Origin of the sequence: Psychrobacter sp. AH5, assembly GCF_040371085.1 — a bacterium.
Taxonomy (GTDB): Bacteria; Pseudomonadota; Gammaproteobacteria; order Pseudomonadales; family Moraxellaceae; genus Psychrobacter.
Genome location: NZ_JAMBMT010000001.1, coordinates 1,268,773 through 1,326,443, shown reverse-complemented (window position 1 = coordinate 1,326,443; position 57,671 = coordinate 1,268,773). Strand labels below are relative to the sequence as shown.

The following is a 57,671-nucleotide window of genomic DNA, read 5'->3' as shown; positions in this document are numbered from 1 at the left end:
AAATCACTACCACTTTCGCTAGTAGCTATACTCATGAAGTGTCATTGGCAGAGGTATTGGATATGAAGTCGATAGCGGCTTATGGCAAACAAGCCACCGGTGAGAAATACTTAATTACGCCGCAAAAGTAATCCTGTTAAGCTATTGATTTTAGGTTATAGCTGACTCATTTTAAAACTGATACAGTGCAGCTGGAATGAATTTTGCGCAGCCTCTGTCAGCGTAGACACAGCACGCAAGGAAAATTTATACCAGTTGCACGTTAATATTAGCGTATCAATTTTATTTTGAAATAATTATAGATAAAAGCAGATACCCGTTTTGGTATCTGCTTTTTTGGTCTTAAACAACAACGTTTTCTTGCGCGCCTTTTTCCCAGTTCACTATATTATCAAAGGTAATCTTAGCTCTTCTTACCATCGCCTCTTCGGTAGCAAAGCCGATATGCGGCAGTAGCACCACATTTGGCGCATCCAAAATCGGATAATCAGCCGGAATTGGCGGCTCTATATCGACTCTATCCAAACCCACGCCGGCGATGGTGCCATTGCGTAGCGCTGCTGCCAAAGCTTCATTATCGACAATCGGACCGACAGCGGTATTAATTAATAAGGCACTATCTTTCATCAACGCCAGCTTGTTTTTATCAATTAAATGCTTGGTGTCATCGGTTAATGGCGTATGCAGAGTAACAATGTCGCTAGCCTTTAGCACTTCATCTAACGATTTGTATTCGACCCCTTTATTGATTAAGTCAGGCTTTTCACTGCGGTTATAAGCAATGACTTTACAGCCAAAAGCTAAGCCTATTTCCGCCACCGCGCCGCCTATGTCGCCAGTGCCGATAACGCCCAAGGTTTTCCCTCTTAAGTCGCGCTGTCTGTAGCCATCCTTAGTACCGCCGTCTCTGACGATGGCCTCTAAAGGCACAATGTTACGCAGCAAGGAAAGGATTAGCCCAAAGGTGATTTCGGCCACTGAGTGAGTGCTATAACCAGCGGCGTTTGAGACTTGAATGCCTTTTTCTTTACACTTTTCTAAGTCGATATGATTAAAGCCGGTAAAAGCTACGGCGATAAATTTTAATTTGTCGGCCGCCTCGATGACATCCCCGCTTAGTGGCGTATTAGCGAGGACTAAAACCTCGACGTTTTTGATGCGCTGCTTGATAGTGTCATCGTCGAGTTTGCCATCGTCATAGACTACTAAGTGGTGGCCATTATCGGTGAGAGGTTTTGAGAGTTTATTTAATTCCTCCTCACTAATGCCTAGCGATTCTAAGAGTACAATGTCCATTGTTAACTCTCCCTTTCGTTTTTATAGTTAGAATAGTTAGCTTTACTAGTTATGTTTTATAGTACGGTTGAGCCTTTATCTGAGGCCAGCCGTTTAGCGCTACGATAAACACTATTAAGTTAGCCCAAACCCCAGTATTAAGCAAGTCAGCTGCCTCAAACTGCCGATAGTCTAATTAAACTTGCCATAAGCGCAGCGGATTGCGCTAGTGAGACGATTTATTCTGCGCTATACTTCCAAGCATTTATTCTTGCCCGCTTTATTAACCATTACCGACACATCCAAACGATAAGACAATGCTATGAGTACTAATTTTTCCCAAACCGCTGCTTTTATCTGGTCGGTCGCCGATCTATTGCGCGGCGACTTTAAGCAATCGCAGTACGGTCGCATCATCCTACCATTTACGCTATTGCGCCGTTTGGAGTGCGTGTTAGAGGCGACCAAAGCTGAGGTGGTGGCAGAGAGTCAGCGTATCGCTGATAAAGGGCTAAAAGAGGAGGCGCAAGAGCGCTTCTTATTGCGTGTCAGCAAGCGACCTTTTTATAATATCTCGCCGATGGATCTTAGCAAAATGGGTCAAAGCGATATCAAAGATAACCTTAATACTTACGTGCAATCGTTCTCCAAGGACGCGCGTGAAATCTTTGAGCATTTTAAGTTTGAAGAGTTTGTCGGGCAGCTAGCCGATGCCAATTTACTCTATAAAGTGGTGCAGATGTTTGCCAATACTGATCTGAGTCCTGAGGCGATATCCAACCACGAAATGGGCTTTATCTTTGAAGAGCTGATCCGCCGCTTTGCTGAGAGCTCTAATGAGACCGCGGGCGAGCACTTTACCCCGCGTGATATCGTGCGCTTAACCACGTCCTTAGTATTTATGGAAGACGATGACGCGCTGACCAAAGACGGCATTATCCGTACTATTTATGATCCAACAGCCGGTACTGGCGGCTTCTTATCCTCCGGTATGGAATATGTGCTTGAGCTAAATCCTGAGGCGGTGATGCGCACTTATGGGCAGGAGCTGAACCCTGAGTCTTATGCGATTTGTAAAGCCGATATGCTGATAAAAGGCCAAGAGGTCAATAATATTAAGCTCGGCAATACCTTATCTAATGATCAACTGGTCGGCGAGCAGTTCGACTATATGCTGTCAAACCCGCCGTTTGGGGTCGATTGGAAAAAGATAGCAGGGGAGATCAAAGACGAGCATGAGCAAAAAGGCTTTGATGGCCGCTTTGGTGCAGGCTTGCCGCGCGTCTCTGATGGTTCGCTATTATTCTTGATGCATCTGCTTAGCAAAATGCGTCCGATTACTGATAATGATAAAGAGACAGACAGCAGCTCGCAAAACAGTTCAAACCACAATCAAGGCAGCCGTATCGGTATTATCTTGAATGGTTCACCGCTATTCACTGGCGGCGCGGGTAGCGGCGAGAGTGAGATTCGCCGTTATATCCTTGAGGCCGATTTGTTAGAAGCCATCATCGCCTTGCCCAACGATATGTTCTATAACACCGGTATCGCCACCTATATTTGGATACTTAGTAATAAAAAAGCTCCCGAGCGTCAAGGAAAAGTGCAATTAATCGATGGCAGTCATCTATATAGCAAGATGCGTAAGTCATTAGGCTCCAAGCGTAATGAGATGAGCGAGGACGATATCAAGACCATCATTCGCAGCTTTGGCGACTTTGAGGTGGTGGATGCGCGCGTACTCGATAAGCCTGAGGAAGTAAAATCCAATCGCGGTCGTCAGTCTGCTAACCCTAAATCAGATCTAGCCAAAACCTTTGCCAGTAAGATATTTGCCACTCACGAGTTTGGCTATCGCCGCCTGACTATCGAGCGGCCGCTACGACTATCGGCGCAGCTCTCCAATGAGGCGCTAGAAACCTTGCGTTATGCGCCAAAACCCTTTGATATGGTGATGCCAGCGCTGTATGAAGCTTTTGGTAAGGATTGGACTAATGAAAGCTATGGCGATTTATCCGCGGTGACATTAGAGGCAAGAGCACTTATAAAGGCGGATTTTAGCGAGTTAAAAGAGAAGCAAATCAAAGAGGTGCTGGGTAGTCAGCTTTGGCAACAGCAGCTAGCGATTATGAATAAAGCCAAAGCCTTACAAGCGCTCATTTATAAACAGCACGGTGAGCAACAATTCGATGATTACAACGAGTTTGAAACCGTGTTTAAGCAAGCGTTAAAAGATGCAGAAACCAATCTTGATATCAGTCTGGATGCCAAAGAAAAGAAACAACTACTTGAGGCAATAACGTGGAAAAATCCTGAAGCTGAGCCGGTGATAAAAAAGGTGGTCAAAGCTGCTAATCCGCTTTATGGTGCATTTAGCTATAAAGCTACTAATTCAGACAAGCCAGCCAAAATCGTAGAATTCCAAGCCGATAGCGATTTGCGCGATTATGAAAACGTGCCGCTCGATCCTAGCATCACTACTACCGAATTGATTGAAGACTATTTCAAACGCGAAGTACAGCTGCATGTGCCGGATGCGTGGATAAATAGCGATAAGGTAGATGCTATCGATGAGGAGATCGGCATTGTTGGCTTTGAGATACCGTTTAACCGTCATTTTTATGTGTACGAGCCGCCTAGAGCGCTTGCCGAGATTGATGCGGACTTAGATAAGGTCAGTCAGGAGATTATGCAGTTATTGGGTGAGGTGCATTCGTAATGGCTGAAAAATATTTAAGTTATCCAGAATATAAAGATTCTAGGGTTGAGTGGTTAAGTAAATTACCTGTAAGTTGGAATATTGAAAGAACAAAACGTATGTTGCTTTTAAGAAGGGAGTTAGTAGGGGCTAATTCATTAGATTATCAGCTCTTATCGCTTACTCTCAGAGGTGTTATACCAAGAGATGTTTCCAATGGTGATGGAAAGATACCTGCGGATTTTAGTACGTACCAAGAAGTTGAAAAAAAAGATTTAATATTTTGTCTTTTCGACATTGATGAAACTCCTAGAACAGTTGGTTTGTCACCGCAAAATGGCATGATTACTGGAGCATATAACGTTTATGAAACTAGCGATAGATGTTCATCTCGGTATGCTTACTATTATTTTTTACACATCGATTTACGCAAAGGTTTACGTCCTTTTTATACAGGTCTTAGAAAAGTTGTTAGGTCAGAAACGTTCGGTAATATTAAAATGCCTTGTCCTTCTCATGAAGAACAAACCCAAATCGCCAACTTTCTCGACTACGAAACCGCCCAAATTGACACTTTAATTGAAAAACAACAAACCCTTATTCAACTGCTAAAAGAAAAGCGCCAAGCCGTGATTAGTCATGCGGTGACCAAAGGTTTAAACCCTGACGTACCGATGAAAGATTCGGGTGTTGAATGGTTAGGGGAAGTGCCTAAGCATTGGTCTGTAACTAAATTCAGTCATTGTGCTCAAATAAGAAATGGGTTAGTTGATCCTAAAGCTCCTGATTTTAAAAACTTAGTTCTATATGCGCCAAATCATATTGAAAAAGGTACGGGCAAGATTGTCTACAAAGAGACTGCGGAAGAACAAGGCGCAGATAGTAGCAAATATCTTTGTTATAAAGGGGAAGTGATCTATAGCAAAATACGTCCTGCGTTGGCAAAGGTAGCTATTTGCGAAGAAAAAACTGCGTTATGTAGTGCCGATATGTACCCAATAAATGCAGTAAATGGATTGGATAATCGATTTTTATACTTTTTTATGTTGTCCGATAACTTTACAAAAGCAGCAATTTTAGATTCTGATAGGGTTGCAATGCCTAAGATAAACAGGGAATCTTTAAATGATTATAAATTGCCTATACCACCAGCCACTGAACAAATGAGTATATGCAAATTTATAGTTAGTCAAAACACTAAACTTGAAGAGTTAGAGTATAAAGCAATAACAGCCATTCAACTTATGCAAGAACGCCGCACCGCTTTAATATCGGCTGCCGTTACCGGTAAGATTGATGTTCGCGGCTGGCAAGCGCCTGATAAACTGTAGTACAATAGTTGGGTTTTTAAACTGTAATAAGCGTGTATAAGGACATTAACGCATGAAAAAATTGACCGTAGCCACTATATTAGCTGCAATGACTGTCAGCTATAGCGCCCAAGCACAAGTATATCAATGGGAAGATGATTATTGCAGTATGCAAGGTAGCTTTGACAATAAAAAGTACACCGCTAAGCAGATTGAAAATTCATATTTCGTATTGGAAGGGTTGAATAGACTAAATATAGAAGGTTTTGTTTCAGTTGGCGATATTGATGCACTGGATAGACTATCTATGAAAGATATAGATACGCTCACTGAAGAATATGAACAAGTCAAAAGTAACGTAGAGCGATTAAATGTCGTACCCGAAGCAAAAGGCTATAAACAAGAATTACTTAAGACTATTGATGGAGAATATGAAAGAAATCGGTTAACGCTTTTAGCTTATCTCAATCCTAGTGAAGCGCTTAAACAAAGCCCGAAAATGTGTAAGACTTATATTGAACCCTTCTTGCAGAGTGAAAAAGCTGTGCAGATTAGATGGAAACAGTTTGTTGAAGAGCAAATTCAGGAACAAAGCCAATATGGAGCTGATGAAGTAGCACGTTATCGAAAAATCGCAACTAAACGCTATCAGCAAGAAAAAGCAAGTAACCCTGCCAAATATGCCAAAATGGATTTGGTGCGACTTGGTTATGGTAACTGTGTAAACATGCAGGCTTATCGTGCTGACAGTGACAGAGTTTATAGCGACACTAAAAAATTGAATAAAACCTTGTTTGGTAATAGCTTTAAAGAAATGTGCTATGAGCCGTAGGATTTGTTCTGATGGTAGTAAAATAAAGTATCAAAGGTTGATTATGATTAGCGATAGGTTATAGGTAGTGAGTTTATGAAAAAGATACTATTGATTTTAGCAGTATTAGGAATTGGTATAGTCCAAACAAGTGGTGCTGCCGAAACGACGTTCAAGTCAAACAACAGCCTGAGTCATACTGTTACCAATACTTCTAATTCTGACGACTATCGCACTAGGCCTAATATATATAGTAGTAGCAAGAGCTCAGGCGTATATAATAATAACGACATAGCACAATCAATTGATAACTTGAGCGCTTATCCGAAGCAAAAAAAGTATCGGTCATCTTTACAGACTGTACCAAATAGCTTAGAGAATATGAAGAAATGGGCGAATCAAGGGAGTGCAAAATATCAAATTATGACTGGATGGATATACTACAGTGGTCAAGGTGTCCGTCAGGATATGGTCTTAGCTAGAAAAATGTTTGGTGGTGTTCTAAAAAGTATGCTGGCATCAGACGTAGCCATAATTGACATAGAAGAACACCAGATCGAATACCTTAAAGTGATTATCAAGCTTTTTCGAGAAGCAGCAGGTTTTTCTAACGGCTCGACGTAACCGGTGTCTCAAGCGACAGTTATTGCCTTCTATACCTACCGTGTGCTGTTTGCCAACTCGCTTATGATCTGATTTAAAAGCCGTCAAAAAGCTATCCCAGTTGTCCATACTAATAGAGTCATAGCTGACTTTGAGCTGATTTAGACGTGCTCTTAGCTTCTTAGCCGTTCTCAAATCACGTTTGCCCCAGACATAAGCGACAATCTCATTAGTAGCACGGTCATAAGCATAAATAAGCCAGACTTTACGCTTCTTGCGATACACGTAAGTCCAGAACTCATCAACCTCTAAGCGTTCATAATATCGCTTCTTAGGCGCGATCTTATAAACAGATGAGCCTATGGTGCTGAGCACTTTACCAATACTCACCGAGGTAATGATGGCTATGTCTCTAACACCGCAGCCTCTAACCGTCATTAGCCGTATGATGTCTTCTATTTGAGAGTGACAGCCTTGGTAGCTTAAGGCATGGTCGCCAATAAACTGACGTTTGCAGTCCTTACATTGGTAGTTCTGCTTGCCATAGCTTTTTATGCCATTTTTCTTTAAACTGGGACTGTGACAGTCGGGGCAACTGATCTGTATTTGTGTCTTCATAACCTCAAATATATCATCTTGCTTTGGCTGTCACCCTCCTTTATTACCTCAGCATACTTTCTGATACACCACCAAATGTTTCAAAAAGCAGCGAATCAAGGAAATATGTATGGCCAAAATATATTTGGGACTTTTTATGAAGAAGGTTTAGGTGGGTTAAAGCAAAACCGAGCTACGGCGAAAGAATGGTATGGAAAAGCTTGTGATCAAGGTCTTCAGAGTGGGTGTGATGAGTATAAACGGTTGAATGAACGCGGTTATTAGCAAATTAAGAATAGGTATAGGGCTAAAAAATCACCTTACGGATTTAGCTTAATAGTAAATGTGGTATCTGATTGGTATTAAGGTAAATGAACAAGAGAGCTATTGCTCATCTATGAGCGCTTGCGCTAATTCAGGTATTCTATCAGCGTACCTTAAACATTGAGCATATTCGCCGCTACTAAAGTTCTCTTCAAGCCTATAATCAGCTTTGTGGCGCTTAGTCAAAAAGTCTGTAAATTGTAAAGCGAGTCTTTTAGCTGCCTTACTCTCTGTCAGCTCTGCTATCTCTTCAAAGACCAGAAAGACGCGCTTATGAGAGCCCGTATTATTAAACGAGCCGTCTCTACTCATATCGTACTGTGGAAAGTTATCTTTAATGACATTGAGCATCATATAATAGATCAAATAGTAATGACGATTGATACAGGCTCTTTGAATGGCTTCATCTTCGATTGTTTTAGGATTGGGAAATAAGTGATCTACTGCTTGCTTCATATCCTCTATAGTAACGCTCAAACTAAAATCCCTTGCTGACTAAGTAGATCATCATTTGGTAAACTGTCATCTTCTAAAGGTAAGAAATTATAGACGATGCGTTTATAATCTTTAAACGATAAGTCACTATCAAGCAAATATTCAGTGTATTTATCATGAATCATAAAGCAAGTATCGATATCGATACTTGGTATTTCTTCGTTTACGATTAAAAAAGTGCCTACCTCATTATGTTGGATAGTCATACTGACTTGACTATTACCTAAATAATATGAGTTTGAAGCTTTGGCTGCTATAGACGAAACCTCTATAAGGCTATCAATCGTTATTTCTGTTTGCTCTAGGTCAAATATTTCTTTCTCAAAATACTCTAACTTACTATGACCTAGATGCAATAAATCTTTAAATTGATTGTTAGGGTCTTTGAATAACGACAAACCTTGTGATAATGCTTCTTTGTCTAGTGTTATAGATGAATCTACAATAAGTCTTTTTAATGCATATGTATTAAAATTATCTTCTTGCAAGTTTAGTAAAGTTAAAGCGATAGCTTCTTTAAATTGCCCAGCTTCTGATAAAAGTATTGCATAATTGTCACGAGCAACGGTTTTATCTAGTCGATAAGACTTCTCGGCATAATCAACCGCTTGGTCAAGCTTACCTTGCGCACGGTAGACTAGAGCTTCCATCAAAAAGCCCTCAGCAGGATTGCTGTTACGCAATGCTTGAGCATCTCTAAGCCAACGACTGAATCTAATATTGTCAGGATTGATCATCCCTTCAAAAGATATTAGAAAGTCATAGACTTCGTTAAGCTTAGACTGTGCTTGATGTGCAGTCATATATTTATGTACCTATATAAGTGCCGTTATATTACCATCGGTAGTTAGCTTAGTAAATGTGAATAATGTGAGTGTGGAGTATACCCATAGGTACTAATCTCTAGTATGGTACGCAATAGCACAAAGTCTAAAACCAAACCAATACTTCGCTATTGCCTGTAGAGAAAAAAATGAAAGCATCGTTATTAAACCCAAAACTTGCTTATCAAATCATAGCCTTAAGCCTAGCGTTTGCGCTTAGCGCTTTTGCGCAGGCAAATAGCTTGATTACCGCTCAAGCCTTAGCGGCTAAAGGCTCCGCCTCTGCTCAATACAATCTAGCGATGATGTATGATAGAGGCAATGGGGTTGAGCAAGATAGCGCCAAAGCGGCCTACTGGTATCAACAAGCTGCCGAACAAGGCGATACCGCCGCACAAAACAATCTAGGCTTGATGTATGATTTTGGCGAAGGTATCGAACAAGACTTTGTCAAAGCGGTCTACTGGTATCAAAAAGCGGCTGAGCAAGGCAATCCTTTGGCCCAAAAAAACCTAGCGCTTATGTACGAGATGGGCAGCGGCGTTGAGCAGAATGATAGGCAGGCCGCTTATTGGTTTGAAAAGGCGGCTGAACAAGGCGATATCGTCGCTCAGTACAATATAGGCGTGTTTTATGATCAAGGCAGAGGCGTCAAGCAAGATAGCGCCAAAGCGCTCTACTGGTATCAAAAAGCCGCTATTCAAGGCGATATACAAGCGCAGAATAATCTTGGCGCTATGTATTTTGAGGGTACAGGTGCGGCGCAAGATTATACCGCAGCCTACTCTTGGTTTGAGCAAGCCGCTAGGCAAGGCGATGCCTCTGGCGAGTATAATTTGGGCTTGATGTATGAGTCGGGGCTAGGCGTTGAGCAGGATTACGCCCAAGCTATCGAGTGGTATCAAAGAGCTGCCGATCATGACAATGCTTTGGCTCAAAGCGCGCTTGGCTGGATGTACTATAGCGGCGAAGGGGCAGAGGTGGACTATGATAAAGCCTATCGGCTTATCAAAAAAGCCGCCATTCAAGGCGATGCTACTGCACAAAATAACTTAGGCGTGTTGTACAATGATGGCATCGCAGTCGAGCAAGATTATGCCAAAGCTTATGACTGGTACCAAAAAGCGGCGGCTCAAGGGGAAGCGGGCGCGCAAAACAATATCGGCTATTTTTATGAGAGCGGCACCGTCGTTGAGCAAGACTATAGCCAAGCGGTCTACTGGTATCAAAAAGCCGCCGATCAAGGCTATGCTACCGCGCAAGCAGGGCTTGGCTGGGCATACGCTAGTGGACAAGGGGTTGAGCGCGATTATGACAAAGCCGCTCAGCTCCTCCAACAGTCCGTCGCACAGGGCGATGCTACTGGCCAAAATAATACGGCGGTTCTATACTCTATGGGTATGGGCGTGCCGCAAGATTTTGACAAAGCTTTTGAGCTATTACAGCTATCTGCCGCGCAGCACAGCCCAAACGGTCAGCGTAATATGGGGGTGTTTTATGCTGGCGGTTATGGGGTTGAGCAAGACAGTGAAAAAGCCTTGGAGTGGTTTAGCATAGCCTGTGATAATGGCGATACTAGAAGCTGCGAGCTTTATGAAGCCTATGCCATGACTAACGATGCTACTATTGCCGCGCTAGAGGCCGCTGCTGCCGCCGCGGCAGCAGTCGTCAGCGAACCCTAAAAATAATAATAACAACGGACTAAATATGATCAACGCGCACAACGTCACCTATGAGTCTATCTTTCAAGCCGATATCGTGGCGCAAATGCAAGCAAAAGGTTGGCAGCTCGGTAGCTCTGCTGACTATCAAGCAGCAACCGCGCTCTATGAGCAAGATGTGCTCGACTTTGTGCAGACCACCCAGCCGCAACAATGGCAAAAATTCTGCAAAACCTTTCCTATCGACTCTGAACGTCATTTTATCGAAGCATTGGTCAAGCAGCTCAATAAGGCCGATGAGCACTCAACAGATAGAGCCTCGCGCACTTATGGCACTTTGGGCGTATTGCGTCATGGCCTAAAGATTCGTAACGCGCGCTTCTCCCTTTGCCAGTTTAAGCCTGAGCACAATCTCAATCCTGAGATCATGGCGCGCTATCAGGCCAATATCTGCCGTATCGTGCCTGAGCTGGTCTATAGCCCGCATACTGTCGCTAATAAAAATGCTGTCGAAGCTAGCAACGATAACAAAGTCGCCAAACGTAACCGTATCGATATCGTGCTGTTTGTGAATGGCTTGCCCGTCAGCACTATGGAGCTAAAGTCTGAGTTTAAACAATCGGTACAAAACGCTATTAGCCAATACAAGCGCACTCGTCTGCCAAAAGATGCGGATACCGGCAAACCTGAGCCGCTACTGAGCTTTAAGCGCGGCGCTTTGGTACACTTTGCCGTTAGCCAGTACGAGGTCTACATGACCACGAGGCTGGCAGGCGATAATACCTACTTCTTACCCTTTAATAAAGGCACCAGCGAGGGCGGCGCCGGTAACGATGTGCCAGTAGATAGTAGCCGCTATGCCACTGACTATTTGTGGAATGAAGTGCTCACCCCTGCTAATCTGTTGGCGATTCTTGGCCACTTTATGCATCTGCAAATTGAGGAAGAAGAGGACGCTATTGGGCGCAAGTCCAAGCGTGAGACCATGGTATTTCCGCGTTATCATCAGTGGGAGGTAGTCACTAAACTGGTTGATGCAGCTATTAATGAGAGTAAAGCTGGCAGCTCTGAGCAACGTTACCTTATTCAGCACAGTGCTGGTTCGGGCAAGTCCAACTCTATCGCTTGGACCGCGCATCAGCTCTCCACCCTTTATAATGAGCAAGGCGATAAGCAATTTCATTCCGTCATCGTCATTACCGATCGCACCGTGCTCGATGACCAGCTACAAGATACCATCTATCAGTTTGAGCATGCTGATGGTGTGGTCGGACGTATTAATAATAAAGAGGGCGACGGCTCTAAGTCTGAAAAGCTGGCCGAAGCTTTGATAAATTCGCAGCCGATTATCATTGTCACTATTCAAACCTTTCCCTTTGTACTCAAAGCTATCGAAGACTCAAGTGTGCTCAAATCGCGCCGTTATGCCATTATCGCTGATGAAGCGCACTCGTCGCAGACCGGCTCGACCGCGCGCCAGCTCAAAGAAGTGCTGATCTCAGGCGAGTTAGAGCCGGATAATAGGGCGCTATCTAGCGAAGATATGCTCGATAGTGTGCTAGCGGCTCGCCGTAGCAGTGACAATCTAAGCTATTACGCTTTTACCGCGACGCCTAAGCCCAAAACGATTGAGCTATTTGGCCGTTTGCCTAATCCAAATCTGCCAGCCTCTAAAGATAATTTGCCTGCCGCTTTTCATGTCTACTCCATGCGCCAAGCGATAGAGGAGGGCTTTATCCTAGATGTACTCAAAAACTATACCAACTATAAAGTGGTCTATCAGTTAAAGCAAAAACTCGCTGCCAAAGATAATGAAGTCGATGCGCGCCGCGCCAAGATTAAACTAGGTAGCTGGGTGCGCCTGCATGAGCATAATATTGCCCAAAAAGTAAAAATCATCATCGAGCACTTTAACGACAATATTAAAGGTTTACTTGGCGGGCAAGCCAAAGCGATGGTAGTGACCGGCTCGCGTAAAGAAGCGGTGCGCTATAAGCTGGCCTTTGATAACTATATTGCTCAGTATGGCTATCGCAATATCAATGTTATGGTGGCCTTTTCAGGAGAGGTTACCTTTCATGATAATGACCCGGATAGCGACGCCTTACTAGGCAAAAAATTCACTGAGCACAATATGAATATCGGCCTAAAAGGTCGCGATCTGCGTAAAGCCTTTGATAGTGATGACTATCAAGTGATGCTCGTGGCAAATAAATTTCAGACCGGCTTTGATCAGCCCAAGCTTTGCGCTATGTACGTCGATAAAAAGCTCACTGGCGTGGACTGCGTGCAGACGTTATCACGGCTGAATCGCACTTATAAAGGTAAGGCTGAGAGTGGCACCTTTGTGCTCGACTTCTTTAACGATCCTGAGGATATCCTTGAAGCCTTTCAGCCTTATTATGAAACCGCTACTTTAGCCAAGGTTTCTGACCCTGATAAGGTTTATGATCTATATGATAAATTATGTGCCGCTCAAATTTTTGTTTGGCATGAAGTCGAGCAGTTCGTTGAGGCGTTTTATAGCAAAAACAAATTCAATGCCGCCATCAGTAATATCTGTAAGCCTGCGGTTGAGCGCTGGCAAAAGCGCTATAAGCTAGCACGCGAACAAGCTCAGCAAGCTAAGATAATGCTTGAGCGCACTAAGGCGACTGGCGATGTGGTACTCATCACCAATGCGGAGAATGACTATAAAGGCTTTAAAACCGATCAAGACGCGCTGGAGATTTTCAAAAAAGATCTAGGCACTTTTACCCGTCAGTATGAGTTTATGTCGCAAATCGTCGATTATGATAGCAAGGATCTTGAGAAGCTCAGTCTATATGCGCGTAATCTGCAGCCGCTACTACGCGAGAGCTTCGATGACGAAGAAGAGGTCGATTTGAGTAATATCGTTATGAGTCATTACCGAGTCTCCAAGCTCTATCAGCAGGATCTAAAGCTGCAAGAAGGCAAGTCTGAGTATCAGTTAGAGAGCGGTAGCGGCGCTGGTACAGCAACTCCCAAGGATAAAAAAGAAGCTTATTTATCGCAGATTATTGAGCGCTTAAATGAGGTGTTCGCAGGCGAGGACTTTACCGATAAAGATAAAGTGAATTTTATGAATACTATCTGGGACAAGGTCACTGAGAACGAGATCGTGGTTAAGCAGTTTAGCAATAACAGCACTGAGCAGATTATGCTAGGCGGTTATCCCAATGCCGCTGAGGACGCTATGTTCGATGCCAAGGAGGCTTTTGAGGATATGACCATGCACCTATTATCTAATCCTCAGCAGTTCAAGCAATTTATCCGATTGATGCTAGACACTAAGTTAAGTAAGGCTTAATAAGGCTCAGTAAGCTAAAAGCTGCAGCTAGCGCCAATTAATAAGAGTTTCACTCACAAAACCAAAAATGATAAAGGAAATATTATGCATATCTCAGCTCATTTTGACGCTGGTAATATCGAGGTTATTAACCTAGAAAATAAACAAGATATTCAGTTAGCCATTCGCCCAGACGTGGGTGGCGAGTTTTTTCAGTGGTTTAATTTTCGCCTAACTGGTGAGATTGGCGAGCACTATACTCTTAATATTATTAATGCTGGTGAGGCCTCCTACGTTGCAGGCTGGGACAATTATCAAGCGGTGGCCTCTTATGATCGCGACTATTGGTTTCGTCTCCCCACTAGTTATCAAGACGGCAAATTGACCATAAAGGTAGAACTACAGTGCCAAACCATTCAGATCGCTTATTTTGCCCCTTACAGCTATGAGCGTCATCAAGATCTATTGGCAGCGGTACAGACGCATCCTTTGGTCACTTTAGAGCACTTAGGCCAGACTTTGGATAAGCGCGACTTAACCCTAGTCAAAGTGGCTAATAATGATGGCTATGTTAATGACGATGGTAATAATGATGGCGATATTAACGACGATGTTAACGACAATAAAGCTACTAAAAAACGTACTATCTGGATTACCGCGCGCCAGCACCCGGGCGAAACTATGGCTGAATGGTTGATCGAGGGTCTGCTGCATAGTTTACTCGATGAAGATAATGCCACCGCCAAAGCGTTATTAAATAAAGCTAATTTTTATATCGTACCCAATATGAACCCCGATGGTAGCGTGCGCGGCCATCTGCGTACCAATGCCGCTGGCACTAATCTAAATCGCGAATGGGCCAACCCAAGCTTAGATAAGAGCCCCGAGGTCTTTTATGTCATTAATAAAATGCAAGAGACTGGGGTAGATCTGTTTTATGATGTGCACGGTGATGAAGCGATACCTTTTGTTTTTTTAGCCGGCTCTCAAGGCACGCCAAGTTATAACGACCGTTTGGCGCGTCTACGTGATAGATTTGCCGAAGTATTACAGCTTGCCAGTGCTGATTTTCAGACCCAAGAGGGCTATGAGATTGATGCACCAGGCACAGCCAATATGACGCTTGCCACCCACTGGGTCGCTGAGCATTTTGATTGCTTGGCCAATACTTTGGAGATGCCGTTCAAAGACAATGATAATATGCCTAACGCCGAGACCGGCTGGTCGCCAGAGCGCTGTAGCAAATTAGGGGAGGCCTCCTTAGTGGCGATGTTAGCGGTGGTTGATGATTTGCGTTAGTAAGTTATTGCGTTGTGCGTAGTTCAGAAGCTAAGCTAATAAAAGCTTGAGTAGCAGCGCTTTGATAAGCTAAGACACTCAGCTTGACGGCTGGGTGTCTTTTATTAGCAGTGCTTATTTGTAAAGGTTTAACACGCCCTAGTGAAGCGTCAATAGATTTTGCTCAACATTACCGTGAGTATAGCTATTATTACGCTGCTAGCTTTTATTAAGTAGGCACTGTTCCCTCCGCATTAGAGACAATAGCCTCGATTTGAATGACCGCGTCCATAGCGATATCAGATACCCCAACGACAGTTCTAGCAGGCAAGTCAGCATTAAAAAAAGGCGTATAAACTGCATTTACCTTATCGATATCCTCGATGTTTTTGAGCTGAATGTTTATTTTTACTACATCATCCATCACGTGATCGACGCTCTCTACAATAGCTTTTATATTCTCTAAACATTGCTTGGTTTGCGCGGCTATATCACCGTCAATTATCTTGCCAGTATCAGGATCGATAGGCAGCTGTCCTGAGAGGTGATTATAGTGAGAAAAAGCCACCGTCTGGGTGGATAGAGGATCCATTGGTGCTTTATCGGTGTTGTTTGCCTCAATGACGATGCCGTGTTTATCTTCAACCGCTTGCGGCGGCGTGCCATCCCCATGCGAGACGATGACATCGATCTGCACTAAAGCATCCATCGGCAGCGCTGACACCGCGGTAATAGTCCGCGCTGGTATATAGCTTTGCTCATTGGTAATGATGGAGTCCGAAAAAAACATCGCGTAAACCTCATCTACCGCCTTTATGTCTGCTAAACGGGTTAAAAAGATATTGACCTTGACGATGTCCTGCAAAGGTACCTCAATACTGGCCAAGATCGCTTTGACATTATGCAAGCACTGCTCAGTTTGCTCTTTTATGCCACCAGCAATCAGCTCGCCGGTGGCGCAGTCTATCGGCAGCTGGGCTGAGATATTATTATAATGAGAAAAGGCAATGGTATGAGGGGAGGCTGAATCCCTTGGTACCTCTTCGGTGTTTCTAGCCACTTTTATCAGCTCACTAGGCACTTGTGGATGCGTGCCTCTACCGTTTGAGATAACCGCGTCCATCTGTACCAAAGCATCATTAGGCAAGTTGGCTACGGCAATGATGGTTCTGGTAGGTAGATAACCTTGAAAAAACGCGGCGTAAATAGTGTCTATGGCTTTGATATCTTGTTCGATATCCTTATCTGCATCCTTTAGATCTTTTAAATAGATGTTAATTTTGATCACATCATTCATATTATGATCGATACTCTCAACGATAGATTTGATATTTCTTAAGCACTGCGTAGCCTGTACCCTTATATCATTGGCGACTAAGTCCTTGGTGGTGGTATTAATCGGCAGCTGGGCTGAGAGGTAGTTGTAGTGGGAGAAAGCTACTGTCTGAGTGGAAGCGGCATCGGTTGGCGAGCGATCCGTGTTTCTTGATACTTTGATAATAGTGTCATTCATCTTAATATATCCTTATATAAAAACCTTTAAAGCCAAAAAGCTGCAGGAATCCCGTGCAGCTTTTTGGAAGGGTAGTGATGATTGGTGTGTATCAGTGATGCTATCAGCAGCCATTAGCCAGCCGCTAACACCCCACCAATGACCGCAACCACACCGCCTAAAGCACGAGTCATACGATTATCCGCTTTGAGCATTAATGCGCCTAATCCGCGACCAACAAAAGTAATGGCTAAAGTGGCTATCACAAAGCCTGACATATAAAGTAGCATGCTAGAGCCTTGAGCCATCTCAGTACCGTGCGCGTAGCCATGAGCGACCATAAATAGCGCCACCAAAGTGCCACCAACAGCGGTCGGTAGCTTTGCAAGTGTGGCAATCAGCACCCCAACTAACAGCACTGACATAGCAATGCCCGTCTCGATACCTGCCAAGCTGACACCCATCCAAGCAATACCTGCACCTGCTATCATGCCGCCTATGACGAATAAAGGTGTACCGCGCTTCATAGTAGTATTTTGGCGAATACTCCAAAAGCCGATAGCTCCCATCGCTAATAGGTGATCAAGCCCCATCAGCGGATGCAATAAACCGCTCAAAAAGCCATTACTCACCGGCTCGCTATGCCCCGGGTGGGCAAAGGCTAAAGTTGTCGTAAGCATCAGAGCAAAAGTCATCAGTAGCTTACGGGTCATTTTGCTCGTTGGCAAAGTAGTCATTTTATTCATTATCCTCTCCCATTTTTTTGATTGCGATCGACTTTGTAGATAGTCGTCTTGATAATTAAGCTTTGTCAGCTACTTTGCCGGGACGACGCTCAGGTAACATGCCTTGTTTTAGAATAAAGCTGATAATCTCATCCACGCCCACACCGTCATACAGGTTGGTAAAGATAAAAGGCCGCTCGCCGCGCATTTTTTTGGAGTCGCGCTCCATAATATCGAGCGAAGCATGGACGTATTCAGCGATATCGATTTTGTTAATAATAAGTAGATCCGATTTAGTGATGCCAGGGCCGCCTTTACGCGGGATTTTGTCACCAGCAGCGACATCAATGACATAAAGGGTCAGATCAGAGAGCTCTGGACTAAAAGTAGCAGCTAGATTGTCGCCACCTGACTCGACCAATACCAGCTCTAGATTAGGATGGCGGCTTTGCAAATCATCAATCGCCGCCAAGTTCATAGAAGCGTCTTCACGAATAGCGGTATGCGGACAGCCGCCAGTCTCCACCCCAAGAATACGATCGGCAGGCAGAGCGTCATGCTTGAGTAAAAAATCGGCATCTTCACGAGTATAGATATCGTTGGTAACAACGGCAATATCATAATAATCTTTTAGGGCGCTACATAACTGGCGTAGCAACGCCGTCTTACCCGAACCTACAGGACCACCGACGCCTACTCGTAAACAGTGTTTCATAATATCTCCTTATATAATGTCAAAAGCGCTGCTAATTAAAATCGTTATAAGTGCAAAGCATAAAAAGGATAACTTTTAGCTTCTAAATAATCTTGAATATTGGGTTTCGTGATGGGCGCTACCTAGCGCCAATCCTGGTAATATCGGCCCAAGCTCCTCATCACTTAGTGTCAGCGCGGTATCCACTGCTATCACTAAATATGGCCGCAGTTGTTCGTTGAGTCGTTGGGCGGCGGTGTGTCCTAAAGGAAGGTATCAAGATTACAGATTGGTCAAAATGGGAAGATCCTTTCCGTCTGACTATGGATACTTACTGGAAGTATCAGGCGGAAAAAGAGAAGAAGCTCTATGCTATCTTTGATGCATTCTCGCAAAACAACGGTCAGATGAACGTTTCAGACCCGCGTTATCTGAATGCCATCAAAATCTTCTTGACGGGTGTTACACCGCTTGAATATCAAGCTTATCAACGCTATGCCAATGTGGGTCGTCAGTTTGGCGGTATTGGCGCGCGCATCGCTTGTCAGATGCAGTCCATTGATGAGCTGCGTCATGTGCAAACCCAAGTTCATGCGATGAGTCATTTCAATAAGTACTTTAATGGTTTTCAAGATTGGAGCCATATGCATGACCGCGTTTGGTACTTATCGGTTCCTAAGTCGTTCTTTGAAGATGCGCGCTCAGCAGGACCGTTTGAGTTCTTACTGGCGATCTCATTCTCTTTTGAGTACGTATTAACCAACTTGTTATTCGTGCCGTTCATGTCAGGTGCAGCACACAATGGTGATATGGCAACGGTAACCTTCGGCTTTAGCGCTCAGTCTGATGAAGCTCGTCACATGACTTTGGGTCTTGAGATTATCAAGTTCTTGCTTGAGCAGCATGAAGATAACCTACCTATCGTACAAAAATGGATCGATAAGTGGTTCTGGCGCGGTACGCGTTTGCTCTCTATTGTGGCGATGATGATGGACTATATGTTGCCAAATAAAGTGATGTCTTGGAAAGAGGCGTGGGAAGTGTACTTTGAAGATGCCGGCGGAGCGTTGTTTGCTGATTTAGCGCGCTACGGTATTGAAAAGCCAAAATATAGCGAAGTGATCGAAAAGGAAAAAGAGCATATCTCGCATCAAGCGTGGTGGATCTTCTATAACTTTGGTCATGCGGCTGGTTTCCATACCTTTATCCCTTCCGATGAAGAGCTTGATTGGTTAAGCGAGAAATATCCTGACACTTTCGATAAGTACTATCGTCCGCGTTGGGAATTGGCGAAGAAAATGGAAGCTGAAGGTAAGCGTTTTTATAGCTCAGGCCTGCCCATGCTATGTCAGATCTGCCAAGTGCCGATGACCTTTACCGAAATGGACAGTGACCCCGGTATGTTCAGTTATCGTACTACCGTTTATAACGACGAGCGCTATCACATGTGTTCAGATGGCTGCCACGATATCTTCGTTGATGAGCCTGAAAAGTATGTGCAGGCTTGGTTACCGGTACAGCAAATACTACAAGGCAATTGCGGCGGTCCTGAGCTTGAAAAGATCCTTAGCGAGTATTACCGCTTCAATGTGGGTGCCGATAACATGGATTTCAAAGGTTCTCTTGATGAGAAGAACTGGAAAAAATGGAAAGGCGTTGCTTAACTTAGCAACCAATGATTAATACAGAAGTCGTTTTTAAAGTTTAGCAAAGCTGGCTAGTAATAAGCATTAGTAGTCAGCCTTGCTCTCTTAAATAAATAGTAATAAGGAAATTATTATGGCAGTTACAGCAATCCGCCCGGGTTATACAGGCGAAGTTATGGATAAACAAGCCAACTATGGCGATAACATTTTGGTGTTTATTGGTTGGGATGAGCATTTATTGTTTTGCTCGGCAAAAGCCTTTCCATTACCACCGACAATGACTTTTGCAGATTTTAAAGCTGGCGTATTACCAGAGGGTTTTAATCAGCATCCTGATTTTGAAAATATCAAATGGGATGAAGTTGAGTGGAACCTTAATGGTGAGATGATTACCCCAACGGATGAGCAAACGCTAGAAGAGCTAGGGTTTGATCACAAATCCTTATTGCGTTTCAAGACGCCAGGCCTTAATGGTTGGAAGGGTACTGGGGTATAAAAGGCAGCTGGAGTATAAAAAGCAACTGGGGTGTAAACCTCAGTTCAATCTATCAATAATTTAAACGACTAGTTTTAATAAATATTGCAATGGAGAGCGATATGTCATATGAAGTCACTATTGAGCCGACCGGCGATGTCATCGAAGTAGAAGACGGTCAAACGGTATTACAAGCGGCTTTGAGGCAAGGGGTATGGTTGCCTTTTGCTTGTGGTCATGGCACTTGTGGGACTTGTAAGGTTCAGGTTTTAGAGGGCTTTGCTGATCTTGGAGAGGCTTCTACCTTTGCACTGATGGAAGTTGAGCGCGATGAAGGCAAAGTGCTGGCTTGCTGCTGTTATCCTGAGTCTGACTTAGTGATAGAAGCTGATATTGATGTCGATCCTGACTTTTTGGGTTATCCGGTAGAGGATTATGTGGCAACGGTTGAGTCAGTGACGCCTTTGTCACCTACTATTTTAGGTATTCGCTTGCAGTTGGATCGTGATATGCAGTTTCAAGCGGGTCAGTATATTAACCTAAATATTCCTGATGTAGGTACTAGGGCTTTTTCTATTGCCAATCCGCCATCACAGTCTGATATCGTTGAGCTGCATGTGCGCTTGGTTAATGAAGGCAGAGGGACTACTTGGCTACATAATGAGCTTACGGTTGGCGATAGTATTGAGCTATCAGGCCCTTACGGCCAGTTCTTTGTGCGTAGTAGTGATAGCCAAGATATGATCTTTATCGCAGGCGGCTCTGGTCTATCAAGTCCTGAGTCGATGATTATGGACTTACTAGAGCAAGGGGAGACCCGGCAGATTTATCTGTTTCAAGGGGCTAGAAATGTCCCCGAGCTGTATCATAGAGAGAAGTTTGAGCAGCTAGCCACAGAGCATGACAACTTTCATTACATTCCGGCGTTAAGTGATGAAGACACCTTAGGGGAATGGTCAGGTTTTAAAGGTTATGTGAATGATGCAGTTAAATATCATTTCGATGGCAAGTGTTCAGGCCATAAAGCCTATATGTGTGGGCCGCCGCCAATGATTGACGCTACTATCACCACTTTGATGCAAGCGCGTCTGTTTGAGCGCGATATTCACATGGAGCGTTTCTTAACTGCTGCTGATGGCACAGGTGAATCAAGTCGTTCCGCTTTATTTAAACGCATATAACTTTCAATATTAAAACGGATTTAAAATAACACAAAGCCCCAGTTCAAAATTGAACTGGGGCTTTATTCATTATTTATATAAAGAAGGTTCTAAACTAAGTACTGCTGAATAAGCTGATTAAACACTTGTGTCTGCTCAATATTTGAGATATGTGAGGCGTCAATAGTAGCAAGCCTAGCATTAGCGATACGATCGACCATATATTGACCATCGCTAACGGTAGTAATCGGGTCTTGCTCACCTGCCAGTACAGTGATTGCTACTTCAATATTTTTGAGCTGCTCACGAGTATCAGCCTTTGCTAAAGCTTCACAGCAACTGGCGTAACCTTCAGGACTACCAGCGGCTAGCGTATCAGATAGCTGCTTGATAACAGCCGGATTATTTTCGATAAAGCTTGGAGTAAACCAACGTGACGCTGCGGTATCAGCGATAGGCTTTAGTCCTTGCGCACGTACTAATTGGGCGCGCTCAAGCCAAGCAGCTTCATTACCAATCTTGGCAGCAGTATTACACAGCATCAAGTGGTGAAAGCGCTCAGGGTGGTTAATAGCTAGCCATTGACCCGTCATACCGCCCATCGATATGCCACAAAAAAAGGCTTTGTTGATATCTAAATGCTCGAGTAAATCAATGACATCCTGTCCAAGTTGTTCTATGCTATAAGGGCCTTTTGGCGCAGAGGATTGCCCATGCCCACGAGTATCGTAACAGATAATAAAGTAGGCATTTTGCAACACATCAATCTGCGGCTGCCACATCTGATAGCTGGTACCTAGAGAGTTAGAAAAAAGTAAAGCCGGTTTGTCCTTATCACCAAAAGTAGCGTAGTGTAGAGTGATATCTTTATTGTTAAATACAGGCATAATCGCTGTCCTTTATTTTAATTTATGCAACTTTGCGATCTTCATCATCAACACGCTCAATAATCATCGCAATACCCTGACCAACACCAATACACATCGAGCAAATGGCGTAGCGCTTGCCAGTATGCTCAAGTTGATTGAGGGCGGTTAGGATTATTCGACCTCCCGATGCGCCAAGAGGGTGCCCAAGCGCAATAGCGCCACCATTCGGATTAACCCGTTCGCTGTCGTCAGCTAACTCTAAATCACGAGTACAAGCTAGTGCTTGTGCGGCAAAGGCCTCGTTCAATTCGATCACATCCATCTCATCAAGTGTTAGACCAGTATGCGCAAGCAGTTTCTTCATAGCAGGTGCTGGCGCAAAGCCCATAATACGTGGTTCTACGCCTACTGTGGTAGAGGCTATGATGCGGGCGCGAGGCTTTAAGTTGTATTCTTTAATGGCTTGCTCTGAGGCGATTAAAAAGGCAGCAGCACCATCGTTAATTCCAGAAGCATTACCAGCGGTCACTGTACCATCAGCGCTGACGATAGGGCGCAGTTTAGCTAATTTTTCAACAGTAGTATTGGGGCGCGGATGCTCATCAGTATCGACAATAATAGGCTCGCCTTTACGCTGCGAGATAGTGACAGGAACGATCTCATCTTTAAAGAAACCTACCTTTTGCGCTGCTGCGGTGCGCTGTTGGCTACGTAGCGCAAAAGCATCTTGATCGGCACGATTAATATTGAACTGCTGAGCAACATTTTCAGCCGTTTGTGGCATAGACTCAGTGCCATATAGTTCGTCAAGCTTTGGATTAACGAAACGCCAGCCCATGGTGGTATCTTCGAGCTTTTGATTACGGTCAAAGGCACTATTTGATTTACCCATAACAAAGGGCGCGCGGCTCATGCTCTCAACCCCGCCTGCGACGATCAAATGAGCTTCACCTGCTTTAATGGCTCGCGCTGCTATGGCGACCGCATCCATGGAAGAGCCGCATAACCGGTTTATAGTGGTTGCCGGTACTTGATAAGGCATACCGGCTAGTAGTGAGGACATACGGCCAACATTGCGATTATCTTCGCCGCTTTGATTGGCACAGCCGTAGATAACGTCATCGACTTTTTGCCAGTCAATATCACTATTGCGCTGCATCAGCGCTTTGATAGGAATAGCGCCTAGATCATCAGCTCGTACTGCTGCTAGGCTACCGCCATAACGGCCAAAAGGGGTGCGAATAGCATCAATAATATAGGCATTGTTTAAAGTAGGGTTTAAGTCTTCACTAGATTCACTCATCGTAACTATCCCTTCATCATAATTATTATTGTGTTTTAGTAGCATCTATTAATTGCGCGCCAGTGAACGCTTGCAAGTCAGTAAAGCTTAAATTATCCACCATTTCAGTGACTTCTAAACCTTTATTGGTAACGTCGATCACACACAGATCAGTATAAATACGGTCAACGCAGTTTTTACCAGTGACAGGGTAGCTAAGCTTGCTGACAATCTTTGGCTCGCCTTCTTTGGTCGTATGATTGGTCATCACAAAGACTTTTTTGGCACCCACTGCTAGATCCATAGCACCACCAACCGCTGGTATCGCATCTTCAGCGCCCGTGCTCCAATTAGCAAGATCGCCATTGGCAGCTACTTGAAAAGCGCCTAGTACACAGATGTCGATATGACCGCCGCGCATCATGGCAAAAGAGTCGCCATGATGAAAAAAGCTACCGCCCTCAAGCATCGTGACATATTCCTTACCCGCATTAATCAGCTCAGGATCCTCTTCACCTTTAGCAGGCGGCGGGCCAAAAGCCAATAAACCATTTTCAGAATGCAGGAACACCTCTTTATCATTAGGTAGGTATTTAGCGATTTTAGTAGGCTGACCGATGCCTAGATTGACATAAGCCCCATCTGGAATATCTTGCGCGGCACGCTGAGCGATTTGGTCGCGTGTTAGTGGCGTATATTTCATTATCACGCTCCTTTATGGATAGCAGAATTTAAATAGCAGTGTTTAGATAGTAGGACTGTATTTATTTTATAGGGTAGCGGCTGTAATCTTTGCACGATTAGCATCGGTGCTGACCGTTTTTACTACGTGCTGCACAAAGATGCTAGGGGTAACGATATGCTCAGGATCAAGCTCGCCTAGTTCAACGATCTCAGAGACTTGAGCAATAGTAACGTCAGCGGCCATCGCCATGATAGGACCAAAGTTACGGGCAGATTTGCGATAGACTAGGTTTCCCCAACGATCGCCTTTGAAGGCTTTAATTAAGGCAAAATCCGCTTTGATGGGGTATTCAAGAACATAGTCTTTGCCATCGATGTGACGAGTCTCTTTACCTTCAGCCAGTAAAGTCCCAAAGCCAGTTGGGGTATAGACCGCACCAAGCCCCATGCCAGCTGCTTGAATACGGCAGGCCAAATTGCCCTGCGGTACTAGCTCAAGCTCTATCTTGCCAGCATGATAGAGCTCATCAAATACCCAAGAATCAGCCTGACGCGGAAAGGAGCAAATAATCTTACGTACCGCGCCAGTCTTAAGTAATTTGGCCAGTCCATGATCGCCATTACCGGCATTATTATTAATAATGACTAAATCTTTTACGCCCAAATCTATAAGTCCGTCAATAAGCTCAGCGGGCTGACCTGCAGTACCAAAGCCGCCAATCATAATCGTCGCGCCGTCTTTTATTTGACTTAGAACCTCAGTCATACTTTTTTCGGCTTTATTTATCATAGTTAGACCCTATAGTTTGTCCAATATAAAAAGAATACAGCGGGACTGGGATTAATTTTTCGCAGCCTCTGTCAGCGCAGACACAGCACGCTAGAAAAATTTATACCAGTTTCGCGGCATAATATAATGTATCCGTTTTATTTAGTATCGATTATATAAAACCTTTAGAATACTTTAGTTAACGAAGCTCTTATGACTTTTCCCTCAAAAGTATCTTTATTTGAGTACTCTTTATATAACGCTATATCACCGCCTAGTAGATTGGGCGGTGAAAAATAGCCCATCGATAAGCCTAAAGCGTTTCTTTCCTCGTTGCCATCACCAGTCTCAAAAGTGTTATAACCGACCAAACCAACATCTAGCAAGCCGTAGCTTTTGCTCAAACCCCATTCAATAATAAGCTCATCTTCAAGATTATCACCGTTTGGCATCTCATAACGACTCAAGGCGCTGAGGTTAATATCACCTTGTTGATTGAGTTTGAGGTTGCCGCCAAGGGTGAGCATGACCGAATCATAACCTTTGCCCGGGCTTGCAAATCGATTACTATCATAGTCGCCAGTTTCCGCCCAGTAACCAACACCAGTGACCGCATCCCATCTATCGCCGTGCCAGCCTAATACGCCGCCCACATACAGATCGCCTAAACCTGTGCGCTCATCAATATCTTGACCGCCGACTTTTAGATCTGTTTTTATTAGCGGTACAATAGCTTCCAATGCCAAGTCGCCGCCTAGTATCTTTTGCGGCGTTACCCATATGGCGCGGCTAGCTAGAGCGGTAACGCTAACTTCGCTATCAGCTGGCAAGGCTTCGTTTTCATCAGCGTTGTAATTGACGATATAGCCTTTGTAATAAACCCCAGAAGGCGGTACTACGCTTGCTTTGATCCCTTCAATACCCGGCACATAGTGCGAGTCAGAAGCATAAACAGTCAATGATAAGCTCGTGGCGATCGTTAGTAAGATAGTTTTATGCACAGTGATTTTCATAGAACATCCTTGTTCGTATTTTATTTCATAAATTAAGCTTGATACTACAACTGGTGTAATATCAAGCCGCTTTATAAAGTTTTAAAAAGTAAAGTTTGATAATAGATTGGGATCAGACCTACGAATGTCTAAGCTTGAGCGCGGCGACGTTCGACTTCTGCCCCTTGCACATCAGACTTAGTGTTTTTTAATAAATGAAAGTCAAAGTCGATGGATGCATAAGGCTTATCAAGGCCTTTTTCTTTGAGCTTATCAGCGTCATCAACCATAGTGACTTCGGGTACTAAGCCTTCACGACTGGCAAAAGCAAAGTCGTCCCATAGATACTCGTCGCCATCGATATTGATCTGCGTAGTCAGTTTACGCATACCATCGGCGCTAGCAAAGAAATGGATATGAGCAGGGCGATTACCATGACGTCCTAGCGCGCTCAACACTTTATCAGTCATACCGCCTGGTGGTACTGAATAGCCTAGAGGCACAATACTACGGAAGGCATATTTACCATTCTCATCAGTAATGATAGTCCGGCGTAGATTAAAGTCAGACTGCGACTCATCAAAGAAGGAGTAGTTACCTAAAGTATTGGCATGCCAAACTTCAACTTTAGCATTAGGAAGAGCGTTGCCGTCTTCGTCGTAGACATACCCTTGCATAAATAGCACAGTGCCTTCTTTATCTTCAGTACCATCATCAAGCCTTGCAAAGCCGTGTTCTTCTGGTGCGCCTGCGACATATAGGGGCCCTTCAATAGTACGTACAGTACCGCCTTCAAGACCTGCCGCTTTCATATCCTCTTCAATCATCAGATCCATAAAGTGATCAAAACCTAAGCCGGGTGATAACAGACCTGCTTCTTTACCCAAGTCACCGATGTATGATACACCGCTCCAATACTCGTCAGCTGTGATATGCAAGTCGTTAATGGTTTTCATCAAATCGGTCACGATGCGCAGAGTAATCTCTTGTACGCGTGGATTGACTTTTTCAGGAAAATCGATTTTGCCTTTGACAAATTTTTCAGCCAATGCTTCTATTTGCTTGTGTTCCATGTCTCTCTCCTTGTTGAGGACTATCTGGTTAATAAAGATGATATTAAGCGACCTTGCTCAATATTTTGGGTTATTTAAAGGTTAATCTAACTATCATCACTACGTATGGAGGAAGGATGACGCAATAATGGTGTAACCTGAACTTTCATATAAGGATAAAGAGGTAGCGACATCATGATATCGTGCAGCTCTTCATTACTCTCAACATCAAAGATACTAAAGTTAGAATATTCGCCAGCCAAGCGCCAAATATGACGCCATTTACCTTGTTCTTGCAGTTTTTGCGATAGCGCTTTTTCAGTCGCTTTGAGCTCAGCTACTTTATCGGCATCCATATCATTAGGTATTAACACATCCATTCGTACGTGATATAGCATCGTTATTTCCTTATTGGTTTTAGATGATTATTATTTGCTATTAAGTTTTTTCGGTAGCAAAATATTGTTGCCGGCTTGCAGCTGCTGCTGAGAGTAGACTGCGCTCTGCATAGTGATAAATTTTGTCTTTATCTACTTCTATCCCTAGTCCAGGAGCTGTCGGCACCGTAAGTCCGTAATTATGGTACTCAAGCGGACGAGTCAAAATATCGTCAGTCAGCAATAAAGGTCCAAAAAGCTCAGTATCAAAATTCAAACTAGAATAAGTAGAGAACACATGAGCCGATGCAGCAGTACCAATAGGACCCTCTAACATGGTGCCGCCGTATAACTCTATTCCTGCAAGCTTTGCCATTTGTCCGATAAGACAAGCCGCTTTTAGTCCGCCCGCCTGATTGATTTTGACCGCAAAAACATCAGCGCAATGATCGGCCGCTAACCGAAAAGCATTTTGTGGGTCTTGAACGATCTCATCGGCCATAATAGCCACTTCAAAATATTCTTTTAGACGTTTAAGCCCTGCCTGATTGCGCATTGAGATCGGCTGTTCTATCAAATCTATCCCGCCATCTTGCAGACGTTTGATAGCGCTCATCGCCTCAAGCTCTGTCCATGCTTGATTGACATCGACTGTGACACGGTACTCTGGTATGGCTTGTTTAATAGCTAATACGTGAGCAATGTCTTCATCAATAGGGTTACTACCGATTTTTAGCTTGAATATTCGATGCTTTTTTTGAGCAATCATCTGCTTAGCTTCACTGATATCCTTGGCAGTATCACCGCTAGCAAGGGTCCACGCTACTTCAAGCTCATCACGAACCCGGCCGCCTAATAATTCGCTGATCGGTATGCCAAGACGTTTGCCTTCGATATCGAGTAATGCGGTCTCAATAGCACATTTTGCAAAGCGGTTACCGCTGATATGCTGGTTCAATAGCTGCATAGCTTTAGCAGTAGAGGTAGGGGCTTCTTTTAGGAGCAACGGGGTAAAGTAAGTGTCGATATTAGTCTTGATACTATGTGGACTCTCTTCAGCATAATTGAGCCCGCCAATAGTCGTCGCTTCACCCCAGCCCTCAAAACCATCTGCTGTTTGAATATGAACTAACACCAGAGTCTGCTCTCTCATTACCGTACAGGCCAACTTATGCTCTCGAATAGTCGGTATTGGCACCAGCAATGTGGTTATTGAACGAATCATATTTATCCTTACCCGTTGGTTATTAGTTCCTTAGGCTTGCTATTTACTATAGGTTTTATTCATGGGCTTGTCTAAGACCTTATTTAACGATGTTTAATACCTTTTAGGTATAATATGAGGAGTCATCTAGTTTTTAGCTTCATATAATCACGCAAAAATATAATCTTATAACGTACATTTACACGGTCATTATGAGGGTTTAGTCGTTTTGCTAAGATATCAGTAAAAAGGGTAGGATATGGAACTTAGACATTTACGTTACTTTGTGGCAGTCGCCGAAGAGAAAAGCTTTAATAAAGCGGCTGAGCGTCTCTTTATCTCACAGCCGCCGCTGAGTCGGCAGATAAAGCAGTTAGAAGAAGAGATGGGAGTGGTATTAATAGATAGAGATCAGCGCCCACTTAAGTTGACCGAAGCTGGGGTGTTTTTTTATGAGCATGCCACTCAGATTCTCAAAAAATCTGATAATCTGCGAGCGATGACCATGCGTAAAGGGGTCTTTGATGGCTCTTTATCGATAGGTTTTGTCGCCTCAATATTATATGGTACCTTGCCAAAAGTAATCTCACGCTTTCGTAAAGTTCATCCCAATATTGAAATCAAATTGCATGAATTAAACTCTTGGCAACAGACGCAGGCGCTCACCAACGGCAAGATAGATGTGGGGTTTGGGAGGCTGTTCTTTGAGGACGCTTCGGTCAGACGTATTTTACTCAGAGAGGAGAGTTTGATGGTTGCCGCTCCTATCGATCATCCTATTATGCAACAAAAACGTAGCAGTATAACGATCGCTGACTTAAGTGATGAGAATTTATTATTATATCCAAAGGCACCGCGGCCTAGTTTTATTGATTATGTTCTGGGTTTATTTGAGGAGCACAATATTGAGCCAAGCTCTTTTTCAGAAGTTAGTGAGTTACAGGTGGCCTTAGGGTTAGTGGCCGCTGGAGAGGGCGTAACTATTGTGCCAAGAGCGCTCAAGAATCTACGAGGTACGGAGATTGGCTACCTTCCGTTTGAAGATGGCTTGTTGACCTCACCTGTGATCATGAACGTTCGTCATTTTGATAAGTCGGATTTGCTAAAAACTTTGCTAGAAGTGACTTATCAGATTTATGAGGAAGAAGGGTTTGTCTATCAGCGTGAGGAGATTTAAATAGAGTGATCTTGTTACCTTTTAATTTTAGTAAAGTTAATAATTAGGGAAGAAAAATGCAGGATTTTCATTATAAAGGGTTGCCAGTCGAGGTTTATTTTGGTTTAGGTCAGTCCGCGCAAGTAAAAGATATTTTGCTCGAACAGGGCTATCAAAGGGTTTTAGTCATTACTACGCCTGGTCAAGAAAAAGCAGGGCAAGAGCTAGCAAACAAACTAGGAGATATATCCATCGGCGTCTATCCGCATGCGGTTATGCATGTGCCGATAGCCATTGCCGATGAAGCGGTAGCGTACGCTCAACTGCATGAGGTAGACTGCTGTCTGTCTTTAGGCGGTGGCTCTACTATTGGACTTGCCAAAGCGATTGCCTTACAGACGCATTTACCGATAGTCGCTATACCGACCACTTATGCCGGTAGTGAGATGACAGCTATCTATGGCGTGACTGATAACCATCATAAGACTACAGGGAAAAACAACTGCGTACTGCCAAAGATGGTGATTTATGATCCAGAATTGAACCTAAGCTTACCCGCGCAAGTTTCAGCTTGTTCAGGTATGAATGCTATGGCGCATGCTATAGAAGCTTTATATGCAGAGGATAAAAACCCAATTATTAGTCTGATGGCCATTGAGTCTATTCAAGCCCTAAAGTCTGCCTTACCTATAATCGTCAAAGATATTAGTAATATCGCCGCACGACAAAAAGCCAGCTATGGCGCTTGGCTGGCAGGAGTTTGTTTAGGTTCGGTGGGTATGGCGATGCATCATAAAATTTGTCATGTCTTGGGCGGTACTTTTAATTTACCTCATGCCGAGGCGCACGCTATTATCCTTGCGTACTCCGTACATTATAACCGCCATGCTGATAGTGAAGCGATGGATAGATTGGCTATGGCATTAGCAGTGGATAGTCGCGAAGAATTGGGTTTAGCAATTTATCGTCTGAACCAGTTTTTGGGTATCGAGATGGCACTCAAAAATATTGGTTTACCTAAAGAGGGTCCTACTAAAGTGGCACAAATGGTTGGTGATAGTCCTTATTATAATCCGCGTGACTATAATTATCAGGAGCTAAAAGAGTTGCTAGAAAAGGCTTATGAGGGGTTGCCTCCTGCTTAACCATAATCTAATTGCTAAAGCTTATAAATTACAGTCCCAAAGCAATCTCTCTAACTATAGTCAGTTGAAAGTAAAACTGTTATAGATTTAAGGGCGCTGCTCGGGTGAATTTCGTGCAGGCTCGAATGTAAGCAGCACGCCAGCAAAATTTATACCAGCAGCGCTATGTCATTTTTAAAGTGTATCGACTATATAAAAAGTTAAACCCTTGCAAGGCGTAGATTGCAAAGGCTATTTTTAGTTATTAAGCAACCACAGTCTAACCATAACGACCAGCGATATAGTCCTCAGTCGCTTTTTGTGCTGGATGGGTGAATATCTGATCAGTCTCACCCATCTCTACCATATCGCCCAAATACATATAAGCGGTGTAATCGGAGACGCGAGCCGCCTGCTGCATGTTATGCGTCACCATAGCAATAGTATAATCGTTTTTTAAATCGCTAATTAATTCCTCAATCGCGCCAGTAGAGAGTGGATCAAGGGCTGAGGTTGGCTCATCTAACAGTAAAACCTCAGGTTTTGTGGCTACCGCGCGCGCGATACAAAGCCTTTGCTGCTGACCGCCTGACAAGGATAGGCCTGAGGCTTTTAGCTTGTCTTTGACCTCCAGCCATAATGCTGCTTTTTTTAGCGCCCACTCGACACGCGCATTCAGCTCTTCTTTGCTAAGCCTTTCATAGAGACGCACGCCAAAGGCGACATTGTCATAGATGGACATCGGGAAGGGGGTGGGCTTTTGAAACACCATGCCGACCTGCGCCCGCAGCAAATTGACATCTACATCTTTGGCGAGAATGTTTTGGTTATCAAGCATGATTTGACCTTCAGCGCGCATGCTAGGATATAAGTCATACATACGATTAAAGGTACGTAGCAGCGTTGATTTACCGCAGCCTGAGGGACCAATAAAAGCGGTGACCTGTCTCTCTGGAATATCGATAGTGATGTTTTTTAATGCTTGAAAATTATCATAATAAAAATCTAAGTTACGAATAGCTATTTTGGCAGGCGGCGTATTATGAGAGATGCCTGCCATGGTTTGCTTGATAAAATGGTCGACGCTTGGCTGTTTATACGGATTATGGCTATACATCACCTCGTCTAGTAAGCTGCGTTTGCTGCTTGTATTTGTCATCTGGCCAAGCGCTTTTCTCTCTAATACCTCGGTCATCATATTATCCTATTGTTTCAAATTTTAAAGGTTGAGCTTTTAGATAAGTGTGTTGTTTTTGGCTATTAACCATGTTCGTTATTGGTTTTAAGTTATTGACGGTAATCTTTACCGCCGATAAAGCGCGCGATAACATTTAACAGTAATACGCTCATAGTAATCAGTAGCGCCGCCGCCCAAGCCAGCGTATGCCAATTATCATAAGGACTCATGGCAAACTGATAAATGGTATTGGGAAGATTAGCCATAGGCTTGCTCATATCAGTGCTAAAGTATTGATTGTTTAAGGCGGTGAATAATAACGGCGCGGTCTCACCAGTAATCCGCGCGAAAGCCAGTAGCACACCAGTCGTCAGACCGGCTTTAGCCGCTTTGAGCGTCACCGTACTGACCAGTTTCCATTTGGGCGTACCTAGGGCATAAGCAGCTTCGCGCAGAGTATTGGGCACTAGATTGAGCATGTTTTCTGTGGCGCGTACCACAATAGGAATGACAATCAGCGCCAATGCCAAAGCGCCGGCCCAGCCCGAAAAGCTTTGCCCCTTGACCATCAGCGCATAAACGAATAAGCCGATCACAATCGATGGTGCGGACAATAAAATATCGTTTAAAAAGCGAGTGACTTTGCCAAGCAGATTGCCATTAGAGAATTCTGCTAAATAAATGCCCGCCATCATGCCGACTGGCGCTCCAATCGCTAATCCTGAACCTGCCAGTAGCACTGAGCCGACAATGGCGTTACGCAGACCGCCTTCACCCATTGGCGGCGGCGTATCTGCCATAAATACTGGCATCGCAACTAACCCTTGCAAGCCCTCGACAAACAGCGTAATTAAGATCCAAATGAGCCAAAACAAACCAAATATCAGCGCGGATGCGGCAAAAGCGAGTCCCGATTTATTAATAAAACGGCGTTTGTTATATAGCTGTTTATCATAGCGATTTTTAAAGCTTAACGTTGGCTGGCTGGTCTGCGCCGTTTGCGTATTTAAATATCTATTACTGTCTATGGCACTCATGAGTTAAATCCCCGCTTTTTGGTCGATACGCATCAGCATCAGCTTAGCTATTGATAGCACCACAAAGGTAATCACAAATAGTATTAAGCCTAAATGTAGTAAAGACGCTAAGTGCAGCTCACTAGAGGCTTCAGCAAACTCGTTAGCCAGTGCTGAGGTGATGGTCACTCCAGAGGTGAAGAGACTGGGGCTAATATTAAAGGCATTGCCAATCAAAAAAGTCACGGCCATGGTCTCGCCAAGCGCCCGACCAAGACCTAAAATCACTCCGCCCACCACACCGGCTTTGGTATAAGGCAGGATGATTTTGCACATCACCTCCCAAGTGGTGGCGCCCATGCCATACGCCGACTCTTTTAGCAGGTCTGGCACCACCGAGAAGACATCGCGCATGGTCGCGGCAATAAAAGGGATAATCATAATCGCCAGTATTAACGAGGCGGTAAAGATGCCTAAACCCATCGGCGCACCGGTAAAGACTTTGCCAATAATAGGTAGCGGGCCAATATTTTCAATAAACCAAGGCTGAATGTGATTACCAAAAAACGGCGCAAATACAAACAAGCCCCACATACCATAAATGATAGAGGGAATGCCTGCCAGCAGCTCAATGGCAATACCCAAAGGCTTTTTTAAAAAGTTGGGGCATAGCTCGGTCAAAAAGATAGCAATCCCAAAGCTGACGGGTACGGCAATACAAATAGCGATAAAGGAGGTAACCAGCGTACCGTAAATGGGCGCAAGCGCACCGTATTGCTCATTTACCGTATCCCAGTTATTACTGGTATAAAACCCCAAACCAAACTCGGTGATACTCGGCCAAGCTCCGACAATCAACGACAGCATAATGCCGCCAAGCGACAATAGCACTAACAGTGCAAATGCTTTGGTCGCATTGACAAATATCGCGTCATAGCGTTTTTGTTTTGCCAGTTGCGATTTTAGATCTGCCATAACAGCCTCTATTTTCTAAGCGGGTTAAGTCTTGATTTATTGCGCAGGACTAGCGCTAGTGATATAGATAGGCTTGCCTTCGCTATCTACCACCTCGTTCCATTTTGCTTTGAACAAAGCCACGGCAGTATCCGAGAAGGGCACATAGTCTAGAGCAAGAGCATCATCGCCGCCTTGGCTATAAGCCCAATCAAAAAACCTCAATACGCCTGCCACTTGTTTGGCATTCTCAGGCTGCTTATGCACTAAGATAAAAGTTGCCGCAGCGATGGGCCAGGCTTGCTCGGTCTCAGAGTTGGTAATGACTTTATAAAACCCTTCTTGCTGAGACCAGTCGATGTCACCGGCGGCGGCAAATGTTTGCGCAGAAGGTTGCACTATATTGCCGGCGGCGTTCTTCAGCGCCACGTGTGCCATGCCGTTTTGCTTGGCATAAGCGTATTCGACATAACCGATAGAGTTATTCATACGTGTTACATAGCTTGAAACGCCCTCGTTCCCTTTGCCGCCCGCACCAGTTGCGGAGGTTGGCCATTTCACGGTTTTATCGACGCCGACATTAGTGCTCCAAGCGCTTGAGACTTTAGCCAGATAATCGGTAAAGTTAAACGTCGTGCCCGAACCGTCTGAGCGAAAGACCGTGGTAATAGCCGCATCAGGAAGGCTTAGATCAGGGTTCATAGCGACAATGGCAGGATCATTCCAGTGACTGATTTTGCCTAGATAGATATCAGCTAGCATCGCGCCATCTAAATTTAATTGCCCAGGCTTAATACCTTTTATATTGACGATAGGCACCACGCCGCCGATAACGGTTGGGAATTGAATCAAGCCAGCTGCGTCTAACTCATCTGGCGTCATAGGCGCATCGGACGCCCCAAAATCAACGGTTTTGGCAATGATTTGTTTGATACCACCCGAGGAGCCAATCGACTGATAGTTCACTTGAGCGCCGGTCGCTTCGTTATAGGCCGCTGACCATTTAGCGTAGATGGGCTGCGGAAAAGAAGCACCGGCTCCGGTGATATTCAGCGAGATACTTTCAGCAGATGGGGCAGATTGGACATTAGCGGCTGAAGTATTTGGCTCATTGCTTTGGTTGCTATTGGGTGATTGATTGCAAGCGGCTAAGGTAAAGCTGCTAATGATTGCTATCGCCATCAATGAATAACGCATTATTTCTCCTAAAAATTAGACCTATTTAAGTGTTTATTGAATATTTATAATTGTTAATTTTGGTACTTTGTAAATCATGCTGCGTGTTTAGTGAGGCCATTGTGACTGGCAAATATGACAGTTTGATGAAAAAGAGATTTTTATAATAAAAGTTTGATTTGCCGAATATTTACATAAGAGACGTTTACGACTGATATCTAGGCTAAAAGTCGTTATCATGAGCCGTCAGCTTTTTTGTTAGTCTTTTTAAAAGCTAAATGTCATAAAGTTGTCATAATAAAGTGCTTTAATAGGCCGATATTGGCAGACATTTAATACTTCCTATCTGCTAAATGTTTTTTATTTCCTAATTTCACTCTTTGATTTTGAGGTCGTGGTATGCGTAATGAGCAGATTTTGATTGTGGAAGATGAGCCTGCCATTCGTGAGATGGTAATAATGACCCTAGAGATGGCAGGCTTTGAGAGTTTGCAGGCCACTGATGTTGCAGAGGCGCACCAGCAAGTAGTGGATCATAGGCCGGCGCTTATTTTGCTCGATTGGATGCTACCTGGAGACAAAAGCGGCATTGATTTTTGCCGGATGCTAAAAAGTGATGAGCTGCTTGCTGAGATACCGGTTATTATGCTGACTGCGAAAAGCGAAGAGGATAGCAAGGTGCACGGGCTTGATGCTGGCGCCGATGATTATATGACCAAACCTTTTTCAACCCGTGAATTAATCTCCAGAATCAAGGCGGTACTGCGCCGTACTAGCGCGCTGAGTCGCGATAAGCCCATTGAGATCGGCAAGCTGAGCCTAGATACCAAAAGCCAGCGCATCACTGCCGATGATAAGGTTATTGAGCTCGGTCCGACAGAGTATCGTCTATTGGCATTTTTTATGAGCCATCCGGAGCGTGCTTACACCCGAGCGCAGCTGCTAGATCAGGTCTGGGGTGGCAACGTTTATATCGAAGATCGCACTATTGATGTGCATATCAGGCGCCTACGCAAATTACTACGACCTTATGACTGCAATACCTTGATTCAAACCGTGCGTGGTACTGGCTATCGGTTTTCTAGTTTGATTGAATAGTCTCGACTGAACAATAATAGGTGAAAGCAGTAAGTAAAAGGAATAAAGATAATGCCAAGACAAAGCGCGCAACAGCAGCATCAAACCTCACTAGAGAATAATACCGAACAGCTTAAAAAAATAAGAAGTGCTCTGCGGGCTTTACGTGACGCGGTGATTTTGCTCAATGACGATGACGGTTTGCAGTGGTGGAATCAAGCGGCTGAGGATTTATTACTATTGCAGCCCAGCGATCAGGGCGCTAGTATTTTTGATTTTATTGATGTGCCTGAGTTTCGGCAGTATTATCAGAGTACAGCGACACCCAATGATGGGGTACATATTGCGTCATGGCGTGATTCTAATCGTTACCTAAAATGCGAGCTGACGCCTTTTGGTGATGAGAAATTACTGATTATTTATGACGTGACGCGCCTGCAACATTTAGAGCAAATGCGCCGCGACTTTGTGGCCAATGTCTCGCACGAGCTACGCACGCCCTTAACGGTGCTGATGGGTTATTTGGAGAATTTCTCCGATCAGCCCGATATGCCAGCCCAGTGGCGACGCGGGTTTGAGCTGATGACCCAGCAGACCGCGCGCATGAATAGAGTGGTCAATGATTTATTATTATTATCGCGCATTGAGATTGAAGAGACCCATGAGCTGCATTTCATTGATATGACTAAGCTGCTCACGCAAGTTTATGATGACGCGCAGGCTTATAACCAAGAATATGACCATACGCTACATTTGCAGATAGACACCTATGATGGTCTCTACGGCTCAGAGATGTATCTAAACAGTGCCTTATCTAATCTAGTGATCAATGCTATCAAATATACGCCAAGACAAGGCAATATTGTTATTAGCTGGACCAAGACGGCAGCAGGTTGTCAGTTTGCGGTTACTGATAATGGTATTGGTATCGCCCCAAACCATGTCACACGGTTGACCGAGCGTTTTTATCGGGTGGATAGCGGACGTAGTCGAGCCACGGGCGGTACAGGGTTGGGGCTAGCGATAGTCAAGCATGTACTCTATCAATATGACACTACTCTGCAGATTGAATCTATAGAGGGAAAAGGCTCAACCTTTAGCGCCATCTTTCCAGCGGCGCACGTACGGGCAGCTGCTATCACTGAGTTTTAGAGAGATTTTTAGCCATCAATAACTCTACTACAACCTCAAACTCATACTCATCCTTGATAGTGATAGTAACTCGGCCTTTATGAGCATTGACGATGGCCTGAACGATAGAGAGTCCCAAGCCTGACCCTGACTGCTGCTGGCTGGTTTTATCCTGACGATAAAAGCGCTCAAACAATCGATCCGCTTCGCTTTGCGTTAACGGTTTTGTTAAGCGATTGGTGAAAGTTATCTGTAGCCAACACTGTTTTGAGGCTTGGGCATCACTCTTATTATCTTTAGAGATATCCCTATCATTAACAGCCGTGTTTGTAGGATTGATAGCAGCTGATATAGTAACGGTGCTATTGCTGGCGGCATAATAGATGGCGTTTGTCAGTAAATTGGCAAATAATCTTTGCAATAAACCTTCATCACCTAATACTGGCTGAAACTCTCCAGTTTTTGTAAAAGTGATCTCACGCTCCTCAGCTATCATCTCAAAATAATCTAGTAACTTACTAATGAGTCTCTCGGTATCTACGCTAGTAATCTGCGAATCACTTAGCCCTTTTTGAGTCTTGGCTAGCAGGAGCATATTATTAATCATCGCTGATAATTGCTCTAAGGTGTCATGCTGCTGATGCAGTTGTTCGATGTATTCTAGCTTTTCTCTAGGCTTAGTGAGCATCACCTGCGTTTGTGTACTCAGTGTGGCTATTGGCGTGCGTAACTCGTGAGCGATATTGTCCGAAAAGCGCGATAAGGATTGAAAATTATCATCAAGTTTTGCCAGCATTAAGTTATAGGATGCTGCCAAAGCTCTAAGCTCTGTTGGCATCTCCTCTACCTTGAGTCTCTCATCGAGTCTCTCTGGATTGATAGCTTTCATCTTTTGGACAATAGTGGCTAACGGCGCAAATCCCCAATACACACTTAGGGCAGCGATAGAGACCAATAGCAGGGTAATGGCCAATAAAATCAGACTCAGCTGACGATTAAACTGCAATAAATAATGGTGATGAATATCGATAGGTAAGGCAATGAGCGCTAGTGTTTGCTCGTTATCGTTGTCGTTTTCAATAATGATAGCTCGATAGCGTCTATCGTTTATCTCAATTACAAATTGCTGCTCTTGATGAGCTTGTTTTAAAGCTAGCAGATCAAAGCTGCGGTCCAACTCATTAGCAAACTCACTTGGCACGCTAAATAACAAGGAGCCATTTTTATTGCTAATAACGGTTTTTAGATCGTAATCAAGCCAAGAAGAATGCAAATAATGATTGCCCATTGGCCTTATAGGTTTGGGTGGGTTTAGTGACTCTGAAAGGCTAGCGTTAGTACTTGGCTTTGCAATATGAGTCAGACGCTGTCGCCAATTAAAGGCAGCATGAGTGATAATCTCAGCGTCCATTTCTTCAAAATGACCTTTGACTGAGCGCTGAACCCAGATATAGATAATAACCTGCGAGATGACTACAAATACGGTCAATAAAAATATTGTGCGCCATAGTAACGGCAGTCGTCGACTGTCAGCCTTGTCAGATAGATAAGCCATGCTATTTTGCGCTACTAGGATTGGATTTAGTGGCGCTATCACCAGAGACATCTAACGCCTCTTGCGCTTCTAATTTGTAACCCATACCGCGTATGGTATGAATAAGCTTTAGCTCAAAATCATCATCTATTTTTATACGCAGTCGCCTTATCGCCACATCAATGACATTGGTATCACTATCAAAATTTATATCCCAAACCTGCGAAGCAATAACCGAACGCGGTAGGACCTCTCCTTGCCGCTCAAGCAAAAACTGCAATAAAGCAAACTCTTTGGCCGTCAGTTTGATCGGCGTCTCACCTCTATAGACGCTGCGCTTGAGGATATCTAGCTGAAGATCGGCCACTTGCAAGACAGTGTTTTGATAATCGGCTTGATTGGCTCGGCGCAATAAGCTTTTGATCCGCACAATCAGTTCGGCAAAAGCAAAAGGCTTGGTTAAATAGTCATCTCCGCCGATCTCAATGCCCTTTACTCTATCGCTTAGCTCATCTTTGGCAGTCAAAAACAGTACAGGCGTCAGCTTGCCAGCCGCGCGGTAGTTTTTTACCAGCTCAAAGCCACTAACATCAGGGAGCATCACATCCATAATGATGACATTAAAGCTGCCACTCATCATCGCCTGATAGCCATCTAAGCCTGTCGCTTGATGCTCAACAATAAAGCCGGCCTCACTGAGCCCTTTTTTTATATACTCGCCAAGTTTCAGCTCATCTTCTACCAATAACAGTTTCATGCTTTATCCTTTAAGTTGGCCGGGCCGCTATCACTAACTAGCTATGCTAAACTTTGTGGAATAATAGTAAAGCAATAGCTAAGGGTTGAGTATCTAAATCGCTGAAGATGACAGCATTGTCATCTGTACGTCATCTATTAGTCAGAATGTATCAGCTACACTCTATAGTGACGAGAGCTATTAGAGAGTTAAAGAGATAGCACGATAAACAAGCGCTTTTATATCATAAAATTATGGAATGAAAGCAATGTTATAAACAGCAACTTTACAAATAGCAATCTTATAAATAAGGGTGAAAGTATGAGTAATAATAAACACAATAAACACAGTAAGCGATTTGCTGCCATGGTTTTGCTAAGTGCCAGCTCTATGCTAGTGGCTTGTAGCCAACCAAGCACCAGTGCTGCTGAGTCTCAGGCAACGTCAGTAGAACAAAGTCCTATAACGAAATCCGCTACGCCGTCCACACTTTTACAAAACGTCTCAGCCACGGTGTATAAAGATGCCAATTGCGGCTGCTGTAAAGAGTGGATCGATCATACTGAGGATCATGGAATGACTGCCACCGGGCAGGATGTAGCAGACTTAGCGGTTTTTAAACAGCGTTACGGCGTCCCTAATAATATGCGCTCTTGTCATACTACTGTTACTACCGATGGCTACGTGTTTGAGGGTCATGTGCCAGCCAAATATGTCGCCCAGTTTTTGGCCAATCCGCCAAGTGATGCGATCGGCCTTGCGGTTCCGGGTATGCCAATGGGAAGCCCCGGCATGGAGTATCAAAACAGATTTGATCCTTATCAAGTGATGCAAATTAACAAAGATGGAAGTAGCACGGTTTATGCGCAGATTGAGTCACCTGAAGCGCAGCTGTAGCTGTAGTCTCAATCAGTAAATAAGTCTTAGCCTACGCCAAGCGCCAAGAAGATACCTCATTGGTAATAAGCTATTAATTATCTAAGTCAAACAACAGTTAGTAGATTTTCAATAAGATAAACTAGGTCATATTATGAATAATAATAGTCTCAACCGCCGTCGTTTTTTGACAGGCTCATCGGCCTTAGTCGGTGCGTCAATGCTATCCACATTGCCGTCCATAGCGAATAGTGCTATCAGTCAAAAAGATATCGCCGTCAATAGCGATAAACCCGATCATAAAGTGCCCATCCTCACGGGTAATGAGTTTGATCTTTATGTCAGCCAAAAGATGATTATCGTTAACGGCAAAAAAAGCCTGGCCACGCTCATTAATGACTCACTGCCAGCGCCAACGCTTAAGATGCAAGAGGGTGATACGGTAATCATTCGTGTCCATAATCAAATGGATGAGTCGACCTCTATTCATTGGCATGGCTTGCTAGTACCGTTCGAGATGGATGGCGTACCTGGTATTAGCTTTGAGGGCATACCCGCCAATAGCACTTTTACTTATAAGTTCACCCTCAAGCAATCAGGTACTTACTGGTATCACTCGCATACTGGCTTTCAAGAGCAAACCGGTATGCGCGGCGCGATTGTAATCGAGCCCAAAGGATCGGAGCGTTATCCAGTCGAGGAAGACCATGTTATTTTGCTTAGTGATTGGACACATCGCGATCCGCATAACTTGTTAAAACTACTCAAGCAGCGTGCTGACTTTGATAATTATCATTTGCCAGATTTCAAAAAGCTGTTGTCTGATATTGCCGCTACCGATTTAGAAGCCGCTTACGATAAGCGCAAAATGTGGAACCAGATGCGCATGATGCCGACAGATTTTAGTGATCTATCGGGTGAGACTACCTTTACTTATCTGATGAATGGTAAAACCACGGCGGCTAATTGGACGCAGCTCGTCAAAGCAGGTCAGCCGGTCAAACTACGCTTTATCAATGGCTCAGCGCAGACCATCTTTGATGTGCGTATTCCTGGACTTAAAATAAAAGTCGTCGGCACCGACGGTAATGATGTGGCGCCGGTCGATGTCGATGATTTTCGTATTGGTGTCGCCGAGAGTTATGATGTCATCGTTACCCCGATTAAAGACGCGCATACTATATTCGCGCAAAATATTGACCGCACAGGCTTTGTCGCTACTACGCTTGCTACCAAAAAAGGCGCTCGCGCTAATATTCCAGCTATGGATAAGATCGAATGGCTAACCATGGCCGATATGATGGGCGCGATGGGTGATAAGGGCTATAAAGCAAAACATGCTAAGAGCGAATATGATTTTAAAACGGCTATGCGTGTCGATAGCCCGCGCATGAATCTCGATGATCCCGGTATTAACCTGCGTAACATTGAACGAGAGGTTTTGAATTATAGTCAGCTGCGCTCTGTCGGCGATGACATAATGGCCGAGCAGCATAAACCCACACGAGAGCTTGAGATTCATCTGACCGGTAACATGGATCGCTATATTTGGGGGCTTGATGGCTTTATGTTTAAAGATGCTTTGCCGGTCAATATCAAACCAAGCGAGCGTGTGCGTATTACTTTAGTCAATGACACTATGATGAATCATCCGATGCATCTGCATGGAATGTGGAGCGATTTGCGCGCGCCAAATGGCGACTTTCAAGTTCGCAAGCATACGATAATGGTACAACCTGCACAAAAGATTAGTTTCGATGTCACAGGAGAGGCGGGACGATGGGCGTGGCATTGCCATCTGCTTTATCACATGGAAGCCGGCATGTTTAGAGAAGTTGCCGTCGTTTAATAAACCTGCAAATATGAGTGTTATTATGAAAAGGTATAAAGTAAGTCTAGCGTTTATGTCATCTTTGCTGTTACTACTATCACCTCTAGCCAATGCTGCTGAGATGTCAGACATGGATCATAGCGACATGAACATGTCAGGTGATATGTCAGATATGGATCATGGCAGTATGGATATGTCTGGGATGCAAGGTGGGGAAGCGCCAGCCGATGCTCGTAGTTCAGATTACTCAAACGGTGTGGGCTATGGCGAGTATGGTAAGCCGGTGATGATGGGTAGTATGCCGTTATGGGGAATATCAATAGATGATCTTGGCTATCAGTTCGAGGACGATCAAATAAACTTTGAGGTTACAGGCTGGTATGGTGATGATAGCCGCCGTCTCAGATTACGCACTGAAGGCAGTGTACAAACTAAAGATGATAAAGACATTGACAGTCTAACTTCACTAGCTTACTGGGCGCCGCTTGCTGCCTTTTGGAATGGCGAAGCTGGCGTTGCTTATAATACCGAAAACGATAAATCTGCGATAATGGCTGGAATTGTCGGTACGACGCCTTACTTTATTGAGACCGATGCTAGAGCCTATTTATATACCGATGGTCAAGTCCAGCTTGATTTGGGTGCAGAATACGAGTGGCGCTTGGATCAGCACTGGGTAGTGATACCCGAGGTGGAGCTAAGCGCTTTTAGCAAGGATGATAAAGATAATAGTATTGCTAAAGGCTTTAATGAGATGGAAGCTGAAGTTAGATTGACTTATGAGATGCTAAGTCGTCAGCTAGCGCCTTATGTCGGCTTTAGCTATGAGTCAGCTTTGGGGAATGCAAGAGATCTGCGGCGTCAACAAGGCGCGGCCGTTGATTCTAGCAGTGTGACCGCTGGGGTAAAGTTTTGGTTTTAAGGTTACAAAGGATGATGTAGAGGAGCTGAAATAGGCCAGATAAGGAGAGACTGTAATGATAATTAGGTATGGTATGCCTCATGGCTCGATGCACGGTATGATGAATGGCTCAATGATGCAGGGTATGGGTTTGGGGATGATGATAATTTACTTTTTATTTATGGCGCTAGTTTTTTTAGTACTCATATTAGCTATTATGGCACTGCTAAAATATTTACGTAGTTAAGGTGATATTTAAGCGCATTACTGTTAAATTAGCGAACTATTATTTTATTCGTCTAGTTTAGCAAGTGGCTTGTTACTATCTATTTACTACCAGCTACTGGTTTGTAGGGTAGTCAAGTGACATGATATCGATAGGAAGCTGACATGATTGTCCGGCAAAAACCTAATGCCTTCAAAATACTTTTTAGTCTGCGCGGCTCTGTAATTCCTCATATTTATCCTCAGATTTTACTTATTACTTTGCTTAGTGCTTTAATATCGGCTGTCCAACACTGGATTCCCAGCTCTTTTTCTACCTATGGTGCTGCGCCATTTACTTTGTTAGGAATAGCTTTATCTTTGTTTTTGGGCTTTCGTAACAATGCAAGCTATCAGCGCTGGTGGGAGGCTCGAGGATTATGGGGACAGCTGGTATTTGATTCTCGCAGTTTAACTCGTCAAGTGCTCTCGTTTATAGAGGATAAGGATGAGATTGGACGAGAGACCCAGCGCTGTCTTATCAACCTTAACATTGCTTTTGTGCATGCGCTTCGCCATAGACTGCGCAAAACCTCTCCTTGGCAGGACGTTGAGCGCTTTGTGGAGCCTAAGTATCATCTTGCTATGCAGCAAGCGGGCAATTTACCTGAATATCTACTAAGATTAATGGGTAAAAAGCTTGGTGACAGTCGTCGTCATTCATTGACATCGGATCTTATGATACAAAATATGGACAATCAGCTAACCTCTATGACTATAGTCTTAGCCGCTTGCGAGCGTATTCATAACACACCATTGCCATTCGCTTATACTTTATTAGTGCATCGGACGACTTATCTTTACTGCTTTATGTTGCCTTTTGGCTTAGCGACGTCACTTGGCTGGGTGACGCCTTTAGTTTGCGGTGTGATTGCTTATACTTTTTTTGGGTTGGATGCACTAAGCGAGGAGATAACAGATCCTTTTGGAATTGAGGCAAATCATCTGCCTCTTACGGCGATATCTCGAACTATAGAGATTAATTTGTTAGAAGCACTGGGAGAAACAGATCTGCCAGCTGAATTAACCGCTGAAAATGGCTATTTACAGTAGAGTGTAAAATAACAATAAGTCCTTGCAGCGCATAGCTTACAAGAGCTTATTATAGTGCAATATAATAGTCGTTGGTGCGCCCACAGGGACTCGAACCCCGATCGATCGCTTAGGAGGCAACTGCTCTGTCCTGTTGAGCTATAGGCGCATTTTGGAGTGCTATTGTAAAAAACCTAAGCCACAAAAGCAATCACTGAGTACTTTGGTTGCTAACTTATTTGCCTAAAAGCAGCACTGTTGGTTACTCACCATTTGTCAGCGCTTCTTTGACTACCTCCGTTTGCTCCACAGCAGTTTTTGCAGTTGAAGTGGGGTTAAATAAGTCATCTACACTATTTTGATAGCCATCAATATTATTAAATTCATACTGTCTTAGAATGTCTTGCCCTGTGCTTGATATTAAGAAGTTGCGAAAACTAATGGCTACCGGTTTATCGCTCAATATCACCCCTTCTACCGTTTGCGAATTTCTCATTGCATAACCAAACGGATTAAGAATGCGAGCTTCATTATTCTCTACCGCCGCTTCTTCAGACTCTGTATCAGAACGGCTCTGCGCTGGTGGATTAACGACATTGTTTTGTACGTTTCGATTAAGCTCGTCTTGCAAGAGACTAAGCAGCGTATCAGATAATTTATCATCCGCAATGACTATATCAGTGGCGTTAGAATTGTCTAAAATTAGCAAATCGGTAGCTGGCACGTAATTTGTTAGTATTTGAATATGCGGGTAACGCGCTTCAAAGCTGACGATGACCGCGTCTAAAGGCACTTGCAAAGGCTGCTGCGCTTGAATATATAAAGTATTGGCATCAGTATCGTTTTTGACATCATTGCTATCTTCTTCTGTGTTATCTTGCCCTGATTGCGCGTTTTTGTCACTCAAGATAGGAAGCGGGTCGATGTTTTTATTATTATTTATCCAAAGCCATGCAAAGACGCCCAACAGGATAACTATAAATAGCAATACTAATCCAGCAATTACTAACTTGTAGTCTTTCATAGGCTATGGCTCTTTTTATAGGACACTTTGTATATGATACGACACTAGCTGTCGCAAGCTATGCTAAGTGGGTTTAATATTGGGGAAGTACACTGGTAAATGCAGCTTATCAGTGGCACACTCAAAAGCAATCAAATTAGTAGCATACTAGCTATATCGTTATAATAGGCTTTACCAAAAACTAGGGTAAAAAAATAATTACCTATCGTGATTAAGCGTCGTTATCTTAACAGAAAAAAACAGTTGCCACGACTGCCAAACCTAGCTTTATATCGCTTTATCATTGTCAGCGTAGCTATCGTTGAAACTATGATGTTTGCTGTAATTACTTTTACTGATACTGATACTGATACTGATACTGATACTAAAGCTAAAGTCTTCTACTTTGTATTTTTTATTCTTCTACTCCAATTAGATTGTCATTTATGTTTAAAATTATCCAGTCGCACCGCACCGAATATTTGGTAGATGAGTTATTGACTGCCTACAAGGCCAAAAACCAGCCTATCTTTGCAGAGTTTATTGTCATTGTGCCGTCGATGGTATTAGGCGATTGGCTCGATAAGTCAATTGCTAGTCAGGCGGGTATCAGCACTTTGGTCACCACTACCTTTTGGGGTCAGTATCAGTGGACTTTGATGCAAAATGTACTTAGCCGCCATAACGCTTATTTATTAGAGACTGATCCTACAGCGATAACTTTAAATGTGCCTGAAGTGGCCGTATTATCACCAACGGTTATGCAGTGGCGCTTGTTTGGTTATTTGACCTACTACCAACAGTCGATTGTAGCAGACGAGCAGCATCCGCTTCATCCCCTATTAGCGTCTTTGGTTGATGAGTCGCAATTAGGAGCCGGGTCAGATAAAGCGCAGCAAGATGCGCGTATTTGGCAGCTGGCAAGCGATTTGGCGCGAGTGTTTAATCGCTACTTGACCCATCGCGAGGATTGGTTAGCGCTGTGGTCGAATAATAAGCCGCTGAATGTGGAGGCTCTGATAGCTGATAAAGATGCCTTGTCACTGCGCTTTGATCAGTATGCGCGCGCAACCCCTGAGTGGTTGGTTGCTCATTATATGGAGTTGGAGGCGGCCCAGCGTTTTTTATGGTCGCAGCTATTTGCTGATGTGCATCTGCACCGGGTAGCGCTTGAAAACAGCTTTTGGTCAGCTTTAGAGAATAATAAAGCCAATGAGCGCGGACAATTACCAAAGGTGCTGCGTATCTTTACCATTCAGCAATTGCCGCAAACCGAGCTTGACTTTTTGCAGCGTTTATCGAAATACATGGACATTATGCTACTGCACTATAATCCCTCCAAGCTATTTTGGGCGGATATTGTCGATAAATCTTGGCTACAGCGTCAGCAGATTATTAATCCTGAAAGTGTGTTTTTGCGTGATTATGGTCACAGCTTGCTGTCGCGTTTGGGCAAGCAGTCACGCGATACTTTTGCTATGCTCGCTAACTTATCGGGTAATGAGCAACACTTAGACGCGTTAGTAGAGTGGCAAGATAGCTTTGATGTTGATGTTGATAGTTTAGATAATGATTGCAAAGATGAGTTTGCAGCTAGCGCTCATACTAGGCAAAATAGCCTTAGTTTATTAAAACGTCTGCAAAATGATGTATTGATGCTTGATGAGCAATCGACCCAGCAAGCCACCGCGGCAAAAGTCTCGGAAGCTCTTAGCAGTCAAATAGAGCTAAGTTTTGAGCCGCAATCCTCGTGGTATGACGACGAGGTACTAGAGAATAAGCGCTTTGAGAAACAGCGCTTTTGGGACATGTCTGCGCAAGACAATAGCCTAAGCATACATTCGTGCCATAGCTTACAGCGTCAGTTAGAGGTGCTGCGTATTATGATTGGGCGCTGGCTTAATGAGCCAGTCAAATCTGGCGAGAAAAAACGCCATATATCTGACATTGTTGTTTTACTGCCCAATGTTGAGCAGCATCATGCGCTGATTAGCTCTATTTTTGTCAATGGTAAAGGGCAAGATGGCTTGACCTTGCCTGCCAAAGTAACGGGTGTGGTCGATGCCGATATTCGTCAGTTATGGGAGGCGATCATTGGTTTTTATAAGTTATTGGGCAGTCATAATGCCCGTTTTGAGGCGGCTGAGGTTTTAGACTGGCTGATGCTGCCGCCGCTGTTTGAAAGCTTTGGATTAACTCATGAACAGATGAGCCGCGGCTGTGATTTGCTGATCGAGGCAGGTTTTATCCGCGGTTTTGATGAGCGTCATCTGAAAACCACCTTAGATCATCATGACTATGATTATCGCTTTAGCTTCGCGCAAGCGTTAGATCGATTGACTTTGGGCCTGGTGATGCCAGAGGCCAATATGAGCGCTTGTTTATATCCTTTAGTAGAGGAGGAGTGGCCAAGTTCAGCAATGGCTGAGATGACCTTGCCGCTGTCGCAAGTGAGTCTAAATGATGCGCTGATTGTGGAGGCGCTTTGCCGTATTTATACCGGCTTGAGCGCGCGCCGTGATGATCATACCCAAAAGCTAAAAGCGGAAGATTGGCTTGATCAAATCGAAACGCAAGTCATTCATCGCTACTTTGGCGATGTCGATCAAACCCGTACCATGCGCGCTATCTATAATGCTATGAATGGCTTTAAATCAAGCCTGCGGGCCAATCGTCATTATCGCCAGTACGCTAGTAGTGATAGTAACAATCATGAGGTGGAAAAAAAGCTGGCAGGCGTTGAGCAACTGCCGCTTAAGCTTAGCTTTATGCTAGATAGTATTGAGGCTGAGCTTGAGAGTCAGCAAGTCAGTGCTGAGCCGACGGGGGTGATTACCTTTGGCCGTTTTGGTGCCTTAAGAAACGTGCCTTTTGACTTAGTGGTGATGCTCAATATGGATCTATCGGAGTTTCCGGCGCGTGATCGTGATAACCGTTATGACTTGATGAAAGCGGCCAATTCGCGCCGCGGTGATAGGGTCAGCGAGGATGATGATAACGGCGCATTTTTGGATGCCATGCTATGCGCGCGTAGTGCTTGCTGGATATTTTATAATGGTCAAAGCTTGACTGATACCCATGAGCATTTGCCAGCCAATCCTGTGAGCGAGCTACTGCATTTTTTGCAAGGCGAGGTGCAGTGGCAGGTAAAATCCCTAGATGCCTTAGCTGTTTTACCGGAGAGCGTTGATGCAACGACCGAAAGCCTTAAGCGATATTTGCCTAAATTAATCCGGCAGTGGCTAGTCACTGAGCATCCGGCATTGCCTTTTCATGAAAGTTTATTTGAAACAGAAATTGCAGATGCTGACAATGATATTGTAGATAACAGCAAAGACGACATTATCGATGAGCTAGATACGCTGTTAAATACAGCCATGCGCAAAACCAAGTTGGCACAAAAAAAGCAATTTCCTCCTGCGCCGATTTGGCAGGCGGTGTTTCATACCTTGAAGGGACGCGTAGCTGGCACGCCGCCGCAACTGGTCGCTTTACCATCAAAAACGCAATATGAATGCATCGCTCAGCTACTTGGTACAGGTTTGGGTCAGCTAGGACAGGCCGACAATCAAACTTTGCAAACCTTGATTGAGCTGCTAGCGCTAGAGAACCCTGATAATGGCAATACTGCTAATGATAAAGAAGCGCTTAACCAAACCTTATTTGATAGCGTCTTTAATATTGGCGAGATCGATGTTGAAGAGGTGCTAGCTTATCAAGTGCGCCATCCTGCCAAAGCGTTTTTGCGTACGCAAAAGCTGCATATAATACAAGGCGAGGAGGCCATAGCGCAGCAAGAGCCACTATTTTTGGATGGTTTAACCACTTATCAGATTAAGGAGCATTTGCTCAAGGAGCTAGCGGCCGATAATAATGGCAGCAATAAAACAAATGACACTGTTAATCAGACTTTGCTGTATCAAAAAATCATGCCAGCTGGGGTCGCTCGACAAACCACTTTGCCTAATCAACATAAAAAGCTGCAACAGCAATGCTTAGAGTTTAAAGAGCAGTTATTGGCTAATGGCTTTGATGGTTCTGGTTTAGCCAATGAAAACCTTGAAACGGGCACAGATGGCTTACAGCTACTTACCCCAACTACTGAAAAGCCGGTTCAGCTAGAGCTAGCAGCGGTATTAAAGGGTATAGATAATGACTCACTGCTGAAACTGCTACCTAAAGTGATTAAAATAAAAGGCGCAGTGCCTACACTAGTACTAACATCAGCACCGATAGATACTGGGCAGTCTCCTAAGCAGTGGTTAAATATTCTCCCTAATTCCGCCGATCCAAAACATTTACTTAAGTTTTGGTTGGCGCACATCTATTGGCAAGTGGCTAGATGTACTACTGCCGAGCAAGTGGCGTTAAATGATGGGGTAAGTATTTGGCGCTTTAATAAGCCAAGAGCAGGGATTAAGAAGTATGAGAACACAATCGCGTTTAAGCTAAAACCTATCCTGTATGAAAATGCGGTGGTTGAATTGGTTAAGTGGGCGCTGTTTGCCAAGTTAACGGGTCAAGTGCCCATTACCCTATTGCCTGAGTATGCGCTTAAGTTTCTTGAGAAGTCCTTAAACGCTGAAGAAGGCGCGAGCGGTAGCTATTGGCCAAAACGCGCGGACTTCTCAGATTGGCTAAGGGCGGGCTCTCATATAGATACGGTATACGATAGTTGCTCGCAGCATGCCATTTGGCAGTATGTGCTGCGTGATCAAGATGCTTTTAAAGCGCTATCATCGGCTTTGACCACCTTGTCGCAGCCGCTGTATAAGCCAATGTTTGCAGCGTTAGAGACTTTAGATAGCTAGTAATTTAGCAGCGCTAGTTTCTAGCTTATGAATTTGAGACAGAATAATAAAAGTGTACGCTTATATGAAAGACTTTACCGACAGCTCTGATATCCTTGACATCTCTACACCATCTCTACTGCAGCCGGAGCTCGTGGTTGAGAGCGATGCTAATAATGAGCGCAAAGCTGAGGTGATACCAGCGGTCGCGGTCAAACTCACGGGCAAGCATCTTATTGAAGCCTCAGCAGGTACTGGCAAGACTTGGACATTAACGGGCATTGTGCTACGGCTACTGATTGAGGCACGGCGCGCGCCTGAGCAAATCATTGCCACGACCTTTACTCGCGCTGCTGCGGCGGAGATGCGCCAGCGTATTCATGATCGTCTGGTAGCGTTTTATCAATTATTGCAGTTCGTTAATAGCTTGAGTGCTGATATTAATAATAAGGCCAGCTTATATCCTGATCTGCTTCAAGTAACGCCTGAAAGTGGCAGTAATAAACCAGCAAAAAAGGATGCAGCTACAGATTCAAACGCTAACCAATTCAACCAAGATTATAACTATGATAAACAAGCCGCTGCTAACAAGCGTGAAGCGGCTAAAAAAAAGCGTGAGAATTGGCTCATAGAGCAAGCTCAGTACGCGCACTTAGCTGATTTGATGCAAGATCCGCTTAACCTGCATTTAATAGGTTATTTGCTAGATCATGTCTATAGCTATCCAATGGCTGAGGCCATTCGGCGTACGGCGCTAGTGTTAAATACCCTCGATAGACTGTTTGTCGGTACGCTCGATAGCTTAGCGCAAAAATGGCTTACCGAGTATAGTAGCGAGACCGGTCATCAGCAGGGTATGGGCATTGTTGAGGATAGCGGTATCCAGCAGGTGACAGATAGTATTATTCATGATGAGCTGCGTCAGTTTCAAAGCCGATTACATCGTGAGCAGCCCAAACTATATGATTTACTCGATCAGCAAGGCAAATTAACGGCGGTTAGTGATCATAAAAATTTTGTGACCCGTTCGCTTAATTTTATCTCTGCGCCTATTGATGAGATAGAGCTGGATGAAGAGTTTGACTTTAGTGAATATGAGCAGCTACTTTATGAGTTTACTGATGTAGATTTGGTTGATATTCAACCTTATCTAGATCCTGATTATCGAAAGTCGCAAGGTTTTCACGCTGGGTCTATTTTATTTAAACAATTTGATGCCATTATTGAGGTGCATAAAAAGGTAGCAGAATATCAGCTAGCGTTTACTAGCTATTTAAACGAGCGAGAGCACAAGATTATTGCCTCGTTGCAGGATTCTAGATATCCCAATGAAGACGGCAAAATTAAAAACTTTAATAAGAATAAAGAAAAAGAGCATGAAGCTTTTTTTAGCTTACAAACTATCCGTAAGTTAATGGCTATTTTGGATAAGGTTGATAATTTAAATCAGCATATTGTATTGCTGCTAGCCAATCTCAATCGCCATATCGTCCTTGCGGTACGCGAAAGATTACCAGTGATTTTAGAAGAGCGCGGCGAGACGACTTTTAGCTTGCAGATGGTACGCCTTAATCAAGCGTTAACAGGTCGGCAAGGGCAGAAGCTGGCGCGTTATATTCGCCATCATTATCCAGTGGCACTGATTGATGAATCGCAAGATATCAATGGCGAGCAAGCGACTATGATTGAGAGTATTTATTTATCTAAAGCCAAACCGCAGCCGTCAACGAGCAAAAAGGCCAGCCATGAGTTTTTATTATTGGTTGGTGATCCCAAGCAAGCGATTTATGGCTTTCGCGGCGGTGATGTCGCCAACTACAACTATATGAAAGCGCAGTTTGATAACAGTAGCCTTTGGACGCTCAACATTAACCGCCGTTCAAACGCTGGTGTTATTCATGCGTTAAACTGCTGGTTTGGTAAGCCCGCAGCAACGACTACTGATAATAAGCTTGCGCAGCTAGGGACGGGTATTTATTATCAGTATATTAAAGCTGAAAAACTAGACAATCAGCTGTCATGGTTTCATGAGCCTGATGCGGTTAATAGTGCTTTGGTTACTGAGGTGCTATCCAATCAGCCCGTGAGCTTATTACAGCTGCCTTATGATAAAGAGCTTGATTATGATGAGCATGAGATTACCGCGCGGCATATTGCCACTTTACTGGCTAGTGCTCAGACTCTAAAAGGCAAACCCATTCAGCCTAGCGATATTGGCGTGCTGGCACGTACCAAAAAAGATCTAAAGCAAGTTGAAGATGAACTTGTTAAGCTAAAAGTGCCGACTTTGACCACTAGCGATGTCAGTATCTTTGAGACCATCATGGCTGAAGACGTCGCCGCACTGCTTAGCGCTATGCTATACCCGTACCGTCATGACATGATTAATCGGGTGCTCACCAGTCATCTGTATGGCCTGAGTATCAAACAAGTCAAAGCCATGATGAGAGATCATGAGTCAGGGCAAGTTTCAAAAGCAATAGACAATAGCCTAAGCAAAAAAGAAATTCTAACTATTAACCATACAAGCTATCAAGACTTTATTAGCTACTTAAAAGAGGCAGCGCAGCGCTGGCAGCGTTTTGGTGTGTTATCGGCACTGCATTATCTGTTAGACAAAAACCCAGTACAGCCACAAGGCGTTTGGCAAGCATTAGCGGCTCATCCACAGGGCGATCGTCATATTATGGATTTGCGTCATATCATGGACGTCATGGCGCAGTTCGGTATAGGAATGGGCGAGCATGAGCTGTTAGCTTGGTTTAGACAGAACATAGACGCGGCTCCCAATAGCGACTGGGCTAAGCAGTATCCGCTACCAACCGAGTCTGGCGTGCAGCTGATGACTATTCATAAATCCAAAGGTTTAGAGTTTCCTATTGTTTATGTACTAGGTATGGGCGATGCCAGTCGAAAGTCGGGCAATAAAGAAAACTATGGCCTATATTTATACAACGCTCAACAATCGCTATCAGCTTTAATGCCGCAATCGACTACGCAAGCAATCAGTAATCAGCGTCGCTTCTCACCACTGCAAGGTTCTGCTACGACTGCAGACTATTATACCGAAATCGAGACCAAGGAGGGTTTTGACGAGCTACGTAGGCTTGGCTATGTGGCCTTTACTCGAGCCAGTGAGCAGCTTTATGTTGTCTTAAAAGATGCCTTTAAAAATACCAACCCCGATGTAAGACCAGTATGCTATTGGTTTGATATACCTGCTACAAACTTTGAATTACCTGATAGACTCAAAGGCATTATAGGTATGCTTAGAGGGCATAATATTAATGAATTCTATAATAACTTTGCTAAAGCAAAAGGTTTAAATCACCCTAAGCTTGCTATTACAAAACCTACTACCGAAGCTATCGAGTATGCGCCGTTTGCAGAAGTCATGGAAATCAATTACTTTCAAGGGTGGTCCAAAACCAGCTTTACCGCTTTAGCGCGGCAGTTAGATGAGTCTACTCAGGCGATGGCGGTAGTAGATGAGCGCATGGATGATGCTTTAGATATAACAGGGACTTTACAAGCCAATCATACTCATTCTCTACAGGCCAACGAGCAGTCTCATCTGAAGTCGGAAGACGATATTCGTTTTACTTTTGTCAAAGGCGCTAATGCTGGTACTTTTTTGCATGAAGTATTTGAAAAAATTGATTTTAATAACCGATCACAGTGGTCTCAGGTCATTGATAGAGCGGTTAGTAGCTATCAGCTACCATTAATCTATAGCAGCGCAGAACAGCAGAGCCGACTGTTGCAAGGGAAGCAAGCAAAAGGTAGTAGCCCAACCGAGCTAGACTCAATTGATGCAAGTCAGCATAAGGCATTAATAAACTGGATTGAAGAGGTGTTACAAGCGCCATTATTGGCCTCAAAGCAATCTCTACGATCCCTAAATGCCAGTCAAAGATTTGCTGAACTAGAGTTTAATATGGGCCTGTCAGATCGCTTTAGAGTGCAAGAGATTAATCAGCTTTTTCAGCAGCATCTGCCAGATGAGAGTGATAAGCACGTCACGCTTGTCACTCAAAACAAAATGCATCTATATCGTTATCTGCGTGGTGAGATTGACTTGGTCTATGAGCACGCTGGCAGGTATTATGTAGTGGATTATAAGAGTAATTTTTTAGGAAATAGCCTAAGTAATTATGATGAAAAAACGCTCAAGCAAGCTATGTCAAAAGCAGGATACTGGCTACAGGCCGCAATTTATCAAGTAGCCCTACATCGTTTCCTTGGTATGAGAATTAGTGATTACGTGGGTAATGAAAATAAATATCTAGGGCCAGTCGAATATGTGTTTTTGCGAGGGGTATATGACTCAGCTTATCAAGTAGCTACTGATGATAAATCACAAGATACTTATAAAGCTGATAGTAGCGATACTATGCGTAGTGACAGCTATGGATTAGTCACTTGGGATATTCCAATCGAATTTGTCAAAGTTTTAGATGAGTTATTTGGTACGCCAGATTAGCTTATCAATGAGCTAATGATAAAGATCGGCATACGGTTTATACAAAATATAAGTAACAGTCTATGAGTAACAATTTATGAGCAAGACCAATAATAACAAAGCGGCAATGAGCGTACAGGAAAGTTGGGCGAGTAATATTAGTGATTATATGTTGCTACGCCGCCGGCAAACCTATGAGGCTTATAGCGTAAGCAGTGACAGGGTAGCGGCAAGTTCTGATACAAGTCATCAGCAAGATGCTCAAACTCAAAACAGTAGCTTATTTAGTGCGTTATTTATTATGCTAGCTGCTCATTTAGAAGAGGGGCACACGGTATTAACGATCGCCGAAGCTGAGCAGGAAAAGCCGTTACAAGGCTCAACCAATGGTGAGACAGCTACCCTATATGCTTGGCAGCAGCGATTATTAGAGAGGCTAGCTGCGCCAATGCTAGCACTACTTGATACGCAAGTAGGTATTCAACCACCAGAAGAGCGTGTCAATGAGCTATCGATATTTGATTCGCTAGACACTTTGTTTGCTAAGCAAGCTCAGTTATGGACACAGCTAGCGGTTAGCAATTATGAGAAAGAGATGCTACATAAGCGCTTTGCTGCCGTCACTAAGATTTATCACATACTTAAAAACACTGATTTAAATGCTTTTATCAAGCGGATTAATGAAGATGATTTATTTACTAATCTTAATAGTTATGAGTCTTATCACGATAATAAAAATAGCCTAAGCAATATAAATAAATTTAATCAACCAATAATTTACCAGCAGGTAAAGAAAGATAATCATATATCACTAACGTTATGGCTACACCGCGCTTGGCAAGCAGAATTCAGTTTAGCAAAAAATATCAATAATATCTTAAATCAGCAAATAACCCCTTTACCGATAGGCATACCTGAAGGTCTGCATAAAAACCAAGTGACAGCCATTGATGTCGCTAATAATAACGCTTTTAGTATTATTACCGGTGGTCCAGGAACAGGGAAAACTTATACTGTTGCGCAGTTAGTCATTGCTTTACAACAAGCGACACAGAGTAGGGGAGAGGAGCATGATAATATTAGATTTAGTACAGACAGTGCCAGTCTAGCATTAGCCGCGCCGACAGGTAAGGCCGCTCAGCGCATGCAAGAGTCTTTACAAGCGGCGCTAGATAGTTCAAAGGTTAAGCTACAATTACAAGAAGCCAAAACTATTCATCGCTTGTTAGGCATAGGCCGTACGGGTAGACCGCGTTACGATGCTACCAATCCACTTGGCGAAGATATTATTATCATTGATGAAGCCTCTATGTTAGGGGTGGAGCTTGCGAATTACCTAGTGAGTGCAATAAAACCGGGCGCAAGATTGATACTGCTAGGCGATGCCAATCAGTTAGCAGCGGTAGATGCTGGGGCAGTATTAGCCGATTTGTGCCGTATTCCAATATTGCAGCCGATACATGCGGAGCTAACAGAGAGTCGACGATTTGGCGCTGATTCAGGTATTGGTCAGCTTGCCGCACAAATTAATAAAGCAGAGACAGACACCCAAGCTATTTGGCAATTACTAAAAACCGATGAAGCGTTAAGCTTCCAGCGTGTTAATGCGTTACCAGCAGATATATTACTAGCTAATAAGATAGAAAATAGCCTAAGTAATTTAATAATATTAAAAGAGATATCAGATAACTACCAAAATTACATTATTAAAGTTGAAGAACTACTATTAGACCCAATAGAAAAATCTATGCCAAAACCGGTAAAAGCTACTATTGCTTCACTAACCGCAGTTTTTAATCAATTTAGGATATTGACCGCCGTTCATAAAGGCGAGTGGGGCGATCAATATATTAATAACTATCTAACTCAGTGGCATCTTACGGAGTTAAAGCTGCCACTGGGTCAAAACACTTGGTTTCATGGTCGTCCTGTGATGATACTACAAAATAACTATGAGCTAGGATTGTTCAATGGCGATATTGGGTTTTGTTTACAGATAGGTGAGGATAGTGGGCAACTAGAGGTGTTTTTTGAGAACAAGGAGCAGGGAATCGCTGTCAATTTGTTAAATGAAGAAGTCATTGCCACAGCGTATGCGATGACTATTCATAAATCGCAAGGCTCTGAGTTTGATCACGTAGCGACTACTTTTGATAATAGTCAGGCTAGATTACTGAGTAAAGAGCTTATCTATACGGCGGTGACGCGCGCTAAGAAGCAGGTGACGATATATAGTACTAAGCAGGCTTTTGAAAAGGCTGTCCAGACCCCAACTGAGCGTTATACTGGATTGGCTCAGCAGTTCTCTAACCTAAAAGATAGTTAAAATCCAAATAATAAAAAAGCATCCAAAAAGGATGCTTTTTTATGGTTAAAACTTATTCAAGTTATAATTTGTCTTCTTTGATAGCATAGATACCGGGCAAGTGACGCAGATAACCATGAAAGTCCATACCACAGCCGTAAACATAGCGATCAGCAACATTGATACCTACAAAATCAACATCAAAGTTAGCCACTTTGCGGTCGTGTTCTTTATTCAACAAAACACAAGTCTCAATAGATAACGGTTTTTCTTTGCCTAATTCTTCAACAATGGCTTTTAGAGTGATGCCTTCATCAAAAATATCATCGATCAACAAGACGTGTTCGCCTTCAATACTAACGTCAGGTTTAAACTTCCAATCAAGATCATTTGTTCCTTCATTATCACGATAACGTGAAGCATGAATATAATGCATGCGGTGATAGAAAGTAAGATGAGTCAACAGCTGTCCTGCCGGAATAAGACCGCCATTCATCACCACCATTACGATAGGATTTA

46 protein-coding genes, 1 tRNA gene and 1 pseudogene (2 of these 48 only partly in view) are annotated in these 57,671 nt (G+C 43.8%); 24 read left to right on the top strand and 24 right to left on the bottom strand.

Annotated elements, in window-relative coordinates; translation table 11 throughout:
* On the top strand, positions 1-131 hold the 3' end of the coding sequence (locus tag M0N77_RS05535; protein WP_353104252.1) for a zinc-binding dehydrogenase. The gene continues 997 nt to the left of window position 1, outside the view; only the last 131 of its 1,128 coding nucleotides appear in the window; its start codon lies off the left edge, out of view; its stop codon occupies positions 129-131.
* 211 nt (positions 132-342) lie between these two features.
* Here M0N77_RS05535 and M0N77_RS05530 read toward each other — a convergent pair whose 3' ends face one another.
* Positions 343-1,296: an NAD(P)-dependent oxidoreductase gene (locus tag M0N77_RS05530; RefSeq protein ID WP_353104251.1), complete on the bottom strand. Its 954-nt coding sequence runs from the start codon at positions 1,294-1,296 to the stop codon at positions 343-345.
* A gap of 301 nt (positions 1,297-1,597) precedes the next feature.
* Between M0N77_RS05530 and M0N77_RS05525 the strand changes: the two genes are divergently transcribed.
* From M0N77_RS05525 to M0N77_RS05515, 3 genes are read left to right on the top strand one after another with little or no spacing between them, the layout of a single operon-like run.
* On the top strand, positions 1,598-3,994 hold the full coding sequence (locus M0N77_RS05525; protein WP_353104250.1) for a class I SAM-dependent DNA methyltransferase: 2,397 nt from the start codon (positions 1,598-1,600) through the stop codon (positions 3,992-3,994).
* Complete coding sequence (locus tag M0N77_RS05520) at positions 3,994-5,304, top strand: restriction endonuclease subunit S (RefSeq protein WP_353104249.1); 1,311 nt, start codon at positions 3,994-3,996, stop codon at positions 5,302-5,304. The genes M0N77_RS05525 and M0N77_RS05520 overlap by 1 nt, the downstream gene beginning before the upstream one ends.
* Positions 5,305-5,356: 52 nt before the next feature.
* Positions 5,357-6,115, top strand: a complete 759-nt coding sequence (locus M0N77_RS05515; RefSeq protein ID WP_353104247.1) for a hypothetical protein — start codon at positions 5,357-5,359, stop codon at positions 6,113-6,115.
* 498 nt (positions 6,116-6,613) lie between these two features.
* Here the strand turns inward: M0N77_RS05515 and M0N77_RS05510 are convergent, their stop codons facing one another.
* Positions 6,614-7,315 carry an IS1 family transposase gene (locus M0N77_RS05510; RefSeq protein WP_353104245.1) on the bottom strand — a complete coding sequence of 234 codons (702 nt, stop codon included), beginning with the start codon at positions 7,313-7,315 and terminating at the stop codon, positions 6,614-6,616.
* A 75-nt stretch (positions 7,316-7,390) separates the two neighbouring features.
* Here M0N77_RS05510 and M0N77_RS05505 point away from each other — a divergent pair, with 75 nt between their 5' ends.
* Complete coding sequence (locus M0N77_RS05505; RefSeq protein WP_353104243.1) at positions 7,391-7,579, top strand: hypothetical protein; 189 nt, start codon at positions 7,391-7,393, stop codon at positions 7,577-7,579.
* A 99-nt stretch (positions 7,580-7,678) separates the two neighbouring features.
* Here M0N77_RS05505 and M0N77_RS05500 read toward each other — a convergent pair whose 3' ends face one another.
* Together M0N77_RS05500 and M0N77_RS05495 are read right to left on the bottom strand one after the other, a co-directional pair.
* Positions 7,679-8,095 carry a hypothetical protein gene (locus M0N77_RS05500; protein WP_353104242.1) on the bottom strand — a complete coding sequence of 139 codons (417 nt, stop codon included), beginning with the start codon at positions 8,093-8,095 and terminating at the stop codon, positions 7,679-7,681.
* On the bottom strand, positions 8,092-8,916 hold the full coding sequence (locus M0N77_RS05495) for a hypothetical protein (protein WP_353104240.1): 825 nt from the start codon (positions 8,914-8,916) through the stop codon (positions 8,092-8,094). The genes M0N77_RS05500 and M0N77_RS05495 overlap by 4 nt, the downstream gene beginning before the upstream one ends.
* Before the next feature lie 170 nt (positions 8,917-9,086).
* Here M0N77_RS05495 and M0N77_RS05490 point away from each other — a divergent pair, with 170 nt between their 5' ends.
* From M0N77_RS05490 to M0N77_RS05480, 3 genes are all read left to right on the top strand, one after another.
* Positions 9,087-10,619 carry a tetratricopeptide repeat protein gene (locus M0N77_RS05490; RefSeq protein WP_353104239.1) on the top strand — a complete coding sequence of 511 codons (1,533 nt, stop codon included), beginning with the start codon at positions 9,087-9,089 and terminating at the stop codon, positions 10,617-10,619.
* A 25-nt stretch (positions 10,620-10,644) separates the two neighbouring features.
* Positions 10,645-13,929, top strand: a complete 3,285-nt coding sequence (locus M0N77_RS05485; protein WP_353104237.1) for a DEAD/DEAH box helicase family protein — start codon at positions 10,645-10,647, stop codon at positions 13,927-13,929.
* A gap of 84 nt (positions 13,930-14,013) precedes the next feature.
* A complete protein-coding gene (locus tag M0N77_RS05480; protein ID WP_353104235.1) occupies positions 14,014-15,207 on the top strand; it encodes a M14-type cytosolic carboxypeptidase in 1,194 nt (397 codons plus the stop codon).
* A 208-nt stretch (positions 15,208-15,415) separates the two neighbouring features.
* Here M0N77_RS05480 and M0N77_RS05475 read toward each other — a convergent pair whose 3' ends face one another.
* The 3 genes from M0N77_RS05475 to ureG form a co-directional block, all read right to left on the bottom strand.
* The gene (locus tag M0N77_RS05475) at positions 15,416-16,699 is read right to left on the bottom strand and encodes a RidA family protein (protein WP_353104233.1); all 1,284 of its coding nucleotides are present in this window, start codon (positions 16,697-16,699) and stop codon (positions 15,416-15,418) included.
* A 113-nt stretch (positions 16,700-16,812) separates the two neighbouring features.
* Complete coding sequence (locus tag M0N77_RS05470) at positions 16,813-17,424, bottom strand: HupE/UreJ family protein (RefSeq protein ID WP_353104231.1); 612 nt, start codon at positions 17,422-17,424, stop codon at positions 16,813-16,815.
* Between the two features lie 55 nt (positions 17,425-17,479).
* Positions 17,480-18,118: an urease accessory protein UreG gene (ureG, locus tag M0N77_RS05465; RefSeq protein ID WP_353104229.1), complete on the bottom strand. Its 639-nt coding sequence runs from the start codon at positions 18,116-18,118 to the stop codon at positions 17,480-17,482.
* A gap of 248 nt (positions 18,119-18,366) precedes the next feature.
* Here ureG and M0N77_RS05455 point away from each other — a divergent pair.
* From M0N77_RS05455 to M0N77_RS05445, 3 genes and pseudogenes are all read left to right on the top strand, one after another.
* Positions 18,367-19,761, top strand: a pseudogene (locus M0N77_RS05455) (aromatic/alkene/methane monooxygenase hydroxylase/oxygenase subunit alpha); the annotation flags it as partial.
* 115 nt (positions 19,762-19,876) lie between these two features.
* Positions 19,877-20,239 carry a phenol hydroxylase subunit P4 gene (locus M0N77_RS05450; protein ID WP_353104227.1) on the top strand — a complete coding sequence of 121 codons (363 nt, stop codon included), beginning with the start codon at positions 19,877-19,879 and terminating at the stop codon, positions 20,237-20,239.
* 101 nt (positions 20,240-20,340) lie between these two features.
* Entirely contained in the window at positions 20,341-21,399 is a 1,059-nt protein-coding gene (locus M0N77_RS05445; RefSeq protein ID WP_353104225.1) for a 2Fe-2S iron-sulfur cluster binding domain-containing protein, read from the top strand.
* 89 nt (positions 21,400-21,488) lie between these two features.
* Here M0N77_RS05445 and pcaD read toward each other — a convergent pair whose 3' ends face one another.
* From pcaD to M0N77_RS05405, 8 genes are all read right to left on the bottom strand, one after another.
* Positions 21,489-22,265, bottom strand: coding sequence for a 3-oxoadipate enol-lactonase (pcaD, locus tag M0N77_RS05440; protein ID WP_353104223.1), 777 nt, complete (start codon positions 22,263-22,265; stop codon positions 21,489-21,491).
* A gap of 22 nt (positions 22,266-22,287) precedes the next feature.
* Positions 22,288-23,550, bottom strand: a complete 1,263-nt coding sequence (gene pcaF, locus M0N77_RS05435; RefSeq protein WP_353104221.1) for a 3-oxoadipyl-CoA thiolase — start codon at positions 23,548-23,550, stop codon at positions 22,288-22,290.
* Between the two features lie 25 nt (positions 23,551-23,575).
* Positions 23,576-24,232: a 3-oxoacid CoA-transferase subunit B gene (locus M0N77_RS05430; protein WP_353104219.1), complete on the bottom strand. Its 657-nt coding sequence runs from the start codon at positions 24,230-24,232 to the stop codon at positions 23,576-23,578.
* 66 nt (positions 24,233-24,298) lie between these two features.
* Positions 24,299-25,003: a 3-oxoacid CoA-transferase subunit A gene (locus M0N77_RS05425; RefSeq protein WP_353104217.1), complete on the bottom strand. Its 705-nt coding sequence runs from the start codon at positions 25,001-25,003 to the stop codon at positions 24,299-24,301.
* A 164-nt stretch (positions 25,004-25,167) separates the two neighbouring features.
* Positions 25,168-25,995, bottom strand: a complete 828-nt coding sequence (locus tag M0N77_RS05420; RefSeq protein ID WP_353104215.1) for a transporter — start codon at positions 25,993-25,995, stop codon at positions 25,168-25,170.
* A 128-nt stretch (positions 25,996-26,123) separates the two neighbouring features.
* A complete protein-coding gene (gene catA / locus M0N77_RS05415; RefSeq protein WP_353104213.1) occupies positions 26,124-27,047 on the bottom strand; it encodes a catechol 1,2-dioxygenase in 924 nt (307 codons plus the stop codon).
* An 86-nt stretch (positions 27,048-27,133) separates the two neighbouring features.
* Positions 27,134-27,424, bottom strand: a complete 291-nt coding sequence (catC, locus tag M0N77_RS05410) for a muconolactone Delta-isomerase (protein ID WP_353104212.1) — start codon at positions 27,422-27,424, stop codon at positions 27,134-27,136.
* A gap of 40 nt (positions 27,425-27,464) precedes the next feature.
* Positions 27,465-28,628, bottom strand: coding sequence for a muconate/chloromuconate family cycloisomerase (locus tag M0N77_RS05405; RefSeq protein WP_353104210.1), 1,164 nt, complete (start codon positions 28,626-28,628; stop codon positions 27,465-27,467).
* Positions 28,629-28,866: 238 nt separating this feature from the next.
* Here M0N77_RS05405 and M0N77_RS05400 point away from each other — a divergent pair, with 238 nt between their 5' ends.
* Positions 28,867-29,784: a LysR family transcriptional regulator gene (locus tag M0N77_RS05400; RefSeq protein ID WP_353104208.1), complete on the top strand. Its 918-nt coding sequence runs from the start codon at positions 28,867-28,869 to the stop codon at positions 29,782-29,784.
* 56 nt (positions 29,785-29,840) lie between these two features.
* Positions 29,841-30,908, top strand: a complete 1,068-nt coding sequence (locus tag M0N77_RS05395) for a maleylacetate reductase (RefSeq protein ID WP_353104206.1) — start codon at positions 29,841-29,843, stop codon at positions 30,906-30,908.
* Between the two features lie 259 nt (positions 30,909-31,167).
* On the opposite strand, the gene pstB is transcribed toward M0N77_RS05395, so the two are convergent.
* The 4 genes from pstB to pstS form a co-directional block, all read right to left on the bottom strand.
* Entirely contained in the window at positions 31,168-31,947 is a 780-nt protein-coding gene (gene pstB, locus M0N77_RS05390) for a phosphate ABC transporter ATP-binding protein PstB (RefSeq protein ID WP_353105578.1), read from the bottom strand.
* Positions 31,948-32,174: 227 nt separating this feature from the next.
* On the bottom strand, positions 32,175-33,101 hold the full coding sequence (pstA, locus tag M0N77_RS05385) for a phosphate ABC transporter permease PstA (RefSeq protein WP_353104204.1): 927 nt from the start codon (positions 33,099-33,101) through the stop codon (positions 32,175-32,177).
* A gap of 3 nt (positions 33,102-33,104) precedes the next feature.
* Positions 33,105-34,055 (bottom strand): phosphate ABC transporter permease subunit PstC, encoded by a 951-nt coding sequence (pstC, locus tag M0N77_RS05380; RefSeq protein ID WP_353104202.1) that lies wholly within the window; start codon positions 34,053-34,055, stop codon positions 33,105-33,107.
* A 36-nt stretch (positions 34,056-34,091) separates the two neighbouring features.
* Complete coding sequence (pstS, locus tag M0N77_RS05375) at positions 34,092-35,231, bottom strand: phosphate ABC transporter substrate-binding protein PstS (RefSeq protein ID WP_353104200.1); 1,140 nt, start codon at positions 35,229-35,231, stop codon at positions 34,092-34,094.
* 378 nt (positions 35,232-35,609) lie between these two features.
* Here pstS and phoB point away from each other — a divergent pair, with 378 nt between their 5' ends.
* Together phoB and phoR are read left to right on the top strand one after the other, a co-directional pair.
* Positions 35,610-36,308: a phosphate regulon transcriptional regulator PhoB gene (gene phoB / locus M0N77_RS05370; protein WP_353104198.1), complete on the top strand. Its 699-nt coding sequence runs from the start codon at positions 35,610-35,612 to the stop codon at positions 36,306-36,308.
* Positions 36,309-36,359: 51 nt separating this feature from the next.
* Positions 36,360-37,439, top strand: coding sequence for a phosphate regulon sensor histidine kinase PhoR (phoR, locus tag M0N77_RS05365; RefSeq protein ID WP_353104196.1), 1,080 nt, complete (start codon positions 36,360-36,362; stop codon positions 37,437-37,439).
* Here phoR and M0N77_RS05360 read toward each other — a convergent pair.
* Positions 37,426-38,973: an ATP-binding protein gene (locus M0N77_RS05360; protein ID WP_371834218.1), complete on the bottom strand. Its 1,548-nt coding sequence runs from the start codon at positions 38,971-38,973 to the stop codon at positions 37,426-37,428. The two genes, phoR and M0N77_RS05360, sit on opposite strands and share 14 nt — an antisense overlap.
* A 1-nt stretch (position 38,974) precedes the next feature.
* Positions 38,975-39,709 carry a heavy metal response regulator transcription factor gene (locus M0N77_RS05355; RefSeq protein WP_353104193.1) on the bottom strand — a complete coding sequence of 245 codons (735 nt, stop codon included), beginning with the start codon at positions 39,707-39,709 and terminating at the stop codon, positions 38,975-38,977.
* A gap of 300 nt (positions 39,710-40,009) precedes the next feature.
* Between M0N77_RS05355 and M0N77_RS05350 the strand changes: the two genes are divergently transcribed.
* The 5 genes from M0N77_RS05350 (at position 40,010) to M0N77_RS05330 (ending at position 44,613) form a co-directional block, all read left to right on the top strand.
* Entirely contained in the window at positions 40,010-40,585 is a 576-nt protein-coding gene (locus M0N77_RS05350) for a DUF411 domain-containing protein (RefSeq protein ID WP_353104191.1), read from the top strand.
* A gap of 133 nt (positions 40,586-40,718) precedes the next feature.
* Entirely contained in the window at positions 40,719-42,413 is a 1,695-nt protein-coding gene (locus tag M0N77_RS05345; RefSeq protein WP_353104189.1) for a copper resistance system multicopper oxidase, read from the top strand.
* Positions 42,414-42,438: 25 nt separating this feature from the next.
* A complete protein-coding gene (locus M0N77_RS05340) occupies positions 42,439-43,317 on the top strand; it encodes a copper resistance protein B (protein ID WP_353104187.1) in 879 nt (292 codons plus the stop codon).
* Positions 43,318-43,372: 55 nt separating this feature from the next.
* Entirely contained in the window at positions 43,373-43,543 is a 171-nt protein-coding gene (locus M0N77_RS05335) for a hypothetical protein (protein ID WP_353104186.1), read from the top strand.
* 143 nt (positions 43,544-43,686) lie between these two features.
* Entirely contained in the window at positions 43,687-44,613 is a 927-nt protein-coding gene (locus tag M0N77_RS05330; RefSeq protein WP_353104184.1) for a bestrophin family ion channel, read from the top strand.
* Between the two features lie 72 nt (positions 44,614-44,685).
* Here M0N77_RS05330 and M0N77_RS05325 read toward each other — a convergent pair.
* A tRNA-Arg gene (locus tag M0N77_RS05325) sits at positions 44,686-44,761 on the bottom strand.
* A 93-nt stretch (positions 44,762-44,854) separates the two neighbouring features.
* The gene (locus M0N77_RS05320; protein ID WP_353104183.1) at positions 44,855-45,616 is read right to left on the bottom strand and encodes a hypothetical protein; all 762 of its coding nucleotides are present in this window, start codon (positions 45,614-45,616) and stop codon (positions 44,855-44,857) included.
* 243 nt (positions 45,617-45,859) lie between these two features.
* Between M0N77_RS05320 and M0N77_RS05315 the strand changes: the two genes are divergently transcribed.
* From M0N77_RS05315 to recD, 4 genes are all read left to right on the top strand, one after another.
* The gene (locus M0N77_RS05315; RefSeq protein ID WP_353104181.1) at positions 45,860-46,084 is read left to right on the top strand and encodes a hypothetical protein; all 225 of its coding nucleotides are present in this window, start codon (positions 45,860-45,862) and stop codon (positions 46,082-46,084) included.
* Positions 46,042-50,406, top strand: coding sequence for an exodeoxyribonuclease V subunit gamma (locus M0N77_RS05310; protein ID WP_353104180.1), 4,365 nt, complete (start codon positions 46,042-46,044; stop codon positions 50,404-50,406). The genes M0N77_RS05315 and M0N77_RS05310 overlap by 43 nt, the downstream gene beginning before the upstream one ends.
* A 64-nt stretch (positions 50,407-50,470) precedes the next feature.
* Positions 50,471-54,868: a UvrD-helicase domain-containing protein gene (locus M0N77_RS05305; protein ID WP_353104178.1), complete on the top strand. Its 4,398-nt coding sequence runs from the start codon at positions 50,471-50,473 to the stop codon at positions 54,866-54,868.
* Between the two features lie 76 nt (positions 54,869-54,944).
* A complete protein-coding gene (recD, locus tag M0N77_RS05300; RefSeq protein WP_353104176.1) occupies positions 54,945-57,173 on the top strand; it encodes an exodeoxyribonuclease V subunit alpha in 2,229 nt (742 codons plus the stop codon).
* Between the two features lie 61 nt (positions 57,174-57,234).
* On the opposite strand, the gene M0N77_RS05295 is transcribed toward recD, so the two are convergent.
* Positions 57,235-57,671: the 3' portion of a hypoxanthine-guanine phosphoribosyltransferase gene (locus M0N77_RS05295; protein ID WP_353104175.1), read on the bottom strand. It continues 127 nt past the right edge of the window; only the last 437 of its 564 coding nucleotides appear in the window; its start codon lies beyond the right edge, outside the window — the gene reads right to left on this strand; its stop codon occupies positions 57,235-57,237.

What these genes read in the sequence shown, in the direction of transcription:
- M0N77_RS05530 (WP_353104251.1), bottom strand. Translation starts at nt 1,296, where the DNA reads ATGGACATTGTACTCTTAGAATCGCTAGGCATTAGTGAGGAGGAATTA.
- M0N77_RS05525 (WP_353104250.1), top strand. Translation starts at nt 1,598, where the DNA reads ATGAGTACTAATTTTTCCCAAACCGCTGCTTTTATCTGGTCGGTCGCC.
- M0N77_RS05520 (WP_353104249.1), top strand. Translation starts at nt 3,994, where the DNA reads ATGGCTGAAAAATATTTAAGTTATCCAGAATATAAAGATTCTAGGGTT.
- M0N77_RS05515 (WP_353104247.1), top strand. Translation starts at nt 5,357, where the DNA reads ATGAAAAAATTGACCGTAGCCACTATATTAGCTGCAATGACTGTCAGC.
- M0N77_RS05510 (WP_353104245.1), bottom strand. Translation starts at nt 7,315, where the DNA reads ATGAAGACACAAATACAGATCAGTTGCCCCGACTGTCACAGTCCCAGT.
- M0N77_RS05505 (WP_353104243.1), top strand. Translation starts at nt 7,391, where the DNA reads ATGTTTCAAAAAGCAGCGAATCAAGGAAATATGTATGGCCAAAATATA.
- M0N77_RS05495 (WP_353104240.1), bottom strand. Translation starts at nt 8,916, where the DNA reads ATGACTGCACATCAAGCACAGTCTAAGCTTAACGAAGTCTATGACTTT.
- M0N77_RS05490 (WP_353104239.1), top strand. Translation starts at nt 9,087, where the DNA reads ATGAAAGCATCGTTATTAAACCCAAAACTTGCTTATCAAATCATAGCC.
- M0N77_RS05485 (WP_353104237.1), top strand. Translation starts at nt 10,645, where the DNA reads ATGATCAACGCGCACAACGTCACCTATGAGTCTATCTTTCAAGCCGAT.
- M0N77_RS05480 (WP_353104235.1), top strand. Translation starts at nt 14,014, where the DNA reads ATGCATATCTCAGCTCATTTTGACGCTGGTAATATCGAGGTTATTAAC.
- M0N77_RS05475 (WP_353104233.1), bottom strand. Translation starts at nt 16,699, where the DNA reads ATGAATGACACTATTATCAAAGTATCAAGAAACACGGATCGCTCGCCA.
- M0N77_RS05470 (WP_353104231.1), bottom strand. Translation starts at nt 17,424, where the DNA reads ATGAATAAAATGACTACTTTGCCAACGAGCAAAATGACCCGTAAGCTA.
- ureG (WP_353104229.1), bottom strand. Translation starts at nt 18,118, where the DNA reads ATGAAACACTGTTTACGAGTAGGCGTCGGTGGTCCTGTAGGTTCGGGT.
- M0N77_RS05450 (WP_353104227.1), top strand. Translation starts at nt 19,877, where the DNA reads ATGGCAGTTACAGCAATCCGCCCGGGTTATACAGGCGAAGTTATGGAT.
- M0N77_RS05445 (WP_353104225.1), top strand. Translation starts at nt 20,341, where the DNA reads ATGTCATATGAAGTCACTATTGAGCCGACCGGCGATGTCATCGAAGTA.
- pcaD (WP_353104223.1), bottom strand. Translation starts at nt 22,265, where the DNA reads ATGCCTGTATTTAACAATAAAGATATCACTCTACACTACGCTACTTTT.
- pcaF (WP_353104221.1), bottom strand. Translation starts at nt 23,550, where the DNA reads ATGAGTGAATCTAGTGAAGACTTAAACCCTACTTTAAACAATGCCTAT.
- M0N77_RS05430 (WP_353104219.1), bottom strand. Translation starts at nt 24,232, where the DNA reads ATGAAATATACGCCACTAACACGCGACCAAATCGCTCAGCGTGCCGCG.
- M0N77_RS05425 (WP_353104217.1), bottom strand. Translation starts at nt 25,003, where the DNA reads ATGATAAATAAAGCCGAAAAAAGTATGACTGAGGTTCTAAGTCAAATA.
- M0N77_RS05420 (WP_353104215.1), bottom strand. Translation starts at nt 25,995, where the DNA reads ATGAAAATCACTGTGCATAAAACTATCTTACTAACGATCGCCACGAGC.
- catA (WP_353104213.1), bottom strand. Translation starts at nt 27,047, where the DNA reads ATGGAACACAAGCAAATAGAAGCATTGGCTGAAAAATTTGTCAAAGGC.
- catC (WP_353104212.1), bottom strand. Translation starts at nt 27,424, where the DNA reads ATGCTATATCACGTACGAATGGATGTGTTAATACCTAATGATATGGAT.
- M0N77_RS05405 (WP_353104210.1), bottom strand. Translation starts at nt 28,628, where the DNA reads ATGATTCGTTCAATAACCACATTGCTGGTGCCAATACCGACTATTCGA.
- M0N77_RS05400 (WP_353104208.1), top strand. Translation starts at nt 28,867, where the DNA reads ATGGAACTTAGACATTTACGTTACTTTGTGGCAGTCGCCGAAGAGAAA.
- M0N77_RS05395 (WP_353104206.1), top strand. Translation starts at nt 29,841, where the DNA reads ATGCAGGATTTTCATTATAAAGGGTTGCCAGTCGAGGTTTATTTTGGT.
- pstB (WP_353105578.1), bottom strand. Translation starts at nt 31,947, where the DNA reads ATGGCAGGCATCTCTCATAATACGCCGCCTGCCAAAATAGCTATTCGT.
- pstA (WP_353104204.1), bottom strand. Translation starts at nt 33,101, where the DNA reads ATGAGTGCCATAGACAGTAATAGATATTTAAATACGCAAACGGCGCAG.
- pstC (WP_353104202.1), bottom strand. Translation starts at nt 34,055, where the DNA reads ATGGCAGATCTAAAATCGCAACTGGCAAAACAAAAACGCTATGACGCG.
- pstS (WP_353104200.1), bottom strand. Translation starts at nt 35,231, where the DNA reads ATGCGTTATTCATTGATGGCGATAGCAATCATTAGCAGCTTTACCTTA.
- phoB (WP_353104198.1), top strand. Translation starts at nt 35,610, where the DNA reads ATGCGTAATGAGCAGATTTTGATTGTGGAAGATGAGCCTGCCATTCGT.
- phoR (WP_353104196.1), top strand. Translation starts at nt 36,360, where the DNA reads ATGCCAAGACAAAGCGCGCAACAGCAGCATCAAACCTCACTAGAGAAT.
- M0N77_RS05360 (WP_371834218.1), bottom strand. Translation starts at nt 38,973, where the DNA reads ATGGCTTATCTATCTGACAAGGCTGACAGTCGACGACTGCCGTTACTA.
- M0N77_RS05355 (WP_353104193.1), bottom strand. Translation starts at nt 39,709, where the DNA reads ATGAAACTGTTATTGGTAGAAGATGAGCTGAAACTTGGCGAGTATATA.
- M0N77_RS05350 (WP_353104191.1), top strand. Translation starts at nt 40,010, where the DNA reads ATGAGTAATAATAAACACAATAAACACAGTAAGCGATTTGCTGCCATG.
- M0N77_RS05345 (WP_353104189.1), top strand. Translation starts at nt 40,719, where the DNA reads ATGAATAATAATAGTCTCAACCGCCGTCGTTTTTTGACAGGCTCATCG.
- M0N77_RS05340 (WP_353104187.1), top strand. Translation starts at nt 42,439, where the DNA reads ATGAAAAGGTATAAAGTAAGTCTAGCGTTTATGTCATCTTTGCTGTTA.
- M0N77_RS05335 (WP_353104186.1), top strand. Translation starts at nt 43,373, where the DNA reads ATGATAATTAGGTATGGTATGCCTCATGGCTCGATGCACGGTATGATG.
- M0N77_RS05330 (WP_353104184.1), top strand. Translation starts at nt 43,687, where the DNA reads ATGATTGTCCGGCAAAAACCTAATGCCTTCAAAATACTTTTTAGTCTG.
- M0N77_RS05320 (WP_353104183.1), bottom strand. Translation starts at nt 45,616, where the DNA reads ATGAAAGACTACAAGTTAGTAATTGCTGGATTAGTATTGCTATTTATA.
- M0N77_RS05310 (WP_353104180.1), top strand. Translation starts at nt 46,042, where the DNA reads ATGTTTAAAATTATCCAGTCGCACCGCACCGAATATTTGGTAGATGAG.
- M0N77_RS05305 (WP_353104178.1), top strand. Translation starts at nt 50,471, where the DNA reads ATGAAAGACTTTACCGACAGCTCTGATATCCTTGACATCTCTACACCA.
- recD (WP_353104176.1), top strand. Translation starts at nt 54,945, where the DNA reads ATGAGCAAGACCAATAATAACAAAGCGGCAATGAGCGTACAGGAAAGT.